42 protein-coding genes, 1 tRNA gene and 1 pseudogene are annotated in these 45,970 nt (G+C 60.8%); 22 read left to right on the top strand and 22 right to left on the bottom strand.

Features of this window, described 5'->3' with window-relative positions:
• The first annotated feature begins 275 nt into the window (after positions 1 to 275).
• Genes WBB95_RS07025 through WBB95_RS07015 form a run of 3 tightly spaced genes read left to right on the top strand, consistent with a single transcriptional unit; the run spans position 276 to position 3,841 of the window.
• The gene (locus WBB95_RS07025) at positions 276 to 935 is read left to right on the top strand and encodes a paraquat-inducible protein A (protein WP_424486903.1); all 660 of its coding nucleotides are present in this window, start codon (positions 276 to 278) and stop codon (positions 933 to 935) included.
• The gene (locus tag WBB95_RS07020) at positions 922 to 1,545 is read left to right on the top strand and encodes a paraquat-inducible protein A (RefSeq protein ID WP_424486902.1); all 624 of its coding nucleotides are present in this window, start codon (positions 922 to 924) and stop codon (positions 1,543 to 1,545) included. The genes WBB95_RS07025 and WBB95_RS07020 overlap by 14 nt, the downstream gene beginning before the upstream one ends.
• Positions 1,538 to 3,841: an MlaD family protein gene (locus tag WBB95_RS07015; protein ID WP_424486901.1), complete on the top strand. Its 2,304-nt coding sequence runs from the start codon at positions 1,538 to 1,540 to the stop codon at positions 3,839 to 3,841. The genes WBB95_RS07020 and WBB95_RS07015 overlap by 8 nt, the downstream gene beginning before the upstream one ends.
• Before the next feature lie 182 nt (positions 3,842 to 4,023).
• On the opposite strand, the gene mksF is transcribed toward WBB95_RS07015, so the two are convergent.
• The 3 genes from mksF to mksB are packed head-to-tail and all read right to left on the bottom strand — an operon-like array spanning position 4,024 to position 8,835.
• A complete protein-coding gene (gene mksF, locus WBB95_RS07010; RefSeq protein WP_424486900.1) occupies positions 4,024 to 6,864 on the bottom strand; it encodes an Mks condensin complex protein MksF in 2,841 nt (946 codons plus the stop codon).
• Complete coding sequence (gene mksE, locus WBB95_RS07005) at positions 6,861 to 7,568, bottom strand: Mks condensin complex protein MksE (protein ID WP_048724390.1); 708 nt, start codon at positions 7,566 to 7,568, stop codon at positions 6,861 to 6,863. The genes mksF and mksE overlap by 4 nt, the downstream gene beginning before the upstream one ends.
• The gene (mksB, locus tag WBB95_RS07000; protein ID WP_424486899.1) at positions 7,558 to 8,835 is read right to left on the bottom strand and encodes an Mks condensin complex protein MksB; all 1,278 of its coding nucleotides are present in this window, start codon (positions 8,833 to 8,835) and stop codon (positions 7,558 to 7,560) included. The genes mksE and mksB overlap by 11 nt, the downstream gene beginning before the upstream one ends.
• 187 nt (positions 8,836 to 9,022) lie before the next feature.
• Here mksB and WBB95_RS06995 point away from each other — a divergent pair, with 187 nt between their 5' ends.
• Both WBB95_RS06995 and rimI read left to right on the top strand, forming a co-directional pair.
• Entirely contained in the window at positions 9,023 to 9,766 is a 744-nt protein-coding gene (locus WBB95_RS06995) for an energy transducer TonB (protein ID WP_424486906.1), read from the top strand.
• Complete coding sequence (rimI, locus tag WBB95_RS06990) at positions 9,759 to 10,211, top strand: ribosomal protein S18-alanine N-acetyltransferase (RefSeq protein ID WP_003214382.1); 453 nt, start codon at positions 9,759 to 9,761, stop codon at positions 10,209 to 10,211. Before WBB95_RS06995 ends, rimI begins: the two co-directional genes overlap by 8 nt.
• 146 nt (positions 10,212 to 10,357) lie before the next feature.
• Here rimI and WBB95_RS06985 read toward each other — a convergent pair whose 3' ends face one another.
• Complete coding sequence (locus WBB95_RS06985; protein WP_424486898.1) at positions 10,358 to 10,762, bottom strand: serine kinase/phosphatase; 405 nt, start codon at positions 10,760 to 10,762, stop codon at positions 10,358 to 10,360.
• A 139-nt stretch (positions 10,763 to 10,901) separates the two neighbouring features.
• Here WBB95_RS06985 and can point away from each other — a divergent pair, with 139 nt between their 5' ends.
• Entirely contained in the window at positions 10,902 to 11,546 is a 645-nt protein-coding gene (can, locus tag WBB95_RS06980) for a carbonate dehydratase (protein ID WP_053134092.1), read from the top strand.
• Here can and WBB95_RS06975 read toward each other — a convergent pair.
• From WBB95_RS06975 to acpA, 3 genes are all read right to left on the bottom strand, one after another.
• Positions 11,543 to 12,064, bottom strand: a complete 522-nt coding sequence (locus tag WBB95_RS06975) for an SET domain-containing protein-lysine N-methyltransferase (RefSeq protein WP_424486897.1) — start codon at positions 12,062 to 12,064, stop codon at positions 11,543 to 11,545. The two genes, can and WBB95_RS06975, sit on opposite strands and share 4 nt — an antisense overlap.
• A gap of 147 nt (positions 12,065 to 12,211) precedes the next feature.
• Positions 12,212 to 13,381, bottom strand: a complete 1,170-nt coding sequence (locus WBB95_RS06970; protein WP_424486896.1) for a hypothetical protein — start codon at positions 13,379 to 13,381, stop codon at positions 12,212 to 12,214.
• Between the two features lie 122 nt (positions 13,382 to 13,503).
• A complete protein-coding gene (gene acpA, locus WBB95_RS06965; RefSeq protein ID WP_424486895.1) occupies positions 13,504 to 15,204 on the bottom strand; it encodes an acid phosphatase in 1,701 nt (566 codons plus the stop codon).
• A gap of 158 nt (positions 15,205 to 15,362) precedes the next feature.
• Between acpA and WBB95_RS06960 the strand changes: the two genes are divergently transcribed.
• Both WBB95_RS06960 and WBB95_RS06955 read left to right on the top strand, forming a co-directional pair.
• Positions 15,363 to 15,653: a nucleotidyltransferase family protein gene (locus WBB95_RS06960; protein ID WP_424486894.1), complete on the top strand. Its 291-nt coding sequence runs from the start codon at positions 15,363 to 15,365 to the stop codon at positions 15,651 to 15,653.
• Complete coding sequence (locus tag WBB95_RS06955; RefSeq protein WP_424486893.1) at positions 15,650 to 15,994, top strand: DUF86 domain-containing protein; 345 nt, start codon at positions 15,650 to 15,652, stop codon at positions 15,992 to 15,994. Before WBB95_RS06960 ends, WBB95_RS06955 begins: the two co-directional genes overlap by 4 nt.
• Before the next feature lie 38 nt (positions 15,995 to 16,032).
• Here WBB95_RS06955 and WBB95_RS06950 read toward each other — a convergent pair whose 3' ends face one another.
• Entirely contained in the window at positions 16,033 to 17,451 is a 1,419-nt protein-coding gene (locus WBB95_RS06950) for a short-chain fatty acid transporter (RefSeq protein WP_424486892.1), read from the bottom strand.
• A 185-nt stretch (positions 17,452 to 17,636) separates the two neighbouring features.
• Here WBB95_RS06950 and WBB95_RS06945 point away from each other — a divergent pair, with 185 nt between their 5' ends.
• Positions 17,637 to 18,926 (top strand): MFS transporter, encoded by a 1,290-nt coding sequence (locus WBB95_RS06945; RefSeq protein WP_424486891.1) that lies wholly within the window; start codon positions 17,637 to 17,639, stop codon positions 18,924 to 18,926.
• A 3-nt stretch (positions 18,927 to 18,929) separates the two neighbouring features.
• Here WBB95_RS06945 and WBB95_RS06940 read toward each other — a convergent pair whose 3' ends face one another.
• Entirely contained in the window at positions 18,930 to 20,300 is a 1,371-nt protein-coding gene (locus tag WBB95_RS06940; protein ID WP_424486890.1) for a gluconate:H+ symporter, read from the bottom strand.
• Positions 20,301 to 20,516: 216 nt separating this feature from the next.
• Here WBB95_RS06940 and WBB95_RS06935 point away from each other — a divergent pair, with 216 nt between their 5' ends.
• From WBB95_RS06935 to WBB95_RS06920, 4 genes are all read left to right on the top strand, one after another.
• Positions 20,517 to 21,422, top strand: a complete 906-nt coding sequence (locus tag WBB95_RS06935) for a cation diffusion facilitator family transporter (RefSeq protein ID WP_424486889.1) — start codon at positions 20,517 to 20,519, stop codon at positions 21,420 to 21,422.
• Between the two features lie 107 nt (positions 21,423 to 21,529).
• On the top strand, positions 21,530 to 22,753 hold the full coding sequence (locus WBB95_RS06930) for a TolC family protein (protein WP_424486888.1): 1,224 nt from the start codon (positions 21,530 to 21,532) through the stop codon (positions 22,751 to 22,753).
• 18 nt (positions 22,754 to 22,771) lie between these two features.
• Positions 22,772 to 23,878 (top strand): efflux RND transporter periplasmic adaptor subunit, encoded by a 1,107-nt coding sequence (locus tag WBB95_RS06925; protein ID WP_424486887.1) that lies wholly within the window; start codon positions 22,772 to 22,774, stop codon positions 23,876 to 23,878.
• Between the two features lie 18 nt (positions 23,879 to 23,896).
• Entirely contained in the window at positions 23,897 to 27,031 is a 3,135-nt protein-coding gene (locus WBB95_RS06920) for a CusA/CzcA family heavy metal efflux RND transporter (RefSeq protein WP_424486886.1), read from the top strand.
• Between the two features lie 420 nt (positions 27,032 to 27,451).
• Here WBB95_RS06920 and WBB95_RS06915 read toward each other — a convergent pair whose 3' ends face one another.
• The 3 genes from WBB95_RS06915 to WBB95_RS06905 all read right to left on the bottom strand — a co-directional run bounded on the left by WBB95_RS06915 (position 27,452) and on the right by WBB95_RS06905 (position 31,192).
• Entirely contained in the window at positions 27,452 to 28,846 is a 1,395-nt protein-coding gene (locus WBB95_RS06915; protein ID WP_424486885.1) for a heavy metal sensor histidine kinase, read from the bottom strand.
• Positions 28,843 to 29,517: a heavy metal response regulator transcription factor gene (locus WBB95_RS06910; RefSeq protein ID WP_424486884.1), complete on the bottom strand. Its 675-nt coding sequence runs from the start codon at positions 29,515 to 29,517 to the stop codon at positions 28,843 to 28,845. Before WBB95_RS06910 ends, WBB95_RS06915 begins: the two co-directional genes overlap by 4 nt.
• A gap of 355 nt (positions 29,518 to 29,872) precedes the next feature.
• On the bottom strand, positions 29,873 to 31,192 hold the full coding sequence (locus WBB95_RS06905; protein ID WP_424486883.1) for an OprD family porin: 1,320 nt from the start codon (positions 31,190 to 31,192) through the stop codon (positions 29,873 to 29,875).
• A gap of 226 nt (positions 31,193 to 31,418) precedes the next feature.
• On the opposite strand from WBB95_RS06905, the gene WBB95_RS06900 reads away from it, so the two are divergent.
• From WBB95_RS06900 to WBB95_RS06885, 4 genes and pseudogenes are all read left to right on the top strand, one after another.
• Positions 31,419 to 31,751 (top strand): DUF2790 domain-containing protein, encoded by a 333-nt coding sequence (locus WBB95_RS06900; RefSeq protein WP_424486882.1) that lies wholly within the window; start codon positions 31,419 to 31,421, stop codon positions 31,749 to 31,751.
• 105 nt (positions 31,752 to 31,856) lie between these two features.
• Positions 31,857 to 32,633 (top strand): annotated as a pseudogene (locus WBB95_RS06895) (PAS domain-containing protein); the annotation flags it as partial.
• Positions 32,634 to 32,741: 108 nt separating this feature from the next.
• Entirely contained in the window at positions 32,742 to 33,173 is a 432-nt protein-coding gene (locus WBB95_RS06890; protein WP_371920712.1) for a methyl-accepting chemotaxis protein, read from the top strand.
• A 61-nt stretch (positions 33,174 to 33,234) separates the two neighbouring features.
• Positions 33,235 to 33,810, top strand: a complete 576-nt coding sequence (locus WBB95_RS06885; RefSeq protein ID WP_424486881.1) for a flavin reductase family protein — start codon at positions 33,235 to 33,237, stop codon at positions 33,808 to 33,810.
• A 3-nt stretch (positions 33,811 to 33,813) separates the two neighbouring features.
• Here WBB95_RS06885 and WBB95_RS06880 read toward each other — a convergent pair whose 3' ends face one another.
• Positions 33,814 to 34,698: a LysR family transcriptional regulator gene (locus WBB95_RS06880; RefSeq protein ID WP_424486880.1), complete on the bottom strand. Its 885-nt coding sequence runs from the start codon at positions 34,696 to 34,698 to the stop codon at positions 33,814 to 33,816.
• Positions 34,699 to 34,820: 122 nt separating this feature from the next.
• Between WBB95_RS06880 and WBB95_RS06875 the strand changes: the two genes are divergently transcribed.
• Positions 34,821 to 36,164, top strand: a complete 1,344-nt coding sequence (locus tag WBB95_RS06875) for an MFS transporter (RefSeq protein ID WP_424486905.1) — start codon at positions 34,821 to 34,823, stop codon at positions 36,162 to 36,164.
• A gap of 131 nt (positions 36,165 to 36,295) precedes the next feature.
• Here WBB95_RS06875 and WBB95_RS06870 read toward each other — a convergent pair whose 3' ends face one another.
• Positions 36,296 to 37,105: an AraC family transcriptional regulator gene (locus tag WBB95_RS06870; protein WP_424486879.1), complete on the bottom strand. Its 810-nt coding sequence runs from the start codon at positions 37,103 to 37,105 to the stop codon at positions 36,296 to 36,298.
• Between the two features lie 203 nt (positions 37,106 to 37,308).
• On the opposite strand from WBB95_RS06870, the gene WBB95_RS06865 reads away from it, so the two are divergent.
• From WBB95_RS06865 to ddlA, 4 genes are read left to right on the top strand one after another with little or no spacing between them, the layout of a single operon-like run.
• A complete protein-coding gene (locus WBB95_RS06865; protein WP_424486878.1) occupies positions 37,309 to 37,872 on the top strand; it encodes a DUF2975 domain-containing protein in 564 nt (187 codons plus the stop codon).
• Between the two features lie 7 nt (positions 37,873 to 37,879).
• Entirely contained in the window at positions 37,880 to 38,101 is a 222-nt protein-coding gene (locus WBB95_RS06860) for a helix-turn-helix domain-containing protein (protein WP_424486877.1), read from the top strand.
• Positions 38,102 to 38,134: 33 nt separating this feature from the next.
• Complete coding sequence (locus WBB95_RS06855) at positions 38,135 to 38,773, top strand: LysE family transporter (RefSeq protein ID WP_424486876.1); 639 nt, start codon at positions 38,135 to 38,137, stop codon at positions 38,771 to 38,773.
• Between the two features lie 44 nt (positions 38,774 to 38,817).
• The gene (gene ddlA / locus WBB95_RS06850) at positions 38,818 to 39,912 is read left to right on the top strand and encodes a D-alanine--D-alanine ligase (RefSeq protein ID WP_424486875.1); all 1,095 of its coding nucleotides are present in this window, start codon (positions 38,818 to 38,820) and stop codon (positions 39,910 to 39,912) included.
• Positions 39,913 to 39,939: 27 nt separating this feature from the next.
• Here the strand turns inward: ddlA and WBB95_RS06845 are convergent, their stop codons facing one another.
• From WBB95_RS06845 to WBB95_RS06810, 8 genes are all read right to left on the bottom strand, one after another.
• Positions 39,940 to 40,254 carry a helix-turn-helix domain-containing protein gene (locus tag WBB95_RS06845; protein WP_424486874.1) on the bottom strand — a complete coding sequence of 105 codons (315 nt, stop codon included), beginning with the start codon at positions 40,252 to 40,254 and terminating at the stop codon, positions 39,940 to 39,942.
• Positions 40,241 to 40,561 (bottom strand): transcriptional regulator, encoded by a 321-nt coding sequence (locus WBB95_RS06840; RefSeq protein WP_424486873.1) that lies wholly within the window; start codon positions 40,559 to 40,561, stop codon positions 40,241 to 40,243. Before WBB95_RS06840 ends, WBB95_RS06845 begins: the two co-directional genes overlap by 14 nt.
• 165 nt (positions 40,562 to 40,726) lie before the next feature.
• Complete coding sequence (pgeF, locus tag WBB95_RS06835; protein ID WP_424486904.1) at positions 40,727 to 41,431, bottom strand: peptidoglycan editing factor PgeF; 705 nt, start codon at positions 41,429 to 41,431, stop codon at positions 40,727 to 40,729.
• A 25-nt stretch (positions 41,432 to 41,456) separates the two neighbouring features.
• Positions 41,457 to 43,286 carry a gamma-glutamyltransferase gene (gene ggt, locus WBB95_RS06830; RefSeq protein WP_424486872.1) on the bottom strand — a complete coding sequence of 610 codons (1,830 nt, stop codon included), beginning with the start codon at positions 43,284 to 43,286 and terminating at the stop codon, positions 41,457 to 41,459.
• Positions 43,287 to 43,321: 35 nt separating this feature from the next.
• Positions 43,322 to 44,101 (bottom strand): PhzF family phenazine biosynthesis protein, encoded by a 780-nt coding sequence (locus WBB95_RS06825; protein WP_424486871.1) that lies wholly within the window; start codon positions 44,099 to 44,101, stop codon positions 43,322 to 43,324.
• A gap of 103 nt (positions 44,102 to 44,204) precedes the next feature.
• A complete protein-coding gene (locus WBB95_RS06820) occupies positions 44,205 to 45,038 on the bottom strand; it encodes an EamA family transporter (protein ID WP_424486870.1) in 834 nt (277 codons plus the stop codon).
• On the bottom strand, positions 45,035 to 45,601 hold the full coding sequence (locus tag WBB95_RS06815) for a GNAT family N-acetyltransferase (protein WP_424486869.1): 567 nt from the start codon (positions 45,599 to 45,601) through the stop codon (positions 45,035 to 45,037). Before WBB95_RS06815 ends, WBB95_RS06820 begins: the two co-directional genes overlap by 4 nt.
• Positions 45,602 to 45,697: 96 nt before the next feature.
• A tRNA-Met gene (locus WBB95_RS06810) sits at positions 45,698 to 45,774 on the bottom strand.
• Positions 45,775 to 45,970 lie beyond the last annotated feature (196 nt).

Raw genomic sequence — 45,970 nt, 5'->3', positions numbered from 1 at the left:
GCCGATGGTAGTGTGGGGTTTCCCCATGTGAGAGTAGGTCATCGTCAAGATTAAATTCCAGAACCCCTGTTTGCTAACGCGAACAGGGGTTTTGTTTTGGGCGGTCGGAAAGTGCAGGAACAGGCTTGGCCACCAAGTAAGTCAACGCCGACGTACACTGTCTGACACCCCCATCTTTCAAACGCTACACTCCGCCCCGACAAATTTGCACAGTTATTTATGAACCAGCCCATTAGAATAGGCACCTAACCTTTTTTAGAGTCAGAGCCCTATCTATGCCCGATCCGGTTGATACCCTCAAGGTGTCGGATTTACCACTGGACGACCTGGTGGCCTGCCATGAGTGCGACTTGCTGATGCGCAAACCTGCGCTCGCCCTCGGTGAAAAAGCTCAATGCCCACGCTGTGGTTACGAGCTGTACGCTCACCGCCACAATGTTGTTGAGCGAAGCCTCGCCTTGGTCATTGCGGCTTTGTTGCTGTACATCCCCGCGAACTTTTTACCCATCATGCAGCTCAATCTACTCGGGCAGTCCTCAGAGGACACCGTTTGGAGTGGCGTCGTCGGCTTGTTCGACACTGGCATGCAAGGTGTCGCGGCCGTGGTGTTCCTGTGCAGCATGGGTGTTCCCCTGCTCAAGTTGCTGTGCCAGTTGGCAGTGCTGTTGAGCATTCGCTGGAAGGTCGGCCGCAGCTATGGCCTGTTGTTCTACCGCATTTACCATCACTTGAAAGACTGGGGAATGTTGGAGGTCTACCTGATGGGCGTGCTCGTCGCGATTGTCAAACTCGCCGACATGGCCTCCATCACGGTCGGTGTGGGCCTGGTCTGTTTCATCAGTTTATTAATGGTTCAAGTACTGCTGGAGGTAGTGATGTCGCCCCACCAGATCTGGCAGGCGCTTTCGGGGGAGGATGACCATGCGGGCGATTGATGCAGGCATTCTGATTTGTACCGAATGCCATGAACTGAACAAGCAAGAACCGGACACCGATGAGCAACTCTGCACGCGTTGCGGTGCATTGATCCATGCCCGGCGTCCCAACAGTCTTGCGCGTACATGGGCGTTACTGATCACTGCCGCAATTCTGTATATCCCGGCCAATCTGTTGCCAATCATGACAATCAATTCCCTGGGCCAGGGCGACCCCAGTACCATCATGGCCGGTGTCATCCAGTTGGTGCAGCACGGCATGTTCCCGATTGCTGCGGTGGTGTTTATCGCCAGCATTCTGGTGCCGACTTTTAAGCTGGTAGGTATTGGTCTGCTGCTGTTTTCGGTGCAGCGTCACCAACCGCTGTCCGCACAACAACGCATCGTGATGTACCGCTTTATCGAATTCATTGGCCGTTGGTCCATGCTGGATATCTTCGTGATCGCCATCCTGGTGGCGGTTGTAAACTTTGGGCGACTTGCCAGTGTCGAGGCCAATCTCGGCGCTGCAGCGTTCGCCAGTGTGGTGATCTTGACGATGCTTGCCGCAGTAACTTTTGATCCCCGACTGATTTGGGATAACACGGAGTCGGACGACGACCATGAGTGATTTGCCAAAAGCTAAAACCCGCCCGGCCTCCAACTGGTCAGCCATTTGGGTGCTTCCCCTGATTGCGTTGGTCATCGGTGGATGGCTGGGGTGGCGTGCCTATTCCCAGCAGGGCATCGAGATCCAGGTGCGCTTCGAAAGCGGCGAAGGCATCCAGGTCAACAAGACCGAAGTGGTCTACAAAGGCATGCCCGTGGGCAAGGTCAAGACTTTGGCCCTGGACGATGAGGGCAACAATCGCGGGGTGATCGCCACCATCGAGATGAACAAGGACGTCGAGCAATACCTCAAGACCAACACACGCTTCTGGCTGGTCAAGCCCAGCGTCAGCCTTGCCGGCATCACCGGCCTGGAAACCCTGGTCTCGGGTAATTACATTGCGGCCAGCCCTGGCGACGGTGAGCCCACGCGCAAATTCAAGGCGCTCTCCGAAGAGCCGCCCTTGTCCGATGCCAAGCCCGGCCTGCACCTGACCATCAAGGCCGACCGCCTCGGCTCCCTGAACCGTGGCAGCCCAGTGTTCTACAAACAGATTCAGGTCGGCCAAGTCAAAAGCTACCTGCTGTCTGAAGACCAGAGCACCGTCGAGATCAAGGTCTACATCGAGCCGACCTACGCCAACCTGGTGCGCAAACACACGCGCTTCTGGAACGCCAGCGGCATCAGCATCGACGCCAACCTCTCCGGCGTGAAGATACGCAGCGAATCGCTTTCCAGCATCGTCGCCGGCGGCATCGCCTTTGCCACCCCCGAGAATCGCAAGGACAGCCCGCCGACCGACCCGAGCCTGCCCTTCCGCCTGTATGAAGATTTCGACGCCGCAGCGGCCGGCATCAAGGTCAAGATCAAGCTCACCGACTTCGAAGGCCTTCAGGCCGGGCGCACCCCGGTGATGTACAAAGGCATCCAGGTCGGTAGCCTGAAGACGCTGAAGATCAACCCGGACCTGTCGAGCGCAAACGCTGAGCTGACCCTCGACCCATTGGCTGAAGACTACCTGGTGCAAGACACCCAGTTCTGGGTGGTCAAACCGTCGATTTCCCTGGCAGGTATCACTGGGCTGGAGGCATTGGTCAAAGGCAACTACATCGCGATTCGGCCGGGCGACAAAGGCACGCCGCCACAGCGTGAATACGTGGCCCGTGCCAAGGCTCCGCCTTTGGATCTGCGCTCACCGGGCCTGCACATGGTGCTGCTCACCGACAGCCTCGGCTCCCTGGATGTCGGAAGCCCGATCCTCTACAAACAGGTCAAGGTCGGTTCGGTGCAGAGCTACCAGTTCTCACGCAAGAACAAGCAACTGGTGATCGGCGTTCATATCGAGAAAGAGTACGAGAACCTGGTCAACGGCTCGACGCGCTTCTGGAATGCCAGCGGTGTCACCCTGACCGGTGGGCTGACGGGCGGCATTCAGGTGAAAAGTGAATCCCTGGCCAGCCTGATGGCCGGTGGCATCTCCTTCGAAACGCCGGAACCGAATGTGCCATTGAAAAAACGCATCCCGCGTTTCCGGCTGTTCGCTGATCGTGAAGCGGCCAATCAACATGGCACGCTGGTGACCATCAAGGTCGATCGCGCCGACGGTTTAAGCCGTGGCACCCCAATACGCTTCAAGGGCCTCGACGTGGGCAAGATCGAGAGCGTCGACCTCAGCGCCGACATGCAGTCAGTGCTGCTCAGCGCGCGTATCACCCAAGTGGCGGACCGCATCGCGCGCACCGGTAGCCAGTTCTGGGTGGTCAAGCCGGAGCTGGGCTTGATGAAAACGTCGAACCTGGAAACCCTGGTCACCGGGCAGTACATTGAAGTGCAGCCATCGGCAAAAAATGCCGGCCCGCAAAAGAGCTTCGTCGCGTTGGACAAGCCGCCTGAAGCTGTTCACCAAGAGGAAGGCTTAAGCCTGGTACTGAGCGCAGCGCGTCGTGGTTCGTTGAAGGAAGGCGTACCGGTGACCTACCGTGAAGTCACCGTGGGCAAAGTCACCGGCTACGAGCTGGGCCAGACCGCCGACCGCGTGCTGATCCACATTCTGATCGAGCCCAAATACGCGCCGTTGGTGCGTGGCGGCAGCCGCTTCTGGAACACCAGCGGTTTTGGTCTCGACTTCGGCCTGTTCAAAGGTGCGACGGTGCGTACCGAATCGCTGGAGACCTTGGTCGCCGGCGGTATCGCCTTCGCCACGCCAGACGGCGAGCGCATGGGTAACGCCGTACGGCCACAGCAAACCTTCCCGCTGTTCGACAAGTTTGAAGATGAATGGCTGACGTGGGCGCCCAAGATTCCACTGGGCAAGTAAACGGAGGCGCGGCCAACGCGGGCAAGCCCGGCTCCCACAGGGGATATGCATTTTCAGGAAGAATGCATTCCCAATGTCGGAGCCGGGCCTGCCCGCGATGAGTCCCTCAACAGCACCGCAAAACCCACAAAAAAGGCCGCGATCCATAAGATCGCGGCCTTTTTGCATCTCAACGCAAAACGTCAGACTTCATCCAGCTCCGGCTCATCGGCCTGCACATTTACCGTCGCCTTCACCGCGTCGTGGCGACGAATGTACTTCCAGTCCGCCTCATCGATGTAGATGCCATTTGGCCCGCTGCCACCTTCCAGGTCGATCGCCACTTGGGCGGACACCTGCGGCTTCACACTGGCGAGGATCGGCACGAAGCCCAGTTGCAAACTGGTTTCCAGCAATGCCGCCTGGTTCTTCTCGTCGATATCCGCGGCTTCATCCAGGTAGTACGGTAAGCGCACGCGCCCGGCCTGATCGCGGTCCATCAAGTGCAGCAACAAGTACATGTTGGTCAGCGCCTTGATGGTCATGGTGGTGCCGTTGGACGCGGCGCCATCGATGTCGGTGTGAATGATCGGCTGGCCGTTGACCTTGGTGATCTCGAACGCCAATTCGAACAAGTCCTTGAGGCCCAACTGGTTGTGGTTGGCGGCTACCAGGCGCGCCAGGTATTCCTTGGCCTCTTCGTTCTTGTTGTCTTGCTCGGCGCTTTGGCTGAGGTCAAACACCGACAGGGTTTCGCCTTCTTCATACTGACCGGCACTGTGGATGATCTGGTCGATGTGCTTGAGGGCTTCCTTGTTCGGTGCCAGCACGATGCGGAAGCTCTGCAGGTTGGAGACCTGGCGCTTGTTGATTTCGCGGTTGAACAGCGCCAGTTGATGCTCAAGGCTGTCGTAGTCGCTGCGGATATTGCGCAGGGTGCGCGCGATATCAGTGACCGCCGCACGGCGCGCCTTGCCCAGGGTCAGGGCTTCGTCGGTGCGGTGCGCATAGGCGTTGATCAGCAGTTGCAGGCGACGCTCAACGTCATCCTCGCTGTCGAACTTGGCCACGCCCTTGAGGCGCACCTGCGCGTACAGCGCTTCGATCTGGCCATCAGCGCGTAGCAACCCCTGCCAGCTGTCCTGATAGTCGTTGAGCAGCGGCAGCAGGTTGTCCATGGAATCGTCGACCGGGTCCATGAACGGCGTGCCGAACGGCAAGTCTGCCGGCAGCAACTGACGACGGCGCAACGCGTCATCCAGGGTGCGCTGCTTGGCTTCCATATCGCCAATCTGACGGCCCACCAATTGCAGCTTGGCCGACAGTTGCTGGACGCGTTCGGTAAAGGCATCGCTGGAGCGTTTCAACTCATCCTGGGCCGCTTCCATCTGCGCCAGGTTTTCCAGCTTCTCGCCTTCTTCGGCGCTCAGGGTTTGCGCACGGCGGAAGTCTTCCAGCGCCTTTTGCGCGTCCAGCACTTGCTGGTACAGCGCTTCGGTCTGGGTCTTGCTCGCTGCGCGGTCAGAGGCCACGGCTTGCTGGGTTTTCAGTTGCTTGAGTTCTTTTTCCAGGCGCTCTTTCTGGTCGCGCAATGCTGCACGGTCCGCCAAAGCCTGCAAGGCTGGCGGTTCGATGTGGGAAATGTCGATAGACAGCCCCGGCACTTCAAAACGCTCGCCCTTGAAGCCGTCGAGAATCTGCTCCAGGGATTTAACCCACAAGCCTTCCTCGTCCAGCGTGATGCCATGCGCGCCCAACGGCAGGCTGAACAGCGAACTGTTGAACAACCGCATCAAACGCTCGACGTCCGGCTGTGAGAACTCTTCGCGCAGCTTGGCGTAGCTGTTGTTGTCCGCGTGATCAAGCTGTTGCTTGACCGACTTCAGGCGTTTTTCCAGGTCGCGCAAACGCTCGTCCAGGTCTTCGGCGCTGAACTGCCGCGATTGCGCGAGGGCGCCCGCCAGTTCATCGTGAGCGTCCTTGGCCGCCAGCAGTTGTTGCTCCAACACCTTCACGTCATCGACCAACGCAAAGCGATGCTTGAGCACCGACAGCTCGCCCAGCCAACGCTGGATGCCACTGATCTCGCGTTCCAGGCGCATCAGCTCCTGGGTGCCGCCGCGCTGGTCGTTCTGCAGCGCGTCTTGCTCATTACGGTAGTGCTCGGCCTGAATGGTCAGCTCCTCCTTGCGCGCACCGGCGTAGTCCGACCACGTGCCCAGCAACGAATCCAGCAACGGTGACAGGCGATGCAGCTTGCCGCGCAAGCTGTCGCGCTGGCGAACACCGTTGGCCAGGGCTTCAACCAGCGGCCCGGCGGCGACCAGCGAGTTGTAGTCCTGCTCCATGCGTCGTACATCGCGGAAAGCTTCTTCGCACGCAGCGATGTAATCCACGCTGCCGGAACGCAGGCTGTGTTCGAAGGCATCCAGGAACAATTGCTTGAGCTTGGCTGCGGTGATTTCGCGCATGTGCAGCAGGTTGATAAACAGCGCGCGGAAGGTCTTCAGGCTCTGCTCGCTGGTGGACCGCAGCGGAATTAACGTCAGGTCCAGAGGGATCGACGTGTGGCCGCCCACCAGCAAACGGCGCAGTTCATCCGGCTTGAGTTCGTAGGCTTTCAGGCCTTCGCGCTCAAGGTTGGTGAACAGTTCTTTCTGGCGCAGGCAGGTGTCGTTTTTCTGGTAGTGGGCCAGGTCCAGCTTGCCCGCATAGGCGAAAAACTGGTGGCCGAAACCGCCGCCCGGGCCGCGCCCGACCACGCCAATTACATGCGGGCCGTGGGGCAGCGAGACTTCCACGAGGATGTAGCTGGTGTCGGTAGCAAAGTAGAAGCGCCGCGATTGTTCCAGGGTGTATTTGCCGAAACTCATGTCCGACATGCGCGCCAAAATCGGGAACTGCAACGCGTTGATCGACGCGGATTTACCCAGGTTGTTCGCGCCATACACCGACAGCGGCTCTTCCAGCGGGAACAAACCCAGGCTGTAACCGGCGGTGTTCAATAGGGCGAAGCGGCGGATGCCGTAGCGTTCCTTGCTCATGCATCGGTCTCCTGTTCTTCGGCAATGGCGCGGGCCATGGCGTCTTCTTCGCTTTCTTCTTCGAAGTCACTCAGGTCCAGCGGGTCATCGGTTTTCAGCAGTTTTTCATCGCTGTCTTCGTCGATGATCACCGGCGCCGGCAGTGGCAACACGCTGTGCACGCTGGCTGCCAAGTCGCGGTCCTGCTGGACCGACAGGCACACGTCGAGGAAGCGGTGCATCGGCGGCAGGAAGCGATAAATGCCGTTGTCTTCGCTGGCAAAACCCAACTGAGTCATGCGGCGCATGATTTTTTCTTCGAGTTCTTCCTGGGTCTGCACTTCGGCCTGAATAAACAGGTCGCGGTATTTCTCCAGCAACGACGGCAACTCATCGCGGCCCAGGCTCCCGCCGTCGAGCACGGCGATCGGGTCGCGACCCTGATCGGCCAAATGTTCAACGATGATGAAGGTGAACAACGCCAGGCGTTGCGCGGTCTTGTTCACCTGCGCGCTGGCAATCGCGGAATCCGGCACGAAGTAATAGAAGCCACGGGTATCGCACACCAGCTCAAAGCCCAGGGCCTTGAACAGCGTGCGGTACTGGTCCTGGAAGTTCGACAGTTGCGCGTACAGCTCCGGGTCGCGGCGGCTGACGTGGTAACCCTTGAACAGCTCGCGAAAGATCGGCGCCAGCTGGGACAGTTCGGATAGATCAAGATGCATGAGGAATACTCGCGGAATTCTCGGCGGCGTCGCTGCTGGCCGGGAGCAGGGCGAATGAGCGCAGGCTGACCTGGTGCTCGTGTGTGTGGTAATCGCGGCGTTCCAGGCGTTCGCGCTTGAAGCGCTTTTCACGCGAAAGTCGCGAGAACCAGTACAGCAATTCGTCGGTGGCGCCGTCCGGTTCCTGCTCCAGCAGCCAGGTCATCAGGTCCGGCATCGGCAGTGCGTCTTCGCAGCGCTCGAGCATTTCCTTGACCGTGCGCGGTGCACGCTGGGCTTCGCCCTTTTGGGATTTGTGCGCCTTGGGGAAACGAGCCGGTTTCGGCTCGAAATTCGCCAACGCATACACATAGGCTTCCACTTGGCTCGCGCTGCCGAGGAAGGTGCTTTGCGGCCGGGTGAACATCGGCATCGCAGCCTGCGGCACCGCGTCCAGGCCTTTTCGGCGGATGGCCGATAGAGCCAATGCCGCGCCACGGGTCACGGCATTGTGCCGGCGCGCTTCTTCACGCAGCGGCAACAGCAGTTCGCGCGCATGACGCAGGGTCAACTGGGCGCTGGTCTGCATTTCGAGGATGCGCGCGTGGGTGCGCAGCAGCATGTCGTCGTCCACCAGGTGGCCGAGGCGCTGCTGCTCGGTGAGCATGCGCAGCAGCACGTTTTCGACCTTGCGCACGCCTTGTTCGAAGGCGCCGTCGGCGTTCACCAGCTGGATCATCGGTTCGACGTATTCGTCCCAGGTCGCCAGGACCTCGGCGTAACGCTGGCGCAACGGAATCTGCCGGTCGCTGGTCTTGGCGCGATCGGCCACGGCAGCGAGCGCCTGTTCGTCGTTGGCGAGTTTTTTCAGTACATCGCGTACGCGCATGTCCAGCAGGCGCAGTTGGCGCGCCAGGTCATGGCCGTCACGGATGTCGAAGGCGTCCTGGATATAGCCGGCCAGGCGCTCAAGGTGGCGCAGGTAGGCTTCAATTTCCAGGCACAGGCCAAGCCGGTGCTCCTTGCGAAGATAGGCCAGGAAGTCGTGGATCTGTGCGTTGAGCTCGAAACGGTTCGGGCTCTTGGCGACAGGTACGAGGATATCCAGGCGAATCCACACGTCCAGCAGGCTGGTGATGTCCTGCGGCGTGCTGTCCAGTTGTTGGGCCGCCAGTTGTGCGCGCAGCTCGCTCAGGCTCAGGGTGCCTTGGTCGAAGTGTTCGCACAGTGGCTCAAGCAGGGCCCAGTGTTCGGCGAGGGCGCGCAATACGCGCTTGGGTTCGATCATCGGAATGGCCAGCTGGTTGGCGATTAAAAGTCGCGATTGTACTGCATCAGGCGCGGGATTTATCCACAGCCGGTCAGTGCGCAGTGGGCGATTGTTGCCGAACAGCGGTAGAATCCCCGCTCTTTACTTATCCACAAGTGGCCGAGCTGTGCTTATCGAGTCCCGACGTCGCGCTTACTTGACCGCCATGCAGGTGGTCAACTGGCTGCCCCGCACTGAACTGCCGTTTGCCGCGCCGTCGCGGCCCGAGTTGCTGCAGGCGCTTGAGCCCTATGAGGCCTTCGAGTCCTCCGGCGAGGAAGCGGCTGCGCCCGTGGCGGTGGTCAAGCCCGAGCCGCCAGTACGGCCCGTGGTCGAGCGCGCGAAGATCGAAGTGCCGCGTCCGTCGCCGTTGGCCAAGCCCGTGGTGGCCGAAGAGGCTGCGGCGGTGCCCAAGGTTCCCGTCGTCGCGCCGCCGCGCTTCGCCCTGCAGTTGTTGCGGGCCGGACGCTGCCTGCTGCTGGTGGAACTGCCCACCGGCGAGCGCTTCCAGACCCGCGACCCGGCCTACATGCTGCTCAAAGACATGCTGCGCGCCGCCGGCTTGCCCGACAGCCCGCAAATCGTCGGCGACCCGGTGCGCTGGCCGCTGCTGGTGCGTGGCACCATGGACCAGGGCCCGGAAGCCGCGCGGGATTTTGTGCAAGGTTTTGTTTCGGCGCGCCTGGAAGACGAACCCTGCGTGTGCCTGTGGCTGATCGGCCTGCCTGCCGTGCGGTTTGCCGGCGAAGCGAATGCCGAAGCCTGGTACCGCGAGCTGCAGGTAGAAGGCCTGGGTTCGGTGTGGGCCCTGCCGGGCCTGGAATTATTAATGGAAGAGCCACAGCGTAAGGCTGATGTCTGGCAAGCCATGCGCCGGCTGATGGCGCGCTGGAAAACAACTGATGAGTGAGGCTTTATCCTTCCGCCCGATGACCGAGGCCGACCTCGACGCGGTGCTGAAAATCGAATACGCGGCATTCAGCCACCCCTGGACCCGCGGGATTTTTCTCGACGGACTGGGCAAGTACCAGATCTGGCTGATGTTCGAAGGCGAGCAGCAAGTGGGGCACGGTGTGGTGCAAATCATCCTTGATGAAGCGCATTTGCTGAACATTACCGTCAAGCCGGAAAACCAGGGCCGTGGCCTGGGCCTGAGCCTGCTGGAGCATCTGATGTCACGGGCCTATGAGGCCAAGGCGCGGGAATGTTTCCTGGAAGTACGTGACAGCAATACCGGCGCGTTCCGGCTGTATGAGCGCTATGGCTTCAACGAAATCGGGCGCCGGCGGGATTACTACCCTGCGGTGGGCGGGCGCGAAGATGCGGTTGTGATGGCCTGCACCCTGGTCGACTAAACGCCTGCTCCTTCTATGAACACCGGCAAATGTGGGAGCCGGGCTTGCCCGCGATAGCGGTGTATCAGTCAAAGATGCATTAACTGACAGATAGCTATCGCAGGCAAGCCAGCTCCCACAGGGTTCACCGTGAGCCCTGTGTTGTATCAGCGGTTGCCGTCGAGCGGATCGATATCCGCCAACTCCGCCTCATCCAACCCATTGCCGCCGCCAATCTCATCTCCATCGACGATGCTCAGGTCGTAATCCGCCGGGTTGTCTTCACCTTCCTCCCGCGCATCTCGCGCACCGTCTTCAAGGATCAGTGTTTCCGGGCTCATGTCATCGTCGGTTGACTCATGGTCATCCGTCGAAGCGCCGGTCATCCCGGCCTCGCGCACCCGTTCGTCGGGCATCAGGTGCTCGCGCTCGCGACGCGGGATTTCATCACCGATTTCCGCCGTCGGCTCTTCCTCGTCAAAATCCAGCTCACGCATCGAGCCCATGCGGTCTTCGTTGTCATCAATCGGTTCGGGCTGTGTAGCGCCGTAGGGACGTCGTGATTCAGTCATGGCCAATCCTCATACTGTGGGGCTTATAGTGTGTGGACAGGCACGGCGCCCTAAAGATTCAAGCTAATTGGCGTCTGGCGTGACCCGGACGAGCGGTCGTCTGTCACACAGCTGCGCATCATTCCTGAGGCTTACCCTGATGAACGAACTACAAGACCTGCTTGATAACAACGAACGCTGGGCGGACGCGATCAAACAGGAAGATCCCGAATTCTTCGCCAAGCTCGCCCGCCAGCAAACCCCGGAATACCTGTGGATCGGCTGCTCGGACGCCCGCGTGCCGGCCAACGAGATCGTCGGCATGTTGCCGGGGGACCTGTTTGTGCACCGCAACGTGGCCAACGTGGTGCTGCACACCGACCTCAATTGCCTGTCGGTGATCCAGTACGCGGTGGATGTGCTCAAGGTCAAACATATCCTGGTCACCGGCCACTATGGCTGCGGCGGCGTGCGAGCCTCGATGCAGGACCGTCAATTCGGCCTGATCGACGGCTGGTTGCGCACCATTCGTGACCTCTATTACGAAAACCGCGACGTGCTGGCCCAGCTGCCCACTGAAGAGGAACGCGTAGACCGCATGTGCGAGCTGAATGTGATTCAGCAGGTGGCCAACGTTGGTCACACCAGCATTGTGCAAAATGCCTGGCACCGTGGGCAGAGTCTGTCGATCCATGGCTGCATCTACGGCATCAAGGATGGCCGCTGGAAAAGCTTGAACACCACCATCAGTGGTTTCGAGCAGTTGCCGCCGCAGTACCGTTTGCGCCCGTTGGGTGAGGTTTAAAGCCCCTCGCGGGTGTGCCACTGTTCCAGGAAGCGCAAACCTTCTGCGTTTATCTGTTCCTGGCGGCCCTTGATCCAGCCTCGGCAACGGGGCTGGTGACAGTCGCAGGCAAATTGGCGCGGCAGTACATCTGCGGTGGCGGAGTGATCAATGGTCAGTAATGCCCCCGCCGGAATGTGACGCAGCGACCACAGCTCCAGAAAGTCGGCGTCCAGCAACGCGTTGGGGTCGCACGAATGGGTGATCAGCCCGCAAAACCAGCAGTCGAACAGATAAATGTGCGAAGAAATCTGAAACGTGTTCGCGCGATGCTCCCGGGTTGCGTACCCGGAAACGTGGGTGATGCGCGTTCGGCTATCAAAGGGTACGCGGGATTGAATGCCTGTCGCTCGCCCGTTTTGACCGTACACCACCTGAAAATGCAGGGTTGAGGGGTAGCGTTCGGACGCCGTCGTTGCAAAGGGGTAAATGCAGCCTGCGTCAGTACGATTAGCCTTATCCATGGCTTGAGTTTTCATAACTCTCCCTGGTTGGGCTGCATCGACTTGCGAATAATGCCTGACTGCCAGTCTTGCAGCGGATGGGTCTGGTTCAAGACTCGCTGAACAGATCGCCGAATTCTACTGTTAACGTTGACAGTAGAATCCGGCGTTTTTTTGTGCGCACTAAAGCGCAGGCGCGGTGATGGTGGACGTTGGCGCGGCGTTCTTCAGCTGCTTCAACTGGGCCTTGATGGTCGGCGTGGCGCATTTGGCGTTGGCTTGCTCCGGGGTCAGGTTGCGCACCGAGGTGTAGAACAACTCGCACGTCTGTTCCTTGCGCGTGACCTGCCAGGTGTTCATGCACGCCTTGAGCAGCACATTCGGGTCGCTGGCGGGTTTTTGCCCCATCCCCGCTTGCCAGCAAGCCGCGCTCAAGTCTTGCCCCATCACTTTCAAGCCGGCCTCATCGGCTTTTTCCTGATTTCCGTCATAGCTTGCCGGGTCTGCGGCATACCAGATGTAACTCGGGTGGTTCGAACCCAGTACCGAAACGGTCTTGCCTGCGGCCGGGCTGATCTGCGCCAGGCCCAGTACACCCACGGTCTGGCCGTATTGCTGCTTGATCCAGTTACGCACTGGTGCGCCGAATGCCACCATCGGCAATGAGCCGTTGGCGTGCAGGCTCAGTTCCTTGACCATGCGCGTCTGGTAGTCGGTGAAGTAGCTGTAGACGGTTTCCAGGTCCTTGCCCGCGTTGGACGGCGCGGCAATCGGCGCAATATCGATGATGGTCTGGTAGGCCGGGGTTTCGGTGGCCGGGATGCCATTGTCGGTGAGCAGCGTGGCCCAGCGGTCAGTGGTGGCCGACTCCAGGTAATCCTGGGCCTGGGTCAACGAATAATCTGGCGGGAAGTGCAACAGCTCGATGCTTTTGCGGTTTTCCAGCGCCATGCCCAATGGCAGGAACAGGTACCAGTTATAAGCCCACTTACCGTCGCTGTTGAGCTTGCTGGCGCCTTGGTACGCCAGGTCGGCGGTGTTGAGCAGCGTGGTCAAGGGCTGGCCATAGCTGTCCGGTACGCCGGTGAAGGTTGCCGACACCTGCCCATCGTGGCTCTTCACGCTGACCTTGGCGCGGCTGTAACCGTCACGCAGCAGGCTTTGGTTCAGGTAATGCTCGGCGGTTTGCTCCAGCGTCCAGGGCCGGAAGCAGATCACGTTGCAGTTGTTGGGAAACGCAAACAGCTGAGTGACGCGTTGCGTGCTGCCCAGCGGTACTTCGATGTCGGCCTGTACGACCGCACTGGCCAGCAGTGCGGCCAGGGCGAAAGACAACCTGGTCGGTTTGAACATGCTTGATTCCTTGTCAGCGAAAGCCCGTCTGCGCGGGATGAAAGCCCACTTGCACACAGTAGCGGTTGACCAGGAAAACCGCGTGCTAAATCGCCGGGCATGTCGCTATTGGATAAGAAAACCTACACGTTGAACTGCAAAGCGTTGCTCAAGTCGCCCATGGGTTTCTGGCCGCGGGCAATCATCGCGTCATCGCGCTGCTTGAGGCCGTCCAGGGTTTCCAGCTGAAACACCCGGGTGATCAGGCGCAAAATCGACGCGGTGTCGTAAACCGTATGGTCCACTGTGCCTTTGCGCGCAAACGGCGAGACCACCAGCGCCGGAATCCGCGTGCCCGGGCCCCAACGGTCGCCTTTGGGCGGCGCAACGTGGTCCCACCAGCCGCCGTTTTCATCGACCGTCACCACCACCACCATGTTTTTCCACTGCGGGCTTTCCTGCAGCACCTTCAAGGCGCGGGCGATATGGCGGTCGCCCGAGGCCACGTCGGCGTAACCGGCGTGCATGTTCAGGTTGCCCTGAGGCTTGTAGAAACTCACGGCGGGCAGCTTGCCGGCCTGGGCATCGGCGAAGAATGTGTTGGTGCTCGACTCGTCGCCCAAACCGCCATCGCGCAGGCGTTTATCGCGCTCGGCGCGGTTGTCGGGCCCTTGTTTCTTGAAATAGTTGAACGGCTGGTGGTGGTACTGGAAGTTCGGGATCTTGGGAATGCCCCCCGAATCCTTGAACTGCTCCAGCGTGGCCTGCCATGCCCCGGCGTACCAGGCCCAGTCGACGTTCTTTTTCGACAGCTTGTCGCCGATATGTTCGTGGGTTTGCGGCACCAGCACGTTGGGCAGGTCGGGCTTGGAGTAGTCCGGATTTTCCGGGTCGCGAATCCAGGTCGGCCAGTAGGGCGGAGCCAGCGTGTTCACACCGTAGCCGTCCGGGGTCAGCGCGCTCGGGCCGAACTGCGGCGGGCCGGTCATCGCGCTCGCCGGGGATTTATCCAGCGGCTTGAGGCGCGTGTCAGCCGGGTCATCACTCTGCAGCGTGGCAATCTGCGCCTTGGCCACCGACTGCGCGGCGTTCGGGTAGAACGGTGCCGTGGCGCTGATCAGGTATTGATGGTTAAGGAACGAGCCACCAAAGGCACCCTGGAAGAAGTTGTCGCACAGTACAAACTCCTTGGCCACGTCCCACAGGCGCAGGGCATAACGGCTCTGGGCGTAATAACCCATGACCAGGCCACCGGAATCCGCCCAGGCGACAAAGTTGTCGTTCTTGCCACCGTTGATCTGCATCTGGTTCTGATAAAACACGTGCCACAAATCGCGGGTGACCAGGCTCAACGGCAGGTCTTCGGCGTTCGGACCCTTGAGGGCGAAGGGGGCGTTGGGCAGGTTTTCCTGGAATTGCACGTCGCTGGGGTAGGTCACCCCATCCACACTTTGCGGGCCGACCTGCAATACGCCGCCCCAGGCTGGGGGCAATGTCGTCAGCACGCTACCGTCGCGGTCGCGTTGCTGAACGTCGGCTGCGGAGAGTGCCGACAGCGGTTTTTCCACGCCCGGGAAGTCGGCAAACAGGTTGTTGAAGCTGCGGTTCTCGGCGTAGATCACCACCACGGTTTTCACCTGGTCGTGTAAGGCCTTGTCCAACTCTTGTGGCGTAAGCGGCCGCACCACCGGCTTGCCCGGTGCGTCATCGGTACTGCCGCAGGCACTCAAGGTCGCGCCAACCCCCAACACTGCCGCGCCCCCCAGGAAGCGTCGGCGGCTGGTGTCCACCGGCGGTTGGTCGACAGTTTCGGGGAAAGGGCGGTCTTCGTGCTCGTCACTCATTGCTGGGAGTCCCTGCGGGTTGGTTGTTTCAAGACATTTCGCAGGACGGTAGCAATGCAATGTGACGCAAAGAAGACAGTGGCGTGATCGGTGGTGCGTGTCTGCACGTGCCCAGCGCTGCTAGACTGGTTCGATAATGGATGTCATCGAGGTGAACCGTGAAACCTTCAACCGCTCTTGACATGAAACGTGCCGCCGTCAGAGAAGTGGTGGGCCGTTTTCGTATCTCAAACCCAAGAATATTCGGATCTGTTTTATCGGGTACTGACCAGGAGGGCAGCGACCTTGATTTACTGGTCGATGCTCCGCCGGGAACCACTCTTTTTGATCTTGGTGGGCTGCAGGTAGAGCTTGAAGATCTTTTAGGGGTCACCGTGGACCTGCTCACACCGGGTGATTTGCCTTTGAAGTTCCGCGCGAAAGTGCTGGCTGAGGCCAGGCCGGTATGACGGCAAGTCGAATCGGGGATTATCTGGATCACATAAGGCAGGCCGCCGCAGATGCGATCGCATTTGTTGAGGGCTTGAGCAAGGAAGAGTTCCTGGAGGACAGGCGGACCCAGCAAGCAGTAGTCGTGAGTCTCATCATCATGGGCGAGGCATCAACAAAACTCATGGATCAGTACCCGGACTTCATTGCGAGTCATTCACAGATCCCGTGGCGCAGCATGCGTGGCATGCGCAATCGGATCGCTCACGGTTACTTCGATATCAACCTTGAGGTCGTATGGGACACGATCCAACGTGCATTGCCGGATCTATTGGAGCGCCTCCCTGTTGATCCTGCGTGACCACACCTGTTGCAACAACAGGCGTGGTCGTCAGCTATTTACGGCATCACCGGCGGCAAATACTTCAACGTTGTCCCCAGCGCCCACAGCAGGAACAACACCAGCGGCGTGTGCACCAGCAATTGCACAAACGAAAAGCCAATCAAATCCCGCGCCTTCAACCCCAGCACACCCAACAGCGGCAGCATGTAGAACGGGTTGATCAGGTTCGGCAGCGCCTCGGCCGCGTTGTAGATCTGCACCGCCCAGCCCAAGTGGTATTGCAGGTCGTTGGCCACTTGCATCACGTAAGGCGCTTCGATGATCCACTTGCCGCCGCCCGACGGAATAAAGAAGCCCAGCACCGCCGAATACACGCCCATCAGCAACGCGTAAGTGTCGTGGGAAGCAATGGAGGTAAAGAAGGTCGAGATATGGTGCGCCAGGGTCTGGCCGTCACCGCCCTTGACCACGGTCATCAGCGCGGCGATCGAGCCGTACAGTGGAAACTGGATCAGCACGCCGGTCGTGGTCGGCACGGCACGGGCCACTGCATCGAGAAAGCTGCGTGGGCGCCAGTGCAGCAAGGCGCCGACCATGATGAACAGGAAGTTATAGGTATTGAGCCCCGAGATTGCGCTGATCGCCGGCTTGGTCGAGAACTCATGGAACAGCCAACCGGCTGCCAGCAAGGCCAGCAAAATGGTCAGCAGCGGGCTGTGTTCCAGCCATTCGCCAGGGCGGGTGGGCGCTTGCGGCTTGGGCAGGTTGAACGCCGGGTCGACGCCACACGCCTTGGCGTCACGGGCGCTGTTCGGGCCGGGTGCCGTGGCGTAGGCGATGATCAGCGAGACCACGATCAGCGCCAGCAACATCACCCCGGATTGCCACAGGAAGATGGTTTCGGTGAACGGGATCATCCCGGTGATCGACAGGATCGACGGCGGCAAGCTGGCCGGGTTGGCCTGCAACTGCGCGGCCGACGACGACAGCCCCAGCGCCCACACGGCGCCCAGGCCCAGGTAGGCCGCCGCGCCGGCAGCGCGGTAGTCCATGCGCAAATCCGTGCGACGGGCCAATGCACGCACCAGCAGACCGCCAAACACCAGGGACAGCCCCCAGTTGAGCAAGGAAGCAACCATGGAGATCAGCGCCACCCAGGCCACCGCCGAGCGACCGTTCTTGGGGATGCGCGCCAAGCGGTCAATCAGCTTCACCGCAGGCGGTGAGCTGGCCACTACGTAACCCCCGATCACCACAAAGGCCATCTGCATGGTGAACGGGATCAGGCTCCAGAACCCGTCCCCGAAGGCTTTGGCGGCCTCGGTCGGTGCCGCGCCCATTCCCAAAGTCGCCACCGCGACAATGATCACGGCGAGGGCGGCAAACACCCAGGAGTCAGGAAACCAGCGTTCGGCGAAGTTGGAACAACGCAGGGCAAATCGGGCATAGCGGCTTTCTTCGATAGCATCGGCCACAGGTTCTACCTCTTGTATTTATTAGGGTGTTGGCAGTTTTACGGCATGTTCCGCTACGGCCATTGATATGGGAATGCAGTTATCTTCATCGATCAATGAGTAAAACAAATATATCCGTCGCGATTGCCATCATTGGGCGCAGCTCATAACCTGCACGCCATTTTGTTTGTCTGCCGAGCCACCCCATGACTGCCACCTTTTCTTCACAGGCGCAGCGTTTTTCCCGCTCCGACTACAAAACCCTGGGCCTGGCCGCCCTCGGCGGCGCCCTGGAAATCTACGACTTCATCATCTTCGTGTTTTTCGCGCTGACCCTCAGCCAACTGTTTTTCCCGCCGGAAATGCCCGAGTGGCTGCGCCTGCTGCAAAGCTTCGGGATCTTCGTCACCGGCTATCTGGCCCGGCCGCTGGGCGGCATCCTGATGGCGCACTTCGCCGATCACCTGGGGCGCAAACGCGTGTTCAGCCTGAGCATCCTGATGATGGCTTTGCCCTGCCTGCTGATCGGGATCATGCCGACCTACGCGCAAATCGGTTATTTCGCCCCGCTGATCCTGTTGGCGCTGCGCGTGCTGCAGGGCGCGGCCGTGGGCGGTGAGGTGCCCAGCGCCTGGACGTTCGTCGCCGAACACGCGCCGACGCATCATCGCGGCTACGCCCTGGGCTTCCTGCAGGCCGGCCTGACCTTCGGCTACCTGCTCGGCGCACTGACCGCGACCTTGCTGGCGCAAGTGTTCACCCCCGCCGAAATTCTCGATTACGCCTGGCGCTTGCCGTTCCTGCTCGGCGGCGTCTTTGGCGTGATCGGGGTTTGGCTGCGCCGCTGGCTCAGCGAAACGCCGGTGTTCCTTGAAATGCTGGCCCGCCGCCAAGCCGCCGCCGAACTGCCGCTGCGCACCGTGTTGCGCGACCACCGCGCCGTGTTGCTGCCGGCCATGATCCTGACCTGCGTGCTCACCTCCGCCGTGGTGGTGCTGGTGGTCATCACGCCGACCATGATGCAGAAAACCTTCGGCATGAGCCCCAGCCACACCTTCGGCTTGAGCGCGTTGGGCATCGTCTTCCTGAACATCGGCTGCGTCCTCGCCGGCCTGCTGGTAGACCGCATTGGCGCCTGGCGCGCGGTGCTGGTCTACAGCCTGCTGCTGCCAGTCGGCATTGCGGTGCTGTATACGAGCCTGATCAGTGGCGGCGTATGGCTGGGCGCGGCGTATGCCGTGGCGGGCTTGAGTTGCGGGGTGGTGGGCGCGGTGCCATCGGTGATGGTCGGCCTGTTTCCGGCACAGGTGCGGGTGTCGGGGATTTCCTTCACCTACAACATCGCCTACGCGCTGTGGGCGAGCACCACGCCGCTGCTGCTGATTGCGTTGATGCCGACCAGTCCGTGGATTTGCGTGGGGTATTGCGCAGTGATGGGGGCGGTGGGGGTGGTGAGTGTGGCGCTGTTCAGCAAGCGCCACACCTTGGCGGCCTAGGGGTTACGTCAGGAAGTGCCAGAGCACCAACGTACCTACCAAACCGACGACCGAAACAATGGTCTGCAACACCGACCACACCCAGATCGTCTGCTTCAATTGCAAGCCGAAGTACTCACGCACCATCCAGAAGCCGGCGTCGTTGACGTGGCAGAAGAACACCGAGCCCGCGCCAATCGCCAGGGCTACCAATGAACTTTGGGTCGCCGCCAGTCCCGCCATCATCGGCGCGAGAATGCCTGCCGTGGTGGTGGTGGCGACGGTGGCCGAGCCGGTCGCTTGGCGCAGTGCCACGGCGATCAACCAGGCCAGCAGCAGATAAGACATGTGCGCGCCTTCAGCGACTTTGCTGATGGTCTGGCTGACGCCTGCGTCGAGCAAGGTTTGCTTGAGGCCGCCACCGGCGCCGATGGTCAGCAACAACACGGCGATCGGCGCGAGGGCTTTGCGCAGGGTGTTGCCGACTTCCGCACGTGGCATGCCCGCCGCCCAGCCGAGGCAGATCACCGCGGCGATGACCGCCAGGCCAAGGGCGATCAGCGGTTCACCGAGGAACTTCAAGGTCAGTGCCAGCGGGTTTTCCGGCGACATGGCGACTTTGGCCAAGGTGCTGCCGAGCATCAAAATCACCGGCAACAAAATGATCAGCAAGGAAACGCCGAAGCTCGGTTGGCGCGGCGCCTTGGGCGGTGCGCTGAACAGCGCGCCAATGTCGGCCGGTTCATCCACGTGCAAGCGCTTGGACAGCCAGTTGCCATAGATCGGCCCGGCGAGAATCACCGCCGGCACTGCCAGGCAGAAACCCAGCAACATGGTCAGGCCGAGGTCAGCGTGCAACGCGCCCACCGCAATCAGCGGCCCCGGGTGCGGCGGCATCAGCGCGTGCAGGGTGGTCATGCCCGCGAGCGCCGGGATCGCAATTTTCAGCAGCGGCTGGTTCGAGCGCTTGGCCATGACGAAGATGATCGGCACCATCATCACCAGGCCCACTTCGAAGAACAGTGGCAAACCAATCACCATGGCCACCAGCGCCATGACCCAGGGCAATGACTTGCCTTTGCCCAACCCCAGCAACGTGGTGGCAATACGGTCGGCGGCGCCGGACTCGGCCATCAGCGCGCCGAGCATCGAGCCCAAGGCGATGATGATCCCGGCTTCACCGAGGATCGCCCCGGCGCCTTTGCTGAAGGCTTTGGCGACTTCTTCGGGGGGCAGTCCGGCACCGACACCGGCGATGAACGTGCCGATCAGAATCGACAGGAACGGCGGCAGCTTGGTCGCGCTGATCAGCACGATGATGCTGGCGATGGCCAGCAATACACAAAACATGAGGCGGGTGTCGTGAACCATCCACGCGGCAGTCGATAACTCCAAAACGGGACTCCTTATCGAACAGGTTGGCTAATTTGTTTCTTTTTGTTTCCTGCCCGAAAAGCATACCTGATAGTACTGTTCCAAAGCATTCATGGGCGATTTTGGTGCGACCCATCTAACAGCGAGCTGGCGCGCGGATGACAAATTTGCAACCCATGCCTGAGGATTTGGCCTATAGCTCTATGATCAACCGACCACACCCTTTGAGGACATTTCATGAGCGCAGGACATAACCACGGCCAGGTACGCGCCGGCCACGAGCGGCTTTTATGGATCGCCCTGGGGCTGACCGGCAGTTTCATGATTGCCGAGGTAATCGGTGCGTTTATCACCGGCAGCCTGGCGCTGCTGTCCGACGCCGCCCACATGATGACCGACGCCTTGGCCCTGGCGATTTCGCTGGTGGCCATCCAGGTCGCCAAGCGCCCGGCCGACCGCAAACGCACGTTTGGCTACGCGCGTTTCGAAATTCTGGCGGCGGCCTTCAATGCACTACTGCTGTTCTCCGTGGCGTTTTACATCCTGTATGAGGCCTATCAACGGCTGCAGGCGCCGGCTGAAATCCAGTCCACCGGCATGCTGGTGATTGCGGTGCTGGGGCTGGTCGTCAACCTGATCTCCATGCGCCTGCTCGGCGCGGCCAGTGGCGAAAGCCTGAACGTGAAGGGCGCCTACCTGGAAGTCTGGAGCGACATGCTCGGTTCCATCGGCGTGATCATCGCGGCCGTGGTGATCATGTACACCGGCTGGGGCTGGATCGACTCCGTGGTGGCGGCAGCGATTGGTTTCTGGGTACTGCCGCGCACCTGGACGCTGCTCAAGGAAAGCATGAACGTGCTGCTGCAAGGCGTGCCGGACGGAATTGATATCGATAAGGTCGAACAGGCCATCCGTGCGGTGCCGGGAGTCAAGGACGTGCACGACCTGCACATCTGGGCCCTGACCAGCGGCAAAAATGTGCTGAGTGCGCATCTGGTCGCGGATTCATCCCAAGGTACCGAGCAACACATCCTCACGCAGGTGACGGAATTGCTCCACGAACAATTCGATATTTCCCACGCGACTCTACAAATCGAAGGGGAGGGTTTTCAGCACGACGAGCACGACGAGGTGCATGCCTGATCCGGCTAACGGATTTGTAATGTTCTGCCCACCGCCCTGATAAGTACCGAAAGCTACATTGCCCCCGCTGGAAACCTCAGCGACTTCATGGGCGTGGAACTCTCGTTATGGCAATTTCCGTTAGAACACTGTTGGGGGCGACGGCATTGTGGGCGGTCGCAAGCGTCGCCCAGGCACAAACCCTCACCCTCGATTCGGCCCTGCAAACCGCCTTCGCCAACAATCCGGACCTGGCGGCCGCGCAATGGGAAATCGACATCGCCGAAGGCGGTCGCCAGCAGGCCGGCTTGATTCCTAACCCGGTGGCGTCCTGGGACGCCGAAGACACACGCCGCAACTCCCGAACCACCTCCTTGAAGCTCAGCCAGACCCTGGAACTGGGCGGCAAGCGCGGCGCGCGCATTGACGTGGCCACACGCGCCCAGGACGCCGCCGCACTGACCTTGGAGCAGCGCCGAAACGGCCTGCGTGCCGATGTGATCGACGGCTACTACGGCGCGCTGCGGGCCCAGGAACGTCTTGACCTGGCCCAACGCTCGCTGGCCTTGGCCGAGCGCGGGCTGGTGGTCGCCAAGGCGCGCGTCACCGCCGGCAAGTCCTCGCCGGTGGAGGCCACGCGGGCTCAGGTGCAATTGTCCGAGATCCGCCTGGAATTCAACCGTGCGCAGATCGGCCTCAGTGATGCCTATCGTCGCCTGGCGGCCAGCACCGGCAGCGCCACGCCTGACTTCCAGGCGGTCGCTGCGCCTGGTCAGGCCACCACGCCGCCGTTACCGCCGACGACGACATTGCTCGCACGCCTTGAGCAAACCACCGAGCTGCGTCTGGCCGAGCTGCAAATCCTGCAAAGCGAAGCCAGCGTCGGCCTGGAGAAAGCCCAGCGCATTCCCGACCTCGACGTGTCCATCGGCAGCCAGTACGACGCCAGTGTGCGTGAGCGCGTGAACCTGGTGGGCGTCTCGATGCCAATCCCGTTGTTCAACCGCAATCAGGGCAACGTGCTGGCGGCCAGCCGCCGCGTCGACCAGGCTCGTGACCTGCGCAATGCCGCCGAACTGCGTCTGCGCACCGAAACCCGTCAGGCCCTGGACCTGTGGCAAACCGCGAACACCGAGGTGCAAGCGTTCAACCAGCAAATCCTGCCCGCCGCCCAACGTGCAGTGGACAGCGCCACCCGTGGCTTCGAGATGGGCAAGTTCAACTTCCTCGACGTGCTCGACGCCCAGCGCACCTTGATCGGGGCGCGCACCCAATACCTCGCGGCGACCGCTCAGGCGACTGACGCCTGGGTGCGCATCGAACGGATTTACGGCGACCTCGCCCGGTTCTGATTTTTTCTGGAGTTTTTTATGAAGCATAAACACGGCGTGGCGCTTGTCGTCGCCCTGGGCCTGATGCTGTCCGGGTTTGCAACGGCCGACGAAGACGAAGGCACACTCGAACTCACCGAACAGCAGATCCAGGCCGCCGGTATTGAGCTCGCCCAGGCTCAGCCCCGCGCGCTCAGCACACTGCTGACGCTGCCGGGTGAAGTACGCTTCGACGAAGACCGCACCTCGCACATCGTTCCGCGTGCAGCCGGTGTGGTGGAGTCGGTCAAGGTCAACCTCGGGCAGTCGGTCAAAAAAGGCGAGGTGCTGGCGGTGATCGCCAGCCAGCAGATTTCGGACCAGCGCAGCGAGCTGGCGGCCAGTGAACGCCGGGTCGAACTGGCGCGCACCACGTTCCAGCGCGAACGCCAGCTGTGGAAGGACGAAATCTCCGCCGAGCAGGATTACCTGCTGGCGCGCCAGGTCTTGCAAGAGGCTGAAATCGCCCTGAACAACGCCCGACAAAAGATGACGGCCCTCAGTGGCAGCGTGGCGGCGGTTGGTGGCAATCGCTATGAACTGCGCGCGCCGTTCGCGGGCATCGTGGTGGAAAAACACCTCGGCGTCGGCGAAGTGGTCAGCGAAACCAGCAATGCCTTTACCCTCTCGGACCTCTCCCAGGTGTGGGTCACGTTTGGTGTATTTCCCAAGGACCTGAACAAGGTTCGTGTCGGCAAACCGGTGACTGTCAGCTCCACGGAAATGGGCACTGACGTACGCGGCAGCGTGGCGTACGTCGGCAATTTGCTTGGCGAGCAGACACGCACCGCCACCGTGCGCGTCACCGTGCCCAACCCTGATAACGCCTGGCGCCCCGGCCTGTTTGTGACCGTGCAAGTGGCCACCGACACCTACCAGGCCAAGGTCACCGTGCCGCAAACCGCAATCCAGACGGTTGAAGACAAACCCTCGGTATTCGTGCGCACTCCGGACGGCTTTATCACCCGCCACCTCGAACTGGGTGTGAGTGAAAACGGTTACGTCGAAGTGCGCCAGGGCCTCGAAGCCGGGGTGCAGGTCGCTACCGTCGGCAGCTTCATCCTCAAGTCCGAACTGGGCAAAGGCTCGGCCGAACACGCCCATTGATCCTGCGAGTGATTCCCCATGTTTGAGCGCCTTATCCAATTCGCCATCGAGCAGCGCATCATCGTGTTGCTGGCGGTGCTGTTGATGGCCGGTGTCGGCATTGCCAGCTACCAGAAGTTGCCCATTGATGCGGTGCCCGACATCACCAATGTGCAGGTACAGATCAACTCGGCGGCGGCCGGGTTTTCGCCGCTGGAAACCGAGCAGCGCATTACCTTTCCCATCGAAACCGCCATGGCCGGGCTGCCGGGTTTGCAGCAGACGCGTTCGTTGTCGCGCTCCGGTTTGTCCCAGGTCACGGTGATTTTCAAGGACGGCACCGACCTGTTTTTTGCGCGCCAATTGGTCAATGAGCGCCTGCAAGTCGCGCGGGGGCAATTGCCCCTCGGGATCGAAACGGCAATGGGGCCGATTTCCACCGGGCTCGGGGAAATTTTCCTGTGGACCGTGGAAGCCGAGGACGGCGCGCGCAAGGACGACGGCACGGCCTACACGCCGACGGACCTGCGGGTGATCCAGGACTGGATCATCAAGCCCCAACTGCGCAACGTGCCGGGCGTGGCCGAGATCAACACCATCGGCGGTTTCGCCAAGGAATACCAGATCGCGCCGGACCCCAAGCGGCTGGCGGCCTATAACCTGACGCTGGGCGATTTGGTCACCGCGCTGGAGCGCAATAACGCCAACGTCGGCGCCGGCTACATCGAGCGCAGCGGCGAGCAGTTGCTCATCCGTGCGCCGGGGCAGGTGGCATCCATTGATGACATCGCCAACATCGTCATCACCACGTCGGACGGCACGCCGATTCGCGTGCGCAATGTGGCGCAGGTCGAAATAGGCCGTGAATTGCGCACCGGCGCGGCCACGGAAAACGGCCGTGAAGTGGTGCTCGGCACGGTATTCATGTTGATCGGCGAGAACAGCCGCACCGTGTCCCAGGCGGTGGCAAAAAAACTGGAAGAGATCAACCGTTCGCTGCCCGAAGGCGTGGTGGCGGTCACTGTCTATGACCGCACCAATCTCGTGGAAAAAGCCATCGCCACCGTGAAGAAAAACCTCTTCGAAGGTGCGCTGCTGGTGGTCGCGGTGCTGTTCCTGTTCCTCGGTAATATCCGCGCGGCGCTGATCACCGCGATGGTCATTCCGCTGGCGATGTTGTTCACCTTTACCGGCATGTTCACCAACAAGGTCAGTGCCAATCTGATGAGCTTGGGCGCGCTGGACTTCGGCATTATCGTCGACGGCGCAGTGGTCATTGTCGAGAACGCTATCCGCCGCCTGGCCCACGCGCAGCAGCGTCACGGGCGGCTGCTCACCCGAAGCGAGCGCCTGCACGAAGTGTTCGCTGCCGCCAAGGAAGCCCGGCGCGCGCTGATTTTCGGGCAGTTGATCATCATGGTGGTGTACCTGCCGATCTTTGCCCTCACGGGGGTGGCCGGGAAAATGTTCCACCCGATGGCCTTCACAGTGGTGATTGCCTTGCTGGGGGCGATGATTCTGTCGGTGACGTTTGTGCCGGCCGCCATTGCGCTGTTCGTCACCGGCAAGGTCAAGGAAGAGGAAAACCTGGTGATGCGCACTGCACGTCGGGCCTACGCGCCGGTGCTGGATTGGGTGATGGCGCGCCGTCCGTTGGTGTTTGGTCTGGCAGTACTGGCCATCGTCGCCTCGGGCGTGGTCGCCAGCCGCATGGGCAGCGAATTTATCCCCAGCCTCAGTGAAGGTGACTTCGCCCAGCAGGCCCTGCGCGTGCCGGGTACCAGCCTCACGCAATCGGTGCAGATGCAGCAGCAGCTTGAGAAAACCTTGATGGCCCAAGTGCCGGAAATCGAGCGGGTGTTCGCACGGACCGGCACCGCGGAAATTGCCTCGGACCCGATGCCGCCGAACATTTCCGACAGCTATGTGATGCTTAAACCCAAGGACCAATGGCCGGACCCGAAAAAGTCTCGCGAAACACTGATCGCCGATATCCAGCGCGCCAGTGCGATTGTGCCGGGCAGTGCGTATGAATTGTCGCAACCGATTCAACTGCGGTTCAACGAACTGATTTCCGGGGTGCGCAGCGACGTGGCGGTGAAGGTGTTTGGTGATGACATGGCGGTGCTCAACAAGACCGCCGGAGAAATTGCCGAGACCCTGCAAAAACTCGGGGGCGCCTCGGAAGTGAAAGTGGAGCAGACCTCCGGTCTGCCGGTGCTGACCATCAATATCGATCGCGACAAGGCCGCGCGCTTTGGCCTGAATGTGGGCGATGTGCAGGACACTATTGCCGTCGCCGTCGGTGGGCGCCAAGCCGGCACGTTGTACGAAGGTGACCGTCGTTTTGACATGGTGGTGCGTTTGTCCGACGCGCTGCGCACGGATATCGACGGGCTGTCGCGGCTATTGATTCCGGTGCCAGCGCTGGCCAGCAATGCGTCCGGGCAATTGGGCTTTATCGCGTTGTCCCAGGTCGCGAGTCTGGACCTGGTGCTCGGCCCGAACCAGATCAGCCGCGAGAACGGCAAGCGGTTGGTGATCGTCAGCGCCAACGTACGCGGGCGTGATATTGGGTCGTTTGTCGACGAGGCCGAAGCTGCGATCGCCGCTCAGGTGAAGGTACCTGCGGGTTACTGGACCACGTGGGGCGGCCAGTTCGAACAGCTCAAGGAAGCGTCCGAGCGTTTGCGCATCGTGGTGCCGGTGGCGTTGCTGCTGGTGTTCGGGCTGTTGTTCATGATGTTCAACAACCTCAAGGACGGCTTGCTGGTGTTCACCGGGATTCCGTTTGCGCTGACCGGTGGGATCATGGCGCTGTGGCTGCGGGATATTCCATTGTCGATCTCGGCGGGGGTGGGGTTTATCGCGCTGTCGGGCGTGGCCGTGCTCAACGGTTTGGTGATGATTGCGTTTATCCGCAACCTGCGCGAGGAAGGGCGCTCGCTGTCGGTGGCAATCAATGAAGGCGCGCTGACCCGCTTGCGCCCGGTGCTGATGACAGCGCTGGTGGCGTCCCTCGGGTTTATCCCCATGGCACTGGCCACCGGCACCGGCGCTGAGGTGCAGCGTCCGTTGGCGACAGTGGTGATCGGCGGGATTATCTCCTCGACATTACTGACCTTGCTGGTGCTGCCGGCGTTGTATCAGTGGGCGCATCGCAAGGAGGAGTGAACCCGCTGTAGTGAGCGGTCACGCTGCTCAAAACCAGAGATCACCTGTGGGGGTTGTCGAGCTTTGGCACGAACAGCTCTCTTTCAGACACCCCAAATCAACTGTGGGAGCTGTCGAGCTCTAGCAAGGCTGCGAAAGCGGTGGGGCAGGCGACTTCTCTACTGAATGTGCCGCCGCCTTCGCAGCCTCGCTGGGGCTCGAAAGCTCCCACATTGGATTGGGGTGTGAGCTGGATGGAGTCACCCGCGACCTCGGAGCTGAGCAAATCTCTACCAGGCAACAGAGATCACCTGTGGGAGCTGTCGAGCTCTAGCGAGGCTGCGAAAGCGGTGGGGCAGGCGACATTTTTATTGAATGTGCCGCCGCCTTCGCGGCCTCGCTGGGGCTCGACGGCTCCCACATGGTTGACGTGCGTATTCATCAACCCTGGGGCGCCCGTGGAAAGACCAGGCGAAACAAGGTGAAGCCACCGGGCAGGCTGCGCACATCAGTCTGCCCCTGGTGCAGGGTCATGATCGAACGCACGATGGCCAGGCCCAGGCCGGTGCCGCCTTCGGTGCGGGCGCGGCTGCTGTCGACACGGTAGAAACGTTCGAACAGGTGCGGCAGGTGTTGCGCCTCGATCCCCGGGCCCGGGTTGCTCACCGACACCGATACCTGGTCGCCATAGGCCTCCACCAGCAGCGAAATATGTGAACCCGGCGGGGTGTGGCGGATGGCGTTGGACAGCAAGTTGGAAAGCGCTCGCTGAATCATCAAACGGTCGCCCTGCACCTGGGCATCGCCGCTCAAAGTCAGGCTCAAGTGTTTGTCTTCGGCGCTCAGGGCAAACAGCGCCATCACCCGATTGGCTTCCTGCGCCAGGGATACCGCAATAAAAGAAGCCCGCGCCGCCGGGTGGCTGACCTGCGCCAGAAACAGCATGTCGGAGACGATGCGTCCCAGGCGCTCCAGCTCTTCCGTGTTGGATTCCAACACCGCTTTGTATTCCTCCGGCGGCCGCTGGCGCGACAGCGTGACCTGGACCTTGCCCATCAGGTTGGTCAGGGGCGCGCGCAGCTCGTGGGCAAGGTCGTCGGAGAATTGCGACAGCTGCTGCACCCCTGCGTCGAGGCGATCAAGCATCACGTTGAAGCCTTGCGCCAATTCGCCCAGCTCCTGGGGCAGGTTCTCGACAGACAAACGATGGGTCAGGTCCTGAGTGGTGACTTTGGCCGCCACATGGCTGAACTGCTTCAACGGCGCGAGCCCGCGTTGCACCAGCCACCAGGCGCCCATGCCGATCAGGATCAGCAGCATCGGCAGCGCAATCACCGTGGCGCGCAGGTAGGCGCTGAGCAGTGCCTGATCGTCCATGCGGTCCAGCGACAGCAGCACGCGCACACGCTCGCCACTCGCCAGGCGCATCAGGCTGGAAGCGCTGAGCACCTGGTTGCCATAGCTGTCGGTCCAATTGAGGTAACCGAGGGTCTCCCGCGGGGTGAAGTCGGTCAGCAGCGGTTCCTGAGGCTTGGCGCCGATGCTCAGCAGCACGCTTTCGTCGGGCGCGGTGCCGACGATGGTCAGGTAAAAATTGTCATGACCGATCACCAAGTCCATCAGCGAATGCGGGCGTGCACGGATGGCGTCGGCATCCAGCCCCTGGGCAAGGCTGTGCTGGATCTGCTCCATCTTGCTTTCCAGGCCTTTGCGCGCCAGTTTCTCCAACTCGTGGGTCAGGGCGAGGTAGGCCAATGTCGCCAGCAACAGCACCAGGCCGGCGCCCATCAGGCTGACCGTCAAACCCAGGCGCATCGACAGGCTGCTGGTCCTCATTGCCGCGCCTCCAACACATACCCCACACCGCGAATCGTGTGGATCAGCTTGACCTCGCTCTGGTCATCGACCTTGGCGCGCAGGCGACTGATGGAGACTTCCACCACGTTGGTGTCGCAGTCGAAATTCATGTCCCACACTAGGGAAATAATCTGCGTGCGCGTCAGCACTTCGCCGGTCTGGCGCATCAGCACCTGCAGCAGCGCGAACTCCTTGGTCGTCAGGTCGATACGCCGGCTGCCGCGATAGGCGCGATGGCGACGCGGGTCGAGCTCAAGGTCCGACACGCGGAACACCTCCGGCTGCGGGATATGCTCGCTGCGCCGCAGCAGGGTGCGTACCCGCGCCAGTAACTCGGGAAACTCAAAAGGTTTGACCAGGTAGTCGTCGGCGCCCATGTCCAGGCCCTTGATCTTGTCGGCCAGGCGGCCACGGGCGGTCAGCATCATCACCCGCTGTGAACCGTTGCGACGCAATTGCTCCAGCACTTCCCAGCCATCCTTGCCGGGCAGGTTGACGTCAAGAATCACCAATTCATAAGCGTGTTGCCCGGCCAGGTGCAAGCCGTCGATGCCATTGGACGCGCAGTCCACGACGTAGCCGCTTTCATTCAGGCCCTGTTGCAGGTAATCGGCGGTTTTTTGCTCGTCCTCAACCACAAGGATACGCATGGGGATTTACCTTTTACTGATTTGAGAAGGGTCCATTTCCTTATGGATGAGGTGTTTTGGGAGTAGGAAAATTCTGAACCGTGAAGTAGCTACAGGGTCAACTGCGACCATCGGTCGCTGCCAAGTCAGCGCGCAAAAAAAACGCCCCAGTGGGGCGTTAAAAATTCATCTCTTTCCAAAGGAGCTACAAAAAAGCTTCAGAGACGAATGTTGCTCGGTGAAATAAGTTGAAACGAGTATAGGAAGTTCAACTTAACGGCAAGGTGGTGCCAATATTACAGTTTTGATAACTGTCTATTTGTGAACAGATGTTAGTTAACGGCAAACGAATGTAAGCGTTCGCCTTGGCAGGTCTTCAGAGTGTTACCAGTGGGTATTCGGCGATCAAGCGAACCTCTTCCAAGTCCGATTCAAATGCACTGGAGCGCACGGTCGCCTGGCGCAGGCGCAACGACAGATCTTTCAGGCTGCCACTCTGCACGACATATTTGGCCTCGATATCACGTTCCCAGCGGCGCTGGTCTGTCAGCGGGTTGCCCGCTGCATCGCGGCGCATATACACCGCGTTGGCCTGGCTGTAATCGGCGCCGGTGCCTTTGCCGTAGCGGGTCATGAACGACAGGCCGGGAATGCCGAACGTCTGCATGTCGAGGTCGTAGCGCACCATCCACGAACGCTCCTTGGGCGAATTGAAGTCGCTGTACTGGATCGAATTGTTGAGGAAGATCGAATCGGATTGGCGCAAGTAGTCGAAATCGTCATCGCCGTTGTTGCGCTGGTGCGACAGGGCCACGCTGTGGGCGCCGACCTTCACCCCGACCCTGGCGCTCCAGATGTTGTTATCGAATTCGCCGAGCAGTTTTTTGCCTTCATCCACGGCTTTGTAATAGTTGAAATCGCCGAACAACGAGACGTCGTCGTTCAGCGGGTAATTGGCGGCGCTGCCGAAATAGTACTGGTCCCAGGCGTCTTTCAGGCGGCTGCTGTAGAGGCTGACACTGAGGTGTTTGTTGAGTTGGTAATCGCCGCCGAAATAGCCGATCCAGGGCGAGTCGACCCTGCCTGCATAAAACGTCGAAAAGCCTTTATTCATGCCGCTTTCGGAGGGCTGGCTCATGCCGCTCAGGCGCCCGCCTTGCAAGCTCAGGCCTTCAAGGCTGGTGTTTTGCGCAGTGACGCCGCGAAAGCTTTCCGGCAGCAAGCGCGAGTCGCCGGCCGCCACTACCGGCGTGGCGGGGAACACGTCGCCGGCCTTGATCACGGTGTCCAGCACGCGCAATTTCGCCGCGCCGCCGAATTTGCTGTAGCTGGTTTCGGGGTGGTTGTCGCTGTCCACCGGCAGTACGCCGAACGAGCCCTTGCCGCCGCTGCGGCCGGTGCCCGAGTCGAGTTTCAGGCCGTACATGGCAAACGCGTCCAGGCCAAAGCCCACGGTGCCTTGCGTAAAGCCGGACTCGAACTTGCCGATCAACCCCTGTGCCCAGGCTTCGGAATAGCCATTGCCAGTGGGGCTGGACTGGCCTTTGCGATCGTCGCGATTGAAGTAAAAGTTGCGCGCCAGCACGTTTACGCTGCTGCCTTCGATGAAACCTTCAGGCTTTTCTTCTGCGGCGATGGCTGCCAGCGGCAGTGCGGCGATCAGTGAAAAGGGAAGGGTGTAAAAACGCATACGCATGTTTCGCTCCTTGGTCATGGCAGTGTTCAGCTTCTTATAGAGGTGGGCGTTCTTATTGATCTGGCCCGGGCTGATAGTTGCAAACGACGGATAACGGCGAAGTTGCGCAAACATTACAATTCTGGAAACTCACGGCCACCTAACAAATAAGTAATGTTTTAGCGAACATTGCGTCAGGGTTCGCTCGTTAGTCTCGGCACTTAACTTTTAAGTCGAGGAACGTGAGATGAACTTTTACAAAATAGCGGTGTGTGTATTCGTGGCAAGCCTTTCGTTTGGCGCGTTGGCCGAAGGCGGAGGGGATCGCACCTTTGCCCTGATGATGGAACGCAATGAGAAGGCCATGGCCGATTACGCGGTCAAAACCGGCAAGCCGGCGCCGCAGGTGCAGGCTTATCGCTATGGCATGAAGCTGGACATCGCCAAGGTGGTCAACGTCACACCGCCGATCCGCTCGTGCAACCCGGTGCCTTCGCGCATGACCTATGAGGACTCCCGCGGCACGCTCAATACCCTTGAGTATCAAGTGATGGGCGTGTGCCGAAACAATGGCGGTTGATGGATCCAAAAAAACAGTTGGGCGCGGCGAACAAAAGCGCTTCAGAAAACCCCGGCAGCGCCGATGCAGGTCAGATCTCTCTCCTAATCTGACCATCGGTGCCCCATGTTCAACACCCGTTTGAAGCAGGAGCTGTCGGCTCTTCGCGAAGAGTTGTCCAGCTTGCAACAGGTCAAGGAGAGCCTGGAAAGTGAAATGCTGTGCCTGACGCTGGACGCTGAAGGCCGGGTGGAATGGGCGAATGCCAACTTCCTGCAGGAACTCGCCTATCAGGCGACATCCCTCGTGGGGCGCCACATTGATGAACTGGTGCCGGCTCATCTGCGCCAGGACGAGTTCCAGCAGCGCTTCAAGCACGCCTTGGTGCGTGGCGAACACTTCGCGGGCACCGTGCGTCTGATGCGAGGTAATGGCAATGAAGCGTGGTTGCGCTCGATTGTGCAGCCGGTGCGCAGTTCAGATGGGCGTATCAAACACTTTTCGATCTACTCCAGCGACCTCACCCGTACCATTGAGGCGTCGCGCGAGCATGAAAACCTGATCACCGCGCTGGTGCGTTCCACGGCCGTCATCGAGTTCGACCTCAGCGGGCATGTGCTCACCGCGAACGACCGGTTTCTCGGCGGCATGGGCTACAGCCTGGCGCAGATCCAGGGCAAACATCACCGTATGTTCTGCGAGCCGGAGGAGTACAACAGCGCCGAGTACCAGCAGTTCTGGAAGCGTCTGAACGCCGGTGAATTTGTTGCGGCGCGCTTCAAGCGTGTCGACAGCCACGGCCGCGTGGTCTGGCTGGAAGCGACCTACAACCCGGTGCTGGATGCGACGGACCGGTTGTACAAAGTGGTCAAGTTCGCCACGGTGATCACCGACCAGGTCAGCCGGGAACAGGCGGTGGCCGAGGCCGCCAACATCGCCTACAGCACCTCGTTGCAAACCGACAGCAGTGCCCAGCGCGGCACTACCGTGGTGACCCAGGCGGTGGACGTGATGCGGGATCTGGCCAAGCACATGCAGCAGGCCGGTGAAGGCATTGAGGCGCTGAATGCTCAGTCCCAAGTGATCGGCACCATCGTCAAGACCATCAGCGGGATTGCCGAGCAGACCAATTTGCTGGCGCTCAACGCGGCCATTGAAGCCGCGCGTGCCGGTGAACAGGGCCGTGGTTTTGCCGTGGTGGCCGACGAGGTTCGCCAATTGGCGTCGCGCACCAGCAAAGCCACCGAGGAAATTGTCGGTGTGGTGCGCCAGAACCAGGACATGGCGCGCGATGCGGTGACGTTGATGACCGATGGCCGCTTGCAAGCCGAGCAAGGCCTGGCCCTGGCGGCCGAAGCAGGGACGGTGATCGTGGAGATCCAGGACGGCGCGCAGAAAGTGGTCAGCGCGGTCGGGCAGTTCGCCAATCAGCTGTCGAGCTGATCCCGTCGGGCTCATGCTTGAGGTATCGTAGGTTTTTTCTTGCGTGAAGAGCCGATACTCCATGAGCCCTACCCACCGTCGCCCCGTGCCGCTGTCCAAAGCCTACCGTTTGCTTAACCACGGGCCGACCGTGTTGGTGAGTGCCGCGCACAACGGCCAGCGCAATATCATGGCGGCCGCTTGGGCCATGCCGCTGGATTTCGAGCCGCCGAAAGTCGCTGTGGTGCTGGACAAGGCCACCTGGACCCGCCAACTGCTGGAAGGCGCCGGCACTTTTGTACTCCAGGTGCCGTGCGTGGCGCAGGCCGACCTCGTGCAAACGGTGGGCAACACCACCGGCTCCGACACCGACAAATTCGCCACCTATGGCCTGCAAACGTTCATCGGCGAACACACCGAAGCGCCGTTGCTGGAAGGCTGCGTGGCGTGGCTGGAGTGTCGCTTGCTGCCTGAGCCGCACACCCAAAACGCCTACGATTTATTCCTCGGTGAGGTCGTGGCGGCGTATGCCGACGCGCGCGTGTTCAGCGAAGGGCACTGGCACTTCGAAGGCCATGATGCGCTGCGTACCCTGCACCACGTGGCGGGTGGGAATTTCCTGACCATCGGCCAGCCGGTTGTCGGGCGCCAGCTGTAAGCCTTACCAGCGTGCGTTTGCCAGGGCTTCGGCAAACGCTATCAATTTTGGCGAGTACTGGCGCGACTGCGGATAGACCAGCGAGATCGCCCGACTGCGCCCGGCATAGTGCTCCAACACCGGCACCAGTCGCCCGGCTTCCAAATCGTCGCGCACAGCAAAATCCATCACCTGGGCGATGCCGAAACCGCCCACCGCGCCGTCTACCAGTGCATCGCCGATGTCGAAAATCAACCGGCCTTCAACGCTCACGTCCTGCACCTTGCCATCGAGCATGAACTGCCAATCCACCATGCGGCCGCTGCGCAAATTACGCACGGTAAGGCAGTGATGGTCGTTGAGTGCCTCGACGCTTTGCGGGGTGCCGAAACGCGCGAGGTAGGCGGGGGAGGCGACGGTCACCCAGCGCAGCGGCGCCAAGGTGCGGGCGATCAGGCGTTGGTCCTGGAGGTCGCCGGTGCGCAGCAGTGCGTCGAAACCTTCATCGACGATATCCACCAGACGGTCGGTCATCACCGCTTCGATGCGCAATTCGGGGTAGCGCAACGTCAGCTCGCCGATCACCGGCATCACCACCTTGCGGCCGAACAGCGAGGGCGTGCTGATCTTCAATAGGCCGGAAGGGCTGCTGCGTCGGTCGAGCATCAACTTTTCGGTTTCGGCCAATTCCGCCAGCAGCGGCGCGCTGCGTTCGTACAACAGTTGCCCGTCGGGCGTGAGGCTTACGCTGCGGGTATTGCGCTGCAACAGGCGCACGCCCAGTTCGCTTTCCAGGCGCGAAATAGCGCGCGAAAGGCCTGACTGTGTCAGCCCCAGGTCGCCCGCAGCGCGAGTAAAACTGCGCGTTTCAGCCACACGAACCAACAAGCGAACAGCGTTCAGATCCATGATTAAAGTCATTACTGAAAGAGTGATAGCGCTATTTATCATCTGTTCAGCATAAAAGACACTGGCCGCACTTCATTTTTGGACAGGACGCTGCGATGTCTCCCTCTCGACCTTCAGGCTGGATGCTTGTACTGCTGGCCACCGCACAACTGATCATCGCTCTGGATGCCACCATTGTGTTTGTGGCCTTGCCGCAAATCGGCGCGCACCTGGATTTTTCCGCCCAGCAATTGCAGTGGGTGGTGAGTGCCTACAGCGTGGCGTTTGGCGGCTTTCTGCTATTGGGTGGCAGGGCGACGGATTTGCTTGGCAAGCGCCGTTTATATCGACTGGGTCAGTCACTGTATGCGTTGGCGTCATTGGCCGCCGTGCTCGGTGGCAGCGCGGTGTTGCTGGTGCTGGCGCGAGCGGTACAAGGCGTCGGCGGGGCGTTGTTGTTTCCGGCGACGCTGGCGTTGATCAACACGCACTATGCTCAGGGCCCGGCGCGCAACCGGGCGTTTGCGGTGTGGAGTGCAGCCTCGGCGGCAGGGTTGGCGCTCGGGGCATTGCTCGGCGGCGTGCTGACCCAGGCCTGGGGTTGGGAGGCGGTGTTTCTGGTGAACGTGCCGTTGGCCGGCGGCTGTGCGTGGGCGGCGCGTTACTGGATTCCCGCCGATGGTGAACGTGTGCGGGGGCGCAAGTTTGATATCGGTGGTGCGTTGACCGTGACTGTCGGCGGTACCTTGCTGGTGTTTTCTTTGGTGCAAGGCCCGGAATGGGGCTGGGCGGCGCCCTCGACGCTGGGGTGTATTGCATTGGCGGTGGCCCTGCTCGGGTTGTTCGCCTGGATCGAACATCGCGGTCGCGACCCGCTGATGCCGCTGCGCCTGTTCGCCTACCCCGAGTTGCGCATGGCCATGGTGCTGACGGCGGTGTTCATGAGCAGCTTCGGCGTGCAGTACTACTTCCTGGCGCTGTATTACCAGCAGGTCTATGGCTACAGCGTGCTGCAGGCCGGGTTGGCGTTTTTGCCGGCGACGCTGGTGTGCACATTCGGTATCTGGCTGGCGGAGCATTCGTTGGCTAGAGTTGGTTTGCGCAACACCTTGGTCGTCGGCCAACTGGCGGGTGCGGTGGGTGTCGCACTGGTGTGTTGGGCGCTGCCGACAGGCGTGGGTTTTTGGTCGCTGCTGCCGGGGATTTTTATCTTGAGTGTCGGCCAGGGCATGACGTGGACGGCTATGTGGGTGGCAGCCGGCTTGGGCATTCGGCCGGGCGAGCAGGGCGTGGCGGCGGGCATGGCGTCTACCAGCCAGCAGATTGGCGGGGCACTGGGTTTGGCGGTGCTGGTGTCGGTGGCCAATGCCGGCGGGATCGAGCTGGCATTGTGGTGGAGTGCGGCGATTGCGTTGGCGGGCGCTGTGTTGGCGGTGCGTCTCAAAGTGAGGGCTTTCGAATCGGGCTCGGTAGTGGAAACTGCATAGATCAATTGTGGGTGCCGGGCTTGCCCGCGTTACAGGCGCGTCGGTCTATCAGTGGCGCCGTGGCGATGCGATCGCAGGCAAGCCAGCTCCTACAGACAGTCACATTTTTTGAGCATGTTTCAACGGGGCATTCAGCGCCCGAGCATCTTCACCCAACGCGACGGCGGCATGCCGTAGGTGCTGCGAAATTGCCGGGTCATATGGCTCTGATCGGTGAAGCCTGCGGTCATCGCCGCGTCCACCAGCGACTGGCCTTGAACGAGCAGGCCACGCACAAGGTCCAGTCGGCGCATGGTCAGGTAGCGGTAGGGGCTGGTGCCGAACAACAAGCGAAAGTCCCGCGATAACGCCCAGCGATCACGGCCGCAGTGGTCGGCGATTTCATCCAGGGTAATGCTGCGGCCCAAGGCGCTGTGGATAAATTCCCGGGCGCGCTCGGCGGCCACGTAATCGAAAGACTTGCGGCTGATGATCGCCCCCGATGCCGCGTTCAGCGCCTGCGCCAGGTCGAACATCGCGTCCTGCTCCAGCAGCGGGTCGATCGGGCAGTCCAGGCTTTGCAGCAGCACTTCACTGGCGCGAAACAGCCGCGGGTCGGTGGACAAACCCTTGGGAACAAAGGGTAACGGCCTGCCGCCGAGTATTTGTTGAATCAGCGCAGGCTCCACATAAATCATCCGGTATTTGAAACCTTCCACGCTGCTGGCGCGGCCATCATGGGTTTCGTCGGGGTGAATCACCATGGTCGTACCGGGCAGGCTGTGGGTCATGCAGCCGCGGTAGTGATAACTCTGCACACCGAACAACGTACGCCCGATGGCGTAGGTGTCATGGCGATGCGGGTCGAAGGCGAAGCCGGCGAAGTACGCCTCGATACGGTCCAGGCCGCTGGCGTGCGGAGCGCGGTGCAGCCAGTCGAGGGTGGAGGTTGAATTGCCCATGGTGGCTTGTCACAAATAGAGGTGGAAACACGTTAACCCAGTCTCGCGTGTGTTGTCTGGTGAGGTCTTGAACGATTGTGCAGTTTTTTCGACCTCGCTGACGCACGTATACGAAGAGTGAGTATTGTTTTTTAATAATTTATTATTGTTTTACGATAATTTATCCGCTATTTTGCCTCGACATTCATCTACGAGGTCATTCAATGAACAACCAACGTCTTGCCCTGCTCAGCCAGCGCATGTCGGTGATCACACTGGTGTTGATCGTCAGCATGTTGATGCTCAATGCCGCCGTGTGGCTGTTTCCGGTGTTGAGTTCATCGACCGACGGGCTTGGGCTGGGCTTCGCGTTGAGTGATCGCCTGATCCAGGGCCGTGCCGAGCAAGTCGCCCTGTTTGTGTGGTGGCAGAGCCTGGGTGGCATCGTGCTTTCCAGCATTCCCTTGCTGGCGCTGGCGTGCGGTTTGAATCATCTGCGCAAGCTGTTCCAGAACTACGCGCGCGGCGAGTACTTTTCCCGCGCCGCGGCAGCGCACCTGGGCAAGGTCGGCAAAGCCGTGGCGATTTGGGTCTTGCTGGACTTTTTATGCGAGCCATTGCTCAGCGTCTGGGTGACAATGAACGAGCCGGTCGGTCAGCGAATGATCAGCCTGAGCGTGACCGCACCCAGCTTTGTGGCACTGTTTTTGGCGGCCTGTATCGCGGTAATCGCGCGTATCCTGTGGCAAGCCAGTGAAGTCGATTCTGAAAACCGTACGTTTGTTTGAGATTGAAATGCCCATTGTGATTGAGCTCGACGTCATGCTTGCCCGGCGCAAGGTCAAATCCAAAGACCTGGCGGCCGCCATCGGGATTACCGAACAGAACCTGTCACTGCTTAAGCAAGGCAAGGTCAAGGGGATACGGTTGGGCACGCTGGATGCTATCTGTGCGTACCTGGACTGCCAGCCCGGTGACCTGCTGGTGCACATACCCGCGCCTGAAACTGCGCAGTAGCGGTTAATCAACCCTGCGAAGAAGGATCATCCGATGCTGTTCTCCGACCTGCCATACGCCGCACCCCTGTTATCGCTGGCGTTGCTCTGGACTGTCGCCGTGGTGATGCCCGGGCCGAACTTCTTCAACACTGCGCAACTGGCGGCCAGCTGTTCACGCCGTCACGGTGTGGCGGCGTCCGCCGGTGTCGCCACGGGTACGGTAATGTGGGGGTTGGCGGGCGGCCTGGGCATCAAGTCGTTGTTCACCGCCGCCCCCATGCTCTACATGGCGTTCAAAATCATCGGTGGCTGCTACCTGATTTACCTGGGGCTGAAGCTGTTCAAGCGCTCGGCCCCCTCCATGAGCCAGGCAATGTTGCCCGATGAACCGCAGCGCTCGCTGTTTTCCGCTTGGCGCCTGGGCTTGTTGGGCAACCTGTCCAACCCCAAGTCCGCACTGTTCGTCGCCACCATCTTTGCCTCAACCATGCCACCCTCGCCGTCGCCGATGCTGTTGACCCTGGCGGTGATCATCATGGCCACCTTGTCATTCAGCTGGTATTCCAGCGTCGCCCTGGTGTTTTCCAGCGAGCGCATGGCCAACCTCTACAGCCGTTCGCGCAAATGGCTCGACCGGTTTGCCGGTGGTTGCTACGTGCTCTTCGGCGCACATCTGGTAGCGAATCGCTGACGGCTCATGGTAAGAAGCCTTACTTTCAAATGTGAGGCCGGGTCATGAGCAAGGTGCGGGTAGGTATTATTTTTGGTGGCCGTTCGGCCGAGCACGAAGTCTCGCTGCAATCGGCGCGCAATATCGTCGATGCGCTGGACCGTTCGCGCTTCGAGCCTGTCCTGATCGGCATCGACAAGGCTGGCCACTGGCACCTCAACGACACGTCGAACTTTCTGATTAATTCGGAAAACCCGGCCTTGATCGCTCTCAACCAATCCAACCGCGAGCTGGCGGTGGTGCCGGGCAAGGCCAACCGGCAGGTCGTCGAGACCTCGGGCCAGGGCCTGCTGGAACACATCGACGTTATCTTCCCTATCGTGCACGGTACCCTCGGCGAAGACGGCTGCCTGCAAGGTCTTCTGCGCATGGCTGATTTGCCGTTTGTCGGCTCCGACGTGCTTGGCTCGGCAGTGTGCATGGACAAAGACATCAGCAAACGCCTGCTGCGCGATGCCGGCATTGCCGTCACCCCGTTCATCACCCTGACGCGTGGCAACGCGGCACGCACTTCGTTCGAGACGGCGGTGAGCAAATTGGGCCTGCCAATGTTCGTCAAACCTGCCAACCAGGGTTCTTCGGTGGGCGTGAGCAAAGTCGCCGACGAAGCCGAGTACCACGCTGCCGTCGAACTGGCCCTGGGTTTTGACGAGAAAGTGCTGGTGGAATCCGCCGTCAGGGGCCGCGAAATCGAATGCGCCGTGTTGGGCAACGACAACCCCATCGCCAGCGGTTGCGGCGAGATCGTGGTGAGCAACGGCTTCTACTCTTACGACAGCAAATACATCGACGACCAGGCAGCCCAAGTGGTGGTGCCGGCGCATATCAGTGAGGAGGCGAGCGAGCGCATTCGTCGCCTGGCTATCGAAGCGTTCGAGACACTCGGCTGCGCCGGGCTGGCGCGGGTGGATGTGTTTCTCACCGATGACGGCGAGGTACTGATCAACGAAATCAACTCACTGCCGGGCTTTACCCGCATCAGCATGTACCCCAAGTTGTGGCAGGCGGCGGGGATGAGCTACAGCGAACTGGTGAGCCGCTTGATCGAGCTGGCACTGGAGCGGCATGCGGGGCGCAGGGGGTTGAGGATCAGCCGATAATCTTCGGCCAGCGGACCAGTAACGCCATCAGGCGTTACTGAGTACTTCGCGAAAGACGTCTGGTCTTATGGCCGCAATGTGCAGCAGTGAACGTGCTGCGCCGGAGGGCGCGCGACGCCCTTGCTCCCATTCTTGAAGCGTCCTCACCGAAACCCCTAAAAGCTCGGCAAATTTTGGCTGTGACAATCCTGTCTTGCTTCTTGCTTCGGCCGCTTGAGTGATTTCAGCCTGTGCCACAGCGCCGTAACGTCCGGCTTTCACATCTTGGACGGCCGCCAGTAATTCTTCGCCGATATTGCGTTTGGCGTCACGCTCTCTCAGCTGTTTTTCAGTGAGTGGCATGGTTCATCTCCTTCGCGATTTTGTACAGGATATGCGCTGGAATGGTGTCGCTAGCACCCTTGCCGTAAATCAGTAGCATTACTAACGCCCCACATGCCAGTTGTGTGGTGTAAATGATTCGTACCGCTCCACTTTTGCCCTGCCCCTGAAGGCTCCAGCGTACTTTTCTGCAGCCCCCCGACCCACGTACAACTGTCCCGGCGTCGGGGTGGCTGGCAAGAAATGCCATGAAAATACCTTTTTCATCTTCGGTCCAATAATCAGGCCACAGCCTGTTGAACAAGGGCGATTCGATGATCGTTAACACGGGAAATTCTACGTCTTTGACGTAGCCTCTGGCAAGGAAGGGCTAGCCAAAAAATCGCAGGAGAAGAAGCGCTACTCAAGGCGCCTTTAATCACAAAACATGACATGGCACTTTGCGTACTTACGGTACGAAGAGGATCTTAGAGGATATCGAGTAGGGTATTTCTCACGGTTTTGTACGAACAATCCACGAGTACAACAACGTCTTCGGCTCCTGCGGGTGATGCGTTCTTCGGCGGTAGCTGGCAAACCGTGGCGACGTGCAGTACGTGCAAACGTCGCTGACGTTGATGTGCTCGCGCTTGACCCCCGCCGCCTGCAAGAGCATCAGCCCATACGCGCTCAAATCAAACCACGCACTGCCTGCTTGTCGGGCCTGCGGCGGTGCAATCTGCGGTGTCAGCAACGGAGCCGGTTGCGTGTCATGCCAGAGGTGCGCGTGTTCCGCCTGGAACTGCCCGATAAACTCCGCGCTCACCTCGTAACAGCACGGTTTGATCGACGGCCCGATCGCCACTTGCAACTGGTCTACGGTAATCCCTTCGTCGGCAAAGCGCTGGATGGCGTTGGCGATAATCCCGGCGTGCAGCCCCTTCCAACCGCCATGCACGGCCGCCACGGTTGCAGCGTTTTTCGCAGCAATAAGAATCGGCAGGCAATCGGCGGTAATCACCGCGATTGGCTGATGCTCGTGAGTGAATACGCCATCGGCCTCGATCGTATTGGCCTGCTGTCCCGCCTGCCATTCGATCACCGACGCACTGTGCACCTGCTTGCAGATGAACACGTCCTCCGGGCGCAGCGGGTCATTGATCGAACAAAAGCCATGGTCGACGCCCTGGATGGCGCCGAGATTGTCTGCCTGTTGCACGCTGTTTTCTCCGTTAGTCAAAGGCTCAGTCGCCGACGGCTTCGCCTTCACGCCGAGGGTCGGCGCCGCCACTGAGCGACGCCTTGCCCTGGGCATCCCGCGTACGCACGATGGCCTGGATGCCGCTGGTCATGTCGATCTCGCTCAATGTGTGGCCTTTGTCTTTAAGTGCCTGCTTCAACGCGGGGCTGAACAAACCCGCCTCCAGCTCGGTAGCGCCATTGCGGCTGCCGAAGTTGGGCAGGCTGATGGCGGCTTGCGGGTCGAGTTTCCAGTCCAGCATCGCCACCAGGGATTTGCTCACGTACTCGATGATTTGCGACCCTCCCGGCGAACCCACTGTGGCCAGCAGCTCGCCGGTTTTGCGGTCGAACACCAGGGTCGGTGCCATGGCCGAGCGTGGGCGTTTGCCGGGCTCGACGCGGTTGGCCACGGGCTGGCCGTGTTCTTCGGGGATGAACGAAAAGTCGGTCATCTGGTTGTTCAGCAAAAAGCCCTGAACCATCAAGTGGGAGCCGAAAGCCGCCTCCACCGTGGTGGTCATCGATACGGCGCCGCCGAGGTCATCCACCGCCACCACTTGTGAGGTGGAGATGCGCAGTGGCGAACGGTCCGGCGCGTAGGCCACTTGAATGCCTGCCGGTTGGCCCGGCTTGGCGATGCCCATGCTGCGCTCGCCGATCAGCGTGGCGCGTTTGGCGAGGTAGTCCGGAGCGACGAGGCCGGCGACCGGCACGGGTACGAAGTCGGCGTCCGCCACGTACAGCCCACGGTCAGCAAAGGCCAGGCGGCCCGCTTCGGCCAGCAGGTGCACGGCTTCAGGGGTGGGCTCAAGGCCGGCAGGTGATGCGCTTTTCACCGGTGTCATCGGCGCAATGGCCAGGCGCGGGTCGCGGATTTCCAGCGCTTGCAAGGTGCCCAGGATCTGGGCCACGGCAATCCCGCCCGACGACGGCGGCGGCATGCCGCACACTTTCCACTGTTTGTAGTCGGTGCACAGCGGCATGCGTTCCTTGGCGGCGTAACCCTTGAGGTCCGACTGCGACAGGCTGCCCGCATTGCGGTTGCCCTGGACCTTGCGCGCGATCTCATCGGCGATCGGCCCGTGGTACAGCGCGTCCGGCCCTTCCTTGGCGATGCGTTTGAACACGGCGGCCAGCGCCGGGTTCTTTAACAGCGTGCCGGTGGCTTTAGGCGTGCCGTCGGCATTTAGGAAGTAGGCCGCCATGTCGGGTGATTGCGGGATAAAACGGTCGGCGGCGATCAGCGCGTGCAAGCGTGGGGAAATCGCGAAGCCTTGCTCGGACAAGCGAATGGCAGGCTCAAACAGCGTGGCCCATTGCAGGTGGCCGGTCTGCTTGTGTGCCATCTCCAGCGCGCGCAATACCCCGGGCGTGCCGACCGAGCGGCCGCCAATCTGCGCGTCGGAAAAAGCCATCGGCGTGCCGTCCGGGTTCAGGAACAACCGCTCCGTTGCCCCGGCCGGCGCCGTTTCGCGGCCGTCGTAGGCGTGCACGTTTTTTCCATCCCAGAGCATGATGAACGCGCCGCCGCCGATGCCGGATGACTGCGGCTCCACCAGGGTCAATACAGCCTGCATTGCAATCGCGGCATCAATCGCCGAGCCGCCCTGGCGCAACATTTCGCGCCCGGCTTCGGCGGCCAGTGGGTTGGCGACGGCGGCCATATGGCGCTCGGCGTGGCGGGTGGTGAGGTCGGCGCGATAACCCGAGCCCACCTCCGGTGCCGGGGGCTGCTCGTTGACGGGGGTGTGACAGCCGGCCAGGGCGAGGGCGGCAGCAATCATCGACAGTTGACGGCGGGAAATTGAAAACACGCGCTGAACTCCGTTCATTGTGAGAATGATCTGTTGTCCTGGGTGAATGCTTTTTACAGGTAAATCGTGCCTTGCAGATAGAGCACTGCGTGGCCGGAGATGATCACGCGGTCACCCTTGAGCTCGCAGCGCAACTGCCCACGGCGCTTGCCGCCTTGCTCGGCGGTCAGTTGCAACTTGCCCAGGCGCTCGGCCCAAAAAGGTGTCAGCGAGGTGTGGGCGGAGCCGGTGACCGGGTCTTCATTGACGCCCACATTCGGCCCGAACCAACGTGTCACAAAATCAAACCGCGTGCTTTTCGCCGTCACCGCGATGCCGCGTTTGGGCAGACCCTTGAGGCGGGCGAAGTCGGGTGTCAGGGCGGCGATCTGGGCTTCGTCCTCCACCAGCACGATGTAGTCGTCGGTGGCAAACACCTCGGCGTGTTCGATGCCGAGTGCGCTCAACAGGCCGCTGGGGGGTTCGCAGCGCACGGGCTGCTTGGCCGGGAAATCCATCGCCAGTTCGTCGCCGTGGCGCGTCACCCGAAGCTCGCCGCTGCGAGTCGCAAAGCGCAACACGTCAGGCGCCCCCGTCAACTTGTGAATCAACACCCACGCCGCCGCCAGGGTGGCATGGCCGCACAGGTCCACTTCGACTTCCGGCGTAAACCAGCGCAGTTCATACACGTCGCCACGCGGCACGAAGTACGCGGTTTCCGAGAGGTTGTTTTCAGCGGCGATGGCTTGCAGCTGCTCATCGGTCAGCCACTCGGTGAGCGGGCAGACCGCCGCCGGGTTGCCGCCGAAGGCGTGTTGGCTGAACGCGTCGACTTGGTAGATATCCAGTTTCACCGTGAGGCACTCCGTGTGGGGGAGGCTGGACACTAACAGCGGCTTCGGTGGACCGTCAAAGTACAGATGACGGCTTTTTTTGCGCGCATGAGCGCGGGTGTGTTCAGCCCAGGCGCAACACCATCGCCCCGGCGGCGATGACGCACGCGGCGACAATACGTATCCGCGTCAGCTGTTCTTTGAGCACTGACGCCGAGATCACCACGCCGAACAAAATTGATGTTTCCCTGAGCGCAGACACCGTGGCGATGGGCGCTGATGTCATTGCCCAGAGTGCCAGCCCGTAGGACGCCACCGTGCCAAAACCTCCGATGATCCCGGGGCGCCAGTAACGGCCCACGTAACGGCAGAACTCGCCTCGCCGCGTCGCCAGCGCCCAGGCGGCCAGCGGGATGCCGGTGAGCAGGAAAATCCACAGCGTGTAGGCCGCCGGCGCGCCGGATTTGCGCACACCCACGCCATCGATAAGGGTGTAGCCCGCGATCACCCCCGCGTTGATCAAGGCCAGGACCAGCCCTTTTCGCTGCCCGGCCGAAGGGGCGACCGCCATGCTCAAGATGCCGAGGGAGATCACTGCAATGCCCAGCCAGGCGAACACCGACAAGGTTTCAGAGAGCGCGAACACGCTCACCGTCGCCACCAGCAACGGCGCGGTCCCGCGCATGATCGGGTAGGTCTGGCTCATGTCGGCAATGCGATAGGTCGAGGCCACGAGCACAAAATACACCACCTGGAACACCACGGAAGCGCCGATGAATGGCCAGCTCTCTTTTGCCGGCAGCGGCAGAAATGGAACGGCCACCAACGCGATCAACGAGGCGCTGGCGGCGATCATGCAGGTGGTCAACAGTGTGTCGACGCCGCCTTTGACCACCGCATTCCAGGTGGCGTGCAGCAGTGCGCCAAACAGGATGATGGCAAAGACGTCGACGCTCATGAGTCAGGCTTTCCTGCGTTGATCAACGAGGTCAGCACATGGTCAGCCCACGTGCCGTTGATCATGAGGTAGGCCCGTGCTTCCCCTTCGCGTTCAAACCCCAGTCGTTTCAGCAGCCGCTCACTGCGCGTATTTTCCGGCCGGTAGTTGGCCATGATGCGATGCAGTTTCAGGGTGCCGAACACATGGGCAATTGCGGCTTGCAGCGCTTCGCACATCAAGCCTTGGCCCTGAGCCGATTCGTCGAGGGCATACCCGAGGTGGCAGGCCTGGAATGCGCCGCGCACGATGTGGGTGAAGTTGCAGGTGCCAATGACATCGCCGTCGCGCAGTATCAACAGATGCAAGGCCTCACCGCTGGCGGTTTTCTCGGCCATAGTGTTGAGGCGTTGGGTGATGGCGCCGGGTTCGAAGAAGTCGTCTTCGCGCAAGGGTTCCCAGGGTTGCAGGTAGGTACGGTTTGCCACCAGGTAAGTGTGCAGCGCGCGGCTGTGGGCGGGGTGAGCGGCTTGAAGTGTCAGCCGTTCGGTGGTGATGCCGTGGGCGGGGAAATGAGGGTTCACGTATCGCCTCCTGGTGGATGGGGGCGAGTATGCCTCAGGGGCTTTTCTTGAGGCATAAAAAAACGGCCTACCTTTCGGTAAGCCGTTTTTAGTACTTGGTGGCTACACAGGGACTTGAACCCCGGACCCCAGCATTATGAATGCTATGCTCTAACCAACTGAGCTATGTAGCCAAGTGGCGCGCATTATTCGCGTAGAACGGGAATGCGTCAAGCACTTTTGTTGAAAATTTTTCTACGCTTTCAACCGTTTAACCGAAACCAGGCGAAACGGCGACGAGTGGCGCGCCGAGCGCAGCTGTTTCAGCAATGAAGATCTAATGTGGGAGCGGGCTTGCTCGCGAATGCGGTGTATCAGTCAATACAAGTG

The sequence above is a fragment of the Pseudomonas sp. genome (assembly GCF_049645325.1).
GTDB lineage: Bacteria > Pseudomonadota > Gammaproteobacteria > Pseudomonadales > Pseudomonadaceae > Aquipseudomonas.
This window is presented reverse-complemented; position numbering and strand designations above follow the sequence as displayed.

Coding starts and splice junctions, on each gene's coding strand:
- WBB95_RS07025 (WP_424486903.1), top strand. CDS start 276: ATGCCCGATCCGGTTGATACCCTCAAGGTGTCGGATTTACCACTGGAC.
- WBB95_RS07020 (WP_424486902.1), top strand. CDS start 922: ATGCGGGCGATTGATGCAGGCATTCTGATTTGTACCGAATGCCATGAA.
- WBB95_RS07015 (WP_424486901.1), top strand. CDS start 1,538: ATGAGTGATTTGCCAAAAGCTAAAACCCGCCCGGCCTCCAACTGGTCA.
- mksF (WP_424486900.1), bottom strand. CDS start 6,864: ATGAGCAAGGAACGCTACGGCATCCGCCGCTTCGCCCTATTGAACACC.
- mksE (WP_048724390.1), bottom strand. CDS start 7,568: ATGCATCTTGATCTATCCGAACTGTCCCAGCTGGCGCCGATCTTTCGC.
- mksB (WP_424486899.1), bottom strand. CDS start 8,835: ATGATCGAACCCAAGCGCGTATTGCGCGCCCTCGCCGAACACTGGGCC.
- WBB95_RS06995 (WP_424486906.1), top strand. CDS start 9,023: ATGCAGGTGGTCAACTGGCTGCCCCGCACTGAACTGCCGTTTGCCGCG.
- rimI (WP_003214382.1), top strand. CDS start 9,759: ATGAGTGAGGCTTTATCCTTCCGCCCGATGACCGAGGCCGACCTCGAC.
- WBB95_RS06985 (WP_424486898.1), bottom strand. CDS start 10,762: ATGACTGAATCACGACGTCCCTACGGCGCTACACAGCCCGAACCGATT.
- can (WP_053134092.1), top strand. CDS start 10,902: ATGAACGAACTACAAGACCTGCTTGATAACAACGAACGCTGGGCGGAC.
- WBB95_RS06975 (WP_424486897.1), bottom strand. CDS start 12,064: ATGAAAACTCAAGCCATGGATAAGGCTAATCGTACTGACGCAGGCTGC.
- WBB95_RS06970 (WP_424486896.1), bottom strand. CDS start 13,381: ATGTTCAAACCGACCAGGTTGTCTTTCGCCCTGGCCGCACTGCTGGCC.
- acpA (WP_424486895.1), bottom strand. CDS start 15,204: ATGAGTGACGAGCACGAAGACCGCCCTTTCCCCGAAACTGTCGACCAA.
- WBB95_RS06955 (WP_424486893.1), top strand. CDS start 15,650: ATGACGGCAAGTCGAATCGGGGATTATCTGGATCACATAAGGCAGGCC.
- WBB95_RS06945 (WP_424486891.1), top strand. CDS start 17,637: ATGACTGCCACCTTTTCTTCACAGGCGCAGCGTTTTTCCCGCTCCGAC.
- WBB95_RS06935 (WP_424486889.1), top strand. CDS start 20,517: ATGAGCGCAGGACATAACCACGGCCAGGTACGCGCCGGCCACGAGCGG.
- WBB95_RS06930 (WP_424486888.1), top strand. CDS start 21,530: ATGGCAATTTCCGTTAGAACACTGTTGGGGGCGACGGCATTGTGGGCG.
- WBB95_RS06925 (WP_424486887.1), top strand. CDS start 22,772: ATGAAGCATAAACACGGCGTGGCGCTTGTCGTCGCCCTGGGCCTGATG.
- WBB95_RS06920 (WP_424486886.1), top strand. CDS start 23,897: ATGTTTGAGCGCCTTATCCAATTCGCCATCGAGCAGCGCATCATCGTG.
- WBB95_RS06915 (WP_424486885.1), bottom strand. CDS start 28,846: ATGAGGACCAGCAGCCTGTCGATGCGCCTGGGTTTGACGGTCAGCCTG.
- WBB95_RS06910 (WP_424486884.1), bottom strand. CDS start 29,517: ATGCGTATCCTTGTGGTTGAGGACGAGCAAAAAACCGCCGATTACCTG.
- WBB95_RS06905 (WP_424486883.1), bottom strand. CDS start 31,192: ATGCGTATGCGTTTTTACACCCTTCCCTTTTCACTGATCGCCGCACTG.
- WBB95_RS06900 (WP_424486882.1), top strand. CDS start 31,419: ATGAACTTTTACAAAATAGCGGTGTGTGTATTCGTGGCAAGCCTTTCG.
- WBB95_RS06890 (WP_371920712.1), top strand. CDS start 32,742: ATGCGGGATCTGGCCAAGCACATGCAGCAGGCCGGTGAAGGCATTGAG.
- WBB95_RS06885 (WP_424486881.1), top strand. CDS start 33,235: ATGAGCCCTACCCACCGTCGCCCCGTGCCGCTGTCCAAAGCCTACCGT.
- WBB95_RS06880 (WP_424486880.1), bottom strand. CDS start 34,698: ATGGATCTGAACGCTGTTCGCTTGTTGGTTCGTGTGGCTGAAACGCGC.
- WBB95_RS06875 (WP_424486905.1), top strand. CDS start 34,821: ATGCTTGTACTGCTGGCCACCGCACAACTGATCATCGCTCTGGATGCC.
- WBB95_RS06870 (WP_424486879.1), bottom strand. CDS start 37,105: ATGGGCAATTCAACCTCCACCCTCGACTGGCTGCACCGCGCTCCGCAC.
- WBB95_RS06865 (WP_424486878.1), top strand. CDS start 37,309: ATGAACAACCAACGTCTTGCCCTGCTCAGCCAGCGCATGTCGGTGATC.
- WBB95_RS06860 (WP_424486877.1), top strand. CDS start 37,880: ATGCCCATTGTGATTGAGCTCGACGTCATGCTTGCCCGGCGCAAGGTC.
- WBB95_RS06855 (WP_424486876.1), top strand. CDS start 38,135: ATGCTGTTCTCCGACCTGCCATACGCCGCACCCCTGTTATCGCTGGCG.
- ddlA (WP_424486875.1), top strand. CDS start 38,818: ATGAGCAAGGTGCGGGTAGGTATTATTTTTGGTGGCCGTTCGGCCGAG.
- WBB95_RS06845 (WP_424486874.1), bottom strand. CDS start 40,254: ATGCCACTCACTGAAAAACAGCTGAGAGAGCGTGACGCCAAACGCAAT.
- ggt (WP_424486872.1), bottom strand. CDS start 43,286: ATGAACGGAGTTCAGCGCGTGTTTTCAATTTCCCGCCGTCAACTGTCG.
- WBB95_RS06820 (WP_424486870.1), bottom strand. CDS start 45,038: ATGAGCGTCGACGTCTTTGCCATCATCCTGTTTGGCGCACTGCTGCAC.